Origin of the sequence: Pseudoalteromonas sp. AS71, from assembly GCF_038900275.1 — a bacterium.
GTDB lineage: Bacteria > Pseudomonadota > Gammaproteobacteria > Enterobacterales > Alteromonadaceae > Pseudoalteromonas.
The window spans coordinates 57,672-115,342 of the sequence record NZ_JBBMQZ010000008.1 but is presented as its reverse complement, the minus strand read 5'-3'; the positions used below and the strand labels follow the sequence as shown (position 1 = coordinate 115,342).

At 39.0% G+C, this 57,671-nt stretch carries 50 protein-coding genes and 2 pseudogenes (2 of these 52 cut by a window edge); 28 read left to right on the top strand and 24 right to left on the bottom strand.

Annotated elements, in window-relative coordinates:
• A protein-coding gene (locus WNY98_RS08085) for an ABC transporter permease (RefSeq protein ID WP_076924603.1) crosses the window boundary here: on the top strand, positions 1 to 152 show its 3' end. It extends 1,057 nt beyond the left edge of the window; the window shows 152 of its 1,209 coding nt (coding positions 1,058-1,209); the start codon falls outside the window, past its left edge; the stop codon is at positions 150 to 152.
• Between the two features lie 275 nt (positions 153 to 427).
• Positions 428 to 3,487 carry an ATP-binding protein gene (locus tag WNY98_RS08080; RefSeq protein ID WP_342877599.1) on the top strand — a complete coding sequence of 1,020 codons (3,060 nt, stop codon included), beginning with the start codon at positions 428 to 430 and terminating at the stop codon, positions 3,485 to 3,487.
• A 25-nt stretch (positions 3,488 to 3,512) separates the two neighbouring features.
• On the opposite strand, the pseudogene WNY98_RS08075 reads toward WNY98_RS08080, so the two are convergent.
• The 6 genes and pseudogenes from WNY98_RS08075 to WNY98_RS08050 all read right to left on the bottom strand — a co-directional run bounded on the left by WNY98_RS08075 (position 3,513) and on the right by WNY98_RS08050 (position 10,730).
• A pseudogene (locus tag WNY98_RS08075) lies at positions 3,513 to 4,336 on the bottom strand (UDP-2,3-diacylglucosamine diphosphatase).
• 582 nt (positions 4,337 to 4,918) lie between these two features.
• On the bottom strand, positions 4,919 to 6,643 hold the full coding sequence (locus WNY98_RS08070; RefSeq protein ID WP_342877598.1) for a proline--tRNA ligase: 1,725 nt from the start codon (positions 6,641 to 6,643) through the stop codon (positions 4,919 to 4,921).
• A gap of 89 nt (positions 6,644 to 6,732) precedes the next feature.
• Positions 6,733 to 7,437, bottom strand: coding sequence for a tRNA (N6-threonylcarbamoyladenosine(37)-N6)-methyltransferase TrmO (gene tsaA, locus WNY98_RS08065; protein ID WP_121953993.1), 705 nt, complete (start codon positions 7,435 to 7,437; stop codon positions 6,733 to 6,735).
• Between the two features lie 205 nt (positions 7,438 to 7,642).
• Positions 7,643 to 8,212: an outer membrane beta-barrel protein gene (locus WNY98_RS08060; RefSeq protein ID WP_024599554.1), complete on the bottom strand. Its 570-nt coding sequence runs from the start codon at positions 8,210 to 8,212 to the stop codon at positions 7,643 to 7,645.
• A 273-nt stretch (positions 8,213 to 8,485) separates the two neighbouring features.
• Complete coding sequence (locus WNY98_RS08055) at positions 8,486 to 8,950, bottom strand: acyl-CoA thioesterase (RefSeq protein ID WP_007586808.1); 465 nt, start codon at positions 8,948 to 8,950, stop codon at positions 8,486 to 8,488.
• 133 nt (positions 8,951 to 9,083) lie between these two features.
• Positions 9,084 to 10,730 carry an electron transfer flavoprotein-ubiquinone oxidoreductase gene (locus WNY98_RS08050; RefSeq protein WP_342877597.1) on the bottom strand — a complete coding sequence of 549 codons (1,647 nt, stop codon included), beginning with the start codon at positions 10,728 to 10,730 and terminating at the stop codon, positions 9,084 to 9,086.
• A 221-nt stretch (positions 10,731 to 10,951) separates the two neighbouring features.
• Between WNY98_RS08050 and WNY98_RS08045 the strand changes: the two genes are divergently transcribed.
• Together WNY98_RS08045 and WNY98_RS08040 are read left to right on the top strand one after the other, a co-directional pair.
• Positions 10,952 to 11,701, top strand: coding sequence for an electron transfer flavoprotein subunit beta/FixA family protein (locus tag WNY98_RS08045; RefSeq protein WP_342877596.1), 750 nt, complete (start codon positions 10,952 to 10,954; stop codon positions 11,699 to 11,701).
• On the top strand, positions 11,702 to 12,628 hold the full coding sequence (locus WNY98_RS08040; RefSeq protein ID WP_342877595.1) for an FAD-binding protein: 927 nt from the start codon (positions 11,702 to 11,704) through the stop codon (positions 12,626 to 12,628).
• Between the two features lie 140 nt (positions 12,629 to 12,768).
• Here the strand turns inward: WNY98_RS08040 and asnS are convergent, their stop codons facing one another.
• Entirely contained in the window at positions 12,769 to 14,166 is a 1,398-nt protein-coding gene (gene asnS / locus WNY98_RS08035; RefSeq protein ID WP_007586801.1) for an asparagine--tRNA ligase, read from the bottom strand.
• A 297-nt stretch (positions 14,167 to 14,463) separates the two neighbouring features.
• Between asnS and WNY98_RS08030 the strand changes: the two genes are divergently transcribed.
• Positions 14,464 to 14,898: an ATP-binding protein gene (locus WNY98_RS08030; RefSeq protein ID WP_024599550.1), complete on the top strand. Its 435-nt coding sequence runs from the start codon at positions 14,464 to 14,466 to the stop codon at positions 14,896 to 14,898.
• A 2-nt stretch (positions 14,899 to 14,900) separates the two neighbouring features.
• On the opposite strand, the gene WNY98_RS08025 is transcribed toward WNY98_RS08030, so the two are convergent.
• The 8 genes from WNY98_RS08025 to WNY98_RS07990 all read right to left on the bottom strand — a co-directional run bounded on the left by WNY98_RS08025 (position 14,901) and on the right by WNY98_RS07990 (position 25,502).
• On the bottom strand, positions 14,901 to 15,530 hold the full coding sequence (locus WNY98_RS08025; RefSeq protein ID WP_342877594.1) for a Vat family streptogramin A O-acetyltransferase: 630 nt from the start codon (positions 15,528 to 15,530) through the stop codon (positions 14,901 to 14,903).
• 35 nt (positions 15,531 to 15,565) lie between these two features.
• The gene (locus WNY98_RS08020; protein ID WP_342877593.1) at positions 15,566 to 16,582 is read right to left on the bottom strand and encodes an ABC transporter ATP-binding protein; all 1,017 of its coding nucleotides are present in this window, start codon (positions 16,580 to 16,582) and stop codon (positions 15,566 to 15,568) included.
• A 14-nt stretch (positions 16,583 to 16,596) separates the two neighbouring features.
• Positions 16,597 to 18,096, bottom strand: coding sequence for an iron ABC transporter permease (locus WNY98_RS08015; protein ID WP_182196391.1), 1,500 nt, complete (start codon positions 18,094 to 18,096; stop codon positions 16,597 to 16,599).
• The gene (locus tag WNY98_RS08010; RefSeq protein ID WP_342877592.1) at positions 18,096 to 19,136 is read right to left on the bottom strand and encodes an extracellular solute-binding protein; all 1,041 of its coding nucleotides are present in this window, start codon (positions 19,134 to 19,136) and stop codon (positions 18,096 to 18,098) included. Before WNY98_RS08010 ends, WNY98_RS08015 begins: the two co-directional genes overlap by 1 nt.
• On the bottom strand, positions 19,137 to 19,949 hold the full coding sequence (locus WNY98_RS08005; protein ID WP_024589225.1) for a hypothetical protein: 813 nt from the start codon (positions 19,947 to 19,949) through the stop codon (positions 19,137 to 19,139).
• 243 nt (positions 19,950 to 20,192) lie between these two features.
• Entirely contained in the window at positions 20,193 to 22,655 is a 2,463-nt protein-coding gene (locus WNY98_RS08000; RefSeq protein WP_342877591.1) for a hypothetical protein, read from the bottom strand.
• Between the two features lie 314 nt (positions 22,656 to 22,969).
• Entirely contained in the window at positions 22,970 to 24,190 is a 1,221-nt protein-coding gene (locus WNY98_RS07995; RefSeq protein ID WP_342877590.1) for a Xaa-Pro peptidase family protein, read from the bottom strand.
• Positions 24,191 to 24,212: 22 nt separating this feature from the next.
• On the bottom strand, positions 24,213 to 25,502 hold the full coding sequence (locus WNY98_RS07990) for an FAD-dependent oxidoreductase (protein ID WP_024599539.1): 1,290 nt from the start codon (positions 25,500 to 25,502) through the stop codon (positions 24,213 to 24,215).
• Positions 25,503 to 25,748: 246 nt separating this feature from the next.
• Between WNY98_RS07990 and WNY98_RS07985 the strand changes: the two genes are divergently transcribed.
• From WNY98_RS07985 to WNY98_RS07970, 4 genes are all read left to right on the top strand, one after another.
• Positions 25,749 to 25,967 (top strand): hypothetical protein, encoded by a 219-nt coding sequence (locus tag WNY98_RS07985; protein WP_076924617.1) that lies wholly within the window; start codon positions 25,749 to 25,751, stop codon positions 25,965 to 25,967.
• A 3-nt stretch (positions 25,968 to 25,970) separates the two neighbouring features.
• Complete coding sequence (locus WNY98_RS07980) at positions 25,971 to 26,972, top strand: 4-hydroxyproline epimerase (RefSeq protein ID WP_024597910.1); 1,002 nt, start codon at positions 25,971 to 25,973, stop codon at positions 26,970 to 26,972.
• Between the two features lie 13 nt (positions 26,973 to 26,985).
• Positions 26,986 to 28,482 carry an aldehyde dehydrogenase (NADP(+)) gene (locus tag WNY98_RS07975; RefSeq protein WP_342877589.1) on the top strand — a complete coding sequence of 499 codons (1,497 nt, stop codon included), beginning with the start codon at positions 26,986 to 26,988 and terminating at the stop codon, positions 28,480 to 28,482.
• Between the two features lie 133 nt (positions 28,483 to 28,615).
• Positions 28,616 to 29,284: a GntR family transcriptional regulator gene (locus WNY98_RS07970; protein ID WP_024597912.1), complete on the top strand. Its 669-nt coding sequence runs from the start codon at positions 28,616 to 28,618 to the stop codon at positions 29,282 to 29,284.
• Between the two features lie 327 nt (positions 29,285 to 29,611).
• Here WNY98_RS07970 and WNY98_RS07965 read toward each other — a convergent pair whose 3' ends face one another.
• On the bottom strand, positions 29,612 to 30,580 hold the full coding sequence (locus tag WNY98_RS07965; protein ID WP_342877588.1) for a dihydrodipicolinate synthase family protein: 969 nt from the start codon (positions 30,578 to 30,580) through the stop codon (positions 29,612 to 29,614).
• Between the two features lie 406 nt (positions 30,581 to 30,986).
• Between WNY98_RS07965 and WNY98_RS07960 the strand changes: the two genes are divergently transcribed.
• The 3 genes from WNY98_RS07960 to WNY98_RS07950 all read left to right on the top strand — a co-directional run bounded on the left by WNY98_RS07960 (position 30,987) and on the right by WNY98_RS07950 (position 35,572).
• Positions 30,987 to 33,980 (top strand): TonB-dependent receptor, encoded by a 2,994-nt coding sequence (locus tag WNY98_RS07960; RefSeq protein ID WP_342877587.1) that lies wholly within the window; start codon positions 30,987 to 30,989, stop codon positions 33,978 to 33,980.
• A 242-nt stretch (positions 33,981 to 34,222) separates the two neighbouring features.
• On the top strand, positions 34,223 to 35,167 hold the full coding sequence (locus tag WNY98_RS07955; RefSeq protein ID WP_006793003.1) for an ornithine cyclodeaminase family protein: 945 nt from the start codon (positions 34,223 to 34,225) through the stop codon (positions 35,165 to 35,167).
• A gap of 6 nt (positions 35,168 to 35,173) precedes the next feature.
• Positions 35,174 to 35,572 carry a hypothetical protein gene (locus tag WNY98_RS07950; RefSeq protein WP_076924620.1) on the top strand — a complete coding sequence of 133 codons (399 nt, stop codon included), beginning with the start codon at positions 35,174 to 35,176 and terminating at the stop codon, positions 35,570 to 35,572.
• 398 nt (positions 35,573 to 35,970) lie between these two features.
• On the opposite strand, the gene bioA is transcribed toward WNY98_RS07950, so the two are convergent.
• The gene (gene bioA, locus WNY98_RS07945) at positions 35,971 to 37,269 is read right to left on the bottom strand and encodes an adenosylmethionine--8-amino-7-oxononanoate transaminase (RefSeq protein WP_342877586.1); all 1,299 of its coding nucleotides are present in this window, start codon (positions 37,267 to 37,269) and stop codon (positions 35,971 to 35,973) included.
• A gap of 93 nt (positions 37,270 to 37,362) precedes the next feature.
• Between bioA and bioB the strand changes: the two genes are divergently transcribed.
• The 7 genes from bioB to WNY98_RS07910 all read left to right on the top strand — a co-directional run bounded on the left by bioB (position 37,363) and on the right by WNY98_RS07910 (position 44,949).
• Complete coding sequence (bioB, locus tag WNY98_RS07940) at positions 37,363 to 38,403, top strand: biotin synthase BioB (protein WP_342877585.1); 1,041 nt, start codon at positions 37,363 to 37,365, stop codon at positions 38,401 to 38,403.
• A gap of 12 nt (positions 38,404 to 38,415) precedes the next feature.
• Positions 38,416 to 39,573 (top strand): 8-amino-7-oxononanoate synthase, encoded by a 1,158-nt coding sequence (locus WNY98_RS07935; protein ID WP_342877584.1) that lies wholly within the window; start codon positions 38,416 to 38,418, stop codon positions 39,571 to 39,573.
• Positions 39,570 to 40,457 carry a methyltransferase domain-containing protein gene (locus WNY98_RS07930; RefSeq protein ID WP_342877583.1) on the top strand — a complete coding sequence of 296 codons (888 nt, stop codon included), beginning with the start codon at positions 39,570 to 39,572 and terminating at the stop codon, positions 40,455 to 40,457. Before WNY98_RS07935 ends, WNY98_RS07930 begins: the two co-directional genes overlap by 4 nt.
• Positions 40,458 to 40,751: 294 nt before the next feature.
• Positions 40,752 to 41,435, top strand: coding sequence for a dethiobiotin synthase (gene bioD / locus WNY98_RS07925; RefSeq protein ID WP_024599599.1), 684 nt, complete (start codon positions 40,752 to 40,754; stop codon positions 41,433 to 41,435).
• Positions 41,436 to 41,557: 122 nt separating this feature from the next.
• On the top strand, positions 41,558 to 43,105 hold the full coding sequence (locus WNY98_RS07920) for an FAD-dependent oxidoreductase (protein WP_342877582.1): 1,548 nt from the start codon (positions 41,558 to 41,560) through the stop codon (positions 43,103 to 43,105).
• Between the two features lie 213 nt (positions 43,106 to 43,318).
• Positions 43,319 to 44,182: a protease HtpX gene (gene htpX / locus WNY98_RS07915; RefSeq protein WP_076924626.1), complete on the top strand. Its 864-nt coding sequence runs from the start codon at positions 43,319 to 43,321 to the stop codon at positions 44,180 to 44,182.
• A 257-nt stretch (positions 44,183 to 44,439) separates the two neighbouring features.
• Positions 44,440 to 44,949 carry a hypothetical protein gene (locus WNY98_RS07910; RefSeq protein ID WP_342877581.1) on the top strand — a complete coding sequence of 170 codons (510 nt, stop codon included), beginning with the start codon at positions 44,440 to 44,442 and terminating at the stop codon, positions 44,947 to 44,949.
• Between the two features lie 64 nt (positions 44,950 to 45,013).
• Here the strand turns inward: WNY98_RS07910 and gloA are convergent, their stop codons facing one another.
• Entirely contained in the window at positions 45,014 to 45,541 is a 528-nt protein-coding gene (gloA, locus tag WNY98_RS07905; RefSeq protein ID WP_342877580.1) for a lactoylglutathione lyase, read from the bottom strand.
• 255 nt (positions 45,542 to 45,796) lie between these two features.
• Between gloA and WNY98_RS07900 the strand changes: the two genes are divergently transcribed.
• Positions 45,797 to 46,339: a hypothetical protein gene (locus WNY98_RS07900; protein WP_165735173.1), complete on the top strand. Its 543-nt coding sequence runs from the start codon at positions 45,797 to 45,799 to the stop codon at positions 46,337 to 46,339.
• Between the two features lie 5 nt (positions 46,340 to 46,344).
• On the opposite strand, the gene WNY98_RS07895 is transcribed toward WNY98_RS07900, so the two are convergent.
• Positions 46,345 to 47,934 (bottom strand): MASE1 domain-containing protein, encoded by a 1,590-nt coding sequence (locus WNY98_RS07895; protein WP_342877579.1) that lies wholly within the window; start codon positions 47,932 to 47,934, stop codon positions 46,345 to 46,347.
• A complete protein-coding gene (locus tag WNY98_RS07890) occupies positions 47,921 to 48,550 on the bottom strand; it encodes a response regulator transcription factor (RefSeq protein WP_342877578.1) in 630 nt (209 codons plus the stop codon). The genes WNY98_RS07895 and WNY98_RS07890 overlap by 14 nt, the downstream gene beginning before the upstream one ends.
• A gap of 148 nt (positions 48,551 to 48,698) precedes the next feature.
• Here WNY98_RS07890 and WNY98_RS07885 point away from each other — a divergent pair, with 148 nt between their 5' ends.
• From WNY98_RS07885 to WNY98_RS07875, 3 genes are read left to right on the top strand one after another with little or no spacing between them, the layout of a single operon-like run.
• Entirely contained in the window at positions 48,699 to 49,151 is a 453-nt protein-coding gene (locus WNY98_RS07885) for a DUF302 domain-containing protein (RefSeq protein WP_342877577.1), read from the top strand.
• Positions 49,152 to 49,192: 41 nt separating this feature from the next.
• Positions 49,193 to 49,549, top strand: coding sequence for a hypothetical protein (locus WNY98_RS07880; protein ID WP_342877576.1), 357 nt, complete (start codon positions 49,193 to 49,195; stop codon positions 49,547 to 49,549).
• Between the two features lie 34 nt (positions 49,550 to 49,583).
• Positions 49,584 to 50,093: a YetF domain-containing protein gene (locus WNY98_RS07875; protein ID WP_342877575.1), complete on the top strand. Its 510-nt coding sequence runs from the start codon at positions 49,584 to 49,586 to the stop codon at positions 50,091 to 50,093.
• 70 nt (positions 50,094 to 50,163) lie between these two features.
• Here the strand turns inward: WNY98_RS07875 and WNY98_RS07870 are convergent, their stop codons facing one another.
• Complete coding sequence (locus tag WNY98_RS07870; RefSeq protein ID WP_342877574.1) at positions 50,164 to 50,784, bottom strand: trimeric intracellular cation channel family protein; 621 nt, start codon at positions 50,782 to 50,784, stop codon at positions 50,164 to 50,166.
• Between the two features lie 395 nt (positions 50,785 to 51,179).
• Here WNY98_RS07870 and WNY98_RS07865 point away from each other — a divergent pair, with 395 nt between their 5' ends.
• From WNY98_RS07865 to WNY98_RS07845, 5 genes and pseudogenes are all read left to right on the top strand, one after another.
• A complete protein-coding gene (locus WNY98_RS07865; protein WP_342877573.1) occupies positions 51,180 to 52,052 on the top strand; it encodes a hypothetical protein in 873 nt (290 codons plus the stop codon).
• 275 nt (positions 52,053 to 52,327) lie between these two features.
• Entirely contained in the window at positions 52,328 to 52,915 is a 588-nt protein-coding gene (locus WNY98_RS07860; protein ID WP_342877572.1) for a cold shock domain-containing protein, read from the top strand.
• A gap of 276 nt (positions 52,916 to 53,191) precedes the next feature.
• Positions 53,192 to 53,554, top strand: coding sequence for a hypothetical protein (locus WNY98_RS07855; RefSeq protein ID WP_342877571.1), 363 nt, complete (start codon positions 53,192 to 53,194; stop codon positions 53,552 to 53,554).
• Positions 53,555 to 53,673: 119 nt separating this feature from the next.
• Entirely contained in the window at positions 53,674 to 54,306 is a 633-nt protein-coding gene (locus WNY98_RS07850; protein WP_342877570.1) for a hypothetical protein, read from the top strand.
• 122 nt (positions 54,307 to 54,428) lie between these two features.
• Positions 54,429 to 54,668: pseudogene (locus WNY98_RS07845) on the top strand (Mobile element protein); the annotation flags it as partial.
• Positions 54,669 to 54,940: 272 nt separating this feature from the next.
• Here the strand turns inward: WNY98_RS07845 and WNY98_RS07840 are convergent.
• The 3 genes from WNY98_RS07840 to WNY98_RS07830 all read right to left on the bottom strand — a co-directional run.
• On the bottom strand, positions 54,941 to 55,543 hold the full coding sequence (locus tag WNY98_RS07840) for a thiamine biosynthesis protein ThiC (protein WP_076924637.1): 603 nt from the start codon (positions 55,541 to 55,543) through the stop codon (positions 54,941 to 54,943).
• A 336-nt stretch (positions 55,544 to 55,879) separates the two neighbouring features.
• Complete coding sequence (locus WNY98_RS07835) at positions 55,880 to 56,581, bottom strand: metal-dependent hydrolase (protein ID WP_342877569.1); 702 nt, start codon at positions 56,579 to 56,581, stop codon at positions 55,880 to 55,882.
• A gap of 164 nt (positions 56,582 to 56,745) precedes the next feature.
• Positions 56,746 to 57,671, bottom strand: the 3' portion of a protein-coding gene (locus tag WNY98_RS07830) for a sensor domain-containing diguanylate cyclase (RefSeq protein WP_342877568.1). It continues 703 nt past the right edge of the window; 926 of the gene's 1,629 nt are visible here — the last part of the coding sequence; its start codon lies off the right edge, out of view; its stop codon occupies positions 56,746 to 56,748.

Here is a 57,671-nt window from a genome sequence, read left to right as displayed (position 1 = left end):
CAAACGTGGCTTTAGCGATTAAAGAAATAGTAAAAGGGACTGTTGATTACACATTTGTGGGTTTAATATTTTTAGCTACTGCAATCATTGCGGCTGGGCTACTGGCATTTTGCGTTAAATGGTTTAACAGAGAAGATGTACTATTTAGATAATATAGATTTAGCACTCTAAAAATATATAAAAGGTAGCAATGGCTACCTTTTATATTTTAAAAAGATAATCGGTTGAAACAACTATTTTATAGTCTGTGTAAGTCGATATGAGTACTCTCATTCATTTATAATTCATATAGAGAGTGAGCTTTAAATAAAACTAATGATTTAGTCTTTTTATTATAAAAATTATAGCGATAACTGATTAGTTAGATGGTCCAATTCTTTCGTTAATGCTCTATACTAATAACAATAAAAATTTATGGTGAAGGTAAATGCTAAAAAGAAATATTTTGTTGAATGTAACAAAAAATAATAAATTAATGCTCGTTGCAACAATAATATTTGTTCTTATAGCTTTGCCTTCTCTATATATGTTCGATCAAAAAGTAAGAAGTGATGTTTACCATTCAGCTCAAATAGAATTAAAACGTGAGCTTGAAACAAAAAGCCTTTCACTAAAAAACCATCTCAAAGATAGTGTTACCGCTATTCGCTTTTTAGACGCTACCCCCCCGATTAAAGGCATTACTCGCGCCACTGAAAATAAGAAAATTGATCCCTTGTTAGGCACGCACATTGACGTTTGGGAAGAACGCTTAGCGAGCATTTTTAGTGGTTTTATGCGCACAGATGACAGCATACTTCAGGCTCGCTATATTATTCTCGCAGATGGTGGACAAGAAGTTGTCAGGGTTGATCGAAACCAGCGAGGGGAAATTAATCGACTGCAAGGCCTGCAATTACAAAAAAAAGGTCAACGCGATTACATGATAAAAGCGAGCATGCTCGATAATAAAAGTGTTTATATTTCTCCTATTAATTACAACCGTGAAAATGGGCAGATACAAGAACCCTATATAAGTACTTTTCGTGTAGCTAAGCCTGTTTTTGATGAAAAAAATAAGATATTTGCAATATTAGTCACTAACTACTTTGCTGATAAATTAATAAAAAGTTTAACGGTTGAATCGCCAGATGGAACACACATTTACCTCATGAATAATGAAGGTGAATTTCTATATCATCCAAACTCTCAACTGCGCTTCGGATTTGAATTTAATAAAGCGAAAACGTGGACTGAAGAATTTTCCGCTGCAACCACAATGCTAGAGCAAGGTACTTTACCGCTAAGTAATTACCCAATTGCTTATACATTAAAAAAACGTATTTCGCTTGAGGGTGATATTGCGATGTTACCTTTAGAGCTTGGTGTAAGTGTTAATACTAAAACGTTGTTAGCAAAGGTTAGTGAAAGGCGTCAAAACTTTATTGTTATGCTACTCATGTTTTTTGGTATATTTTTAATTATTGCCTTTTTATACCAACGTTTCATCAACCGTAAATTGTTAATTAATTCGTTAAAAGAGCAAAATAATAAAGTAATTGAAAACTCACTGGATGCTATTTTTACGATTGAGCAAACTGGCGAAATTGTTCACTTTAACAGCACGGCTAAAAAGGTTTTTGGTACTTCAATTACAGGTGTTAGTCCTGACTTTGTCTCTTTATTTAACTTAAATGAAGTCGATAACAACTGTATAGAAGAGACAATTTCAAACGGGTCAAAAATGCCGTTTGAAGCTATCTACACAGATGGTTATGGCAATAAACAATATTTTTCAATTACGCTCAGCAGTATTTTTGATGTATACAATAACCGTTATCAAGTAGCGGCTATTTTAAGAAATATTAGCTCCTTAAAAAACACTCAATCAGAGCTTGAAGGTTTGAACAGTACTTTGGAGCTAAAAGTATCACAAAGGACTGTTGAGCTAGAGCGCGCAATTGATCAAGCATTAGCAGCAAGCCAAGCAAAAAGTGATTTTGTAGCAAATATATCTCACGAAATCCGTACACCGATGAATGGCGTTTTGGGTATGCTTGAAATGCTCAAAGAAGATGGCTTAAGCGAACAACAATATCATTACCTAAAACTAGCCAACAGCAGTGCTAACTCACTGATGAACTTGATTAACGATATTCTCGATTTTTCGAAAATAGAAGCGGGTAAGCTTGATATTGATAATCATACATTTGATGTTGTTACAGTATGTAGCGATATGATTAGCTCTTTAGCGTTACAGGGCCAGCGCAAAGGTCTTGAAGTATTTTTAGATACTAAAGATGTAGTAGACAGAATGGTTATTGGCGACAGCCATCGCCTTAAACAAATTTTAATTAACTTAGTTAATAATGCTTTTAAATTCACTCACCGAGGTGAAGTAAGTTTAACAATTGGTTCTAAGTACATTACCGACTCAAAGTTATTAATGAGCTTTACAATAAAAGACACTGGTATTGGTATAGCACCAGAGAACATAGACAAACTATTTGAAGTGTTTACACAAGAAGACTCAAGCACAACCCGCCACTTTGGTGGTACAGGCTTAGGCTTATCTATATGTAAAAAGCTCGCTCAGTTAATGGGTGGTAATATCACTGTTATAAGTGAAAAGGGCGTTGGTAGTACATTTACAGCAACGGTTGAGCTACACGTCGCACAAGAGAAAAAACTAAATACAGGTATTGAACTTGCTACTAGCATTATCGTAGCTGCATTAATAGCGCGCGATAATGTCTATCAAAATGTGTGCGATTTGTTGCTATTAACTTGTAAAGTGAATGCAGAAAACATTATAAGACTCGACTACTTTAGTGAGCATAAAGAATTTGAGGCTGACTTATTATTGATTGATGATGAGCACCCTCAAATTGATGCCCTTATTAATTACTGTAAACAGTTTAATAAAAAGTATGTTTTAATTTTACGCGACATGGTGACCGATAAACCAACTAAAATGGTGTTACCTGAAGGTAGCCATATTTTAAATAAACCGCTTACCCAAGATCAATTCAGCTATAAGTTAGCCAGCTTATTTGGTGCTAGTAATGACTGTATTATAGCGCCACCCAAGGGCTTAACAGAAGAACAAGTAGAGCCTGACCTTTCTGCTTATCATATATTATTAGTAGACGATAATATGATAAACATTGAAGTAGCTAAGGCGATTTTAAAACGTACTAAAGTAAAAATTACCTGTGCATCAGATGGCGTAGAAGCATTAGAAGCATTGAGAGAAAACACAGAACAATCCTTTGATGTAATTTTAATGGACTGCCAAATGCCTAATCTAAATGGGTACGATACAACAAGTGAAATCAGAAATAGTAAAGCCGGAGTCGATTACACACACATTCCTATTATTGCGATGACAGCAAGCGCGATGGAAGGTGATAGAGAGCGTTGTTTAACTGCAGGCATGAACGACTATATTACTAAACCAATCAAGCCAAGAACGCTAAAAGATAAGTTAATCACCTGGCTAAGTTAATAGTTATTAATTGTGAATCAGCTGCTTATGCAGCTGATTTTTTTGGTTTAGCATCCGTCGATATATTTAACTTTGTTTTGTCGGCGCTATCGAGTACGGATTGTGTGTCTGACCAATGTAGTAATTCAATTTTTCCATCTTGCTGCTCTACCAGCGCTGTACAGCTCTCAATCCAATCTCCATCGTTACAATACATAATTCCGTCATCTACTTTTATTTTGGGATGATGAATGTGTCCACAAATAATACCGTCTACGTTTTGCTTTTTAGCTTCATGAATTGCGGCATCTTCGAAGGCTTTAATTGCTTCACGTGCTTTGTGTACGCGAGCTTTTATCCATGATGCAAGCGAGTAGTAATTACCACCAAATAGCTTTCGAATACGATTGGTCCAGCTAATAAAAAGTCGTATCCTGCATCGCCCGCGATACTAATAAGTTTGTTATAGCGTGTCGCTGAATCAAAATCATCACCGTGTACGAGTAAAAAACGTTTATTAGCTTTAGTGGTGTGAATAAACTGCTGGTGGATTTCAATACCAAATAACGTTTGATTTATATAGTTCCTAAACGTTTCGTCATGATTACCGGGTATATAAATGATGCGTGTACCATTAACTGCTTTTTGTTGTATACAGCTCAATACTTGATAATGCGAAGGGTGCCAATAAAACTGTCTTTTCATCGACCATAAATCAATAATATCACCCACTAAATAAAGTGTGTCGGATTCTACCGAGTTTAAAAAATCGAGCAAATAATCGGCTTTACAGTCTTTGTAACCTAAATGAACATCTGATATCCAAATAGTAGGGTAGTGTTGTTTCTTACGCTGTTGATTGTTTGTCATGCCCGTTATCCATAGTGTAATAGTTAACACTGTAGATAAACCCAATGACACTTATGAGACACTTTAGCGAAGCCTCTATGACAATTTATACAAAGTCATGCAATTAAAATACTTATATAGAGCTAAGGCGTGTTGACCTTTCGTGATTAATTTTACAGCAGTATGTTTGTTTTTTTGGGCAATAAAGAGCATATGTAGCGTGGTTATTCCCCATAAATAGGCGATAACGCAGTATAAATGCCAAACATGCGCTGCCCTTTGAGTTCTTAAGGGACTATTAGCTCTTTGTTGCCTACATAGATGTCGGTAAGGGGCGTAAGCAGGACGCGGAAGCTTTGCTCGGCTTTTTAATGGATGTAAGTCAGTAAAATAACGCAGGAGCAGTTATCGAGTCTACTAGGTTACAAACTTCGCGCTGCGATTAAATCGTCCCTAGATTGAGCGAATTTCGATCCCCGAGATCAATGCGCCTTAGGAAAGGTGAGTTGATGATCAGCTACCATTACGCATTGCTATTAATTGCGCATAAAAAAGGCCGCATTTTAAATGCGGCCTTATAGTCTGTTCTAAGCGTGGGTGTTATTAACCTTTAACGGCTGCTTTAATTGCATCAATTGCTGTATCGATATCAATCATTAGCTTTTCACCTGTACGGCGGTTTTTAAGTTCAACTTTACTCTCGTCAAGGTTACGCTCACCAATTACTAGCGTAAATGGCACACCAATTAGCTCCATGTCATTAAACATAACGCCAGGGCGCTCTTTACGATCATCAAATAATACATCAAGACCTGCATCTTTTAAACCTTGGTAAAGGTTATTTGCAATATCAGGAATACGATGCGATTTGTGCATGTTCATTGGAACAATTGCTAAATCGAATGGCGCGATTGATTTTGGCCAAATGATCCCGTATTGATCGTTGTTCTGCTCAATAGCAGCGGCAACAATACGTGAAACACCAATACCGTAACAACCCATAGTCATGGTTTGGTTTTTACCACCTTCGTTTAACACGCCGGCTTTCATGGCTTCTGAGTATTTAGTGCCAAGTTGGAAAATATGTCCAACTTCAATACCGCGTTTAATTTGCAAAGTACCTTCACCACATGGGCTCATATCGCCTTCAACAATATTACGAATATCAGCAACGTCGTAATCAGTTACGTCACGATCCCAGTTAATACCGCTGTAATGCTCGTCGTCTTTATTTGCACCGGCAACAAAATCAGCAAGTATGTTAGCTGTTCTATCAACAATAATAGGCATTGATAAGCCAACAGGGCCTAATGAGCCAGGCTTTGCGCCAATAGCAGCAACAATATCCGCCTCTGTTGCCATTTCAAGCGGAGAGTCTACTAATGGGTGTTTTTCAGCTTTTAGTTCATTTAATTCGTGATCGCCACGAAGTACTAAGGCAACTAAACCACGTACTTCATTTTCATCAGGCGTACCATAAACAATTAACGTTTTAACACCGCGATGTGGCTTAACACCGTAGTGTTTTTTAAGCTCGTTAATAGTTTTAGCGTCAGGTGTTGGAAACGCTTTAAGCTCTTTTGATGCTTCAGGGCGAGCTTCAATAGGTGCCAGTGCTTCTGCTTTTTCAATGTTAGCGGCGTAATCACTACCATCACTAAATGCAATTGCATCTTCGCCCGATTCAGCAAGTACATGAAACTCATGCGATACGCTACCACCAATAGAGCCTGTATCGGCTATAACAGGGCGGTAATCAAGGCCTAAACGCTCAAAAATGTTACAGTATGCTTTGTGCATTGCTTGATAAGTTGCATCTAAACACTCTTCACTTAAGTGAAAAGAGTAGGCATCTTTCATTGTAAATTCACGAGCACGCATTACCCCAAAGCGAGGACGACGTTCGTCGCGTACTTTAGTTTGTACTTGGTATAAAGTAACCGGTAGTTGTTTGTAGCTGCTTATTTCTTTACGAACAAAATCTGTAATAACTTCTTCGTGTGTTGGGCCAAGTGCAAACGTACGGTTATGACGGTCTGTAAAGCGCATAAGCTCAGGACCAAATTCATTCCAACGACCAGACTCTTCCCACAAATCAGCAGGTTGAATAACAGGCATTAGCATTTCAATGGCGCCAGCTTTGTCCATTTCTTCACGTACAATGTTTTCTACTTTACGTAGCACGCGTAAACCAGAGGGTAACCAAGTGTATAAACCCGAAGCGACGCGACGGATCATACCGGCTCTAAGCATTAACTGATGCGATACAATTTCAGCATCTGATGGCGTTTCTTTAAGTGTTGCGAGTATATATTGGCTTGTACGCATGTTTTTTCCGAAATAGAGTAATTATATTCTTTTAATAGAGCTTAAGTTTACCAGCGGATGCTTTTACACTAAAGCGCTAAGTGAGTTATTTAGTTTTTTTCTATGCTTGTTACTAAGTTATGTGCATCATTAACTTGCCAGCGAATATTAAAGTCATAGAGAGTCATCCCGTAGCTTTGCATTTCTTCTTTTTGTTTTTTATAAGCAGGGCGAGGATCTTGTTTTAAAACATTGGCTATAAAATCATGTAAGTCTGGGTATTGTGATTGGGCATTAACGAACTCAATTGCCTGAGGGCTAAATTCAACCGTCATTTGTGTTTCAGGGCGCGTGTCAGCAAAGCCAGCGCTTGCATCGGGCATTGAGTCTGAATAAGGCAAATACGGTTTTATATCAATGATTGGTGTGCCATCAAGTAAATCAATCCCAGCAAGTAATAAGCTAAGCTGTCCGTTTTTATATTCAATGCCTTCAAGTTTTACAGCGCTCATTCCAATCGCGTTGGGTCTAAATGTAGCGCGGGTAGCGAATACGCCTTTTCGCTCATTACCACCTAATCGTGGAGGGCGTACCATAGCAGAATAACCTTTATCAGCTGTTTCATGAAAACGAAATAGCAACCAAATATGAGTAAATTCATCGAGCCCGCGTACAAATTCTTCGCGATTAAAATCAGGTGCAAAAATAAGCTTTGCTTTAGCTTGGGGCACTAAACGCGGTTGCCTAGGTATAGCAAACTTTTGTTTATAAGGAGATTCAATGTGGCCAATAGCCGAAATGGTGTAATCGCTCATAGTACTCGGGTACAAATAAAATAGAGCGCTATTCTACCCGCATTTAGTCTTTATCGCATTAAGGTAAGAAAGTTTATTACTTATAAACCGCTCGGTTTAAATCTTTAATTAGACTGAATGGTTTATATGAGTGTATCAATTAAAAAGAGCCTGAAACAAAAAAGGTAAGCCCTTAGGCTTACCTTTTATACATGTTAAATATTAATTAAAACATGTACTGAACTGATACAGATGCTACATCCATATCTGGATCAATATCGTCATCAAGTTTGTAGCGTTCGTACTCTAAACGAAATTGTACATTTGTTGTAAGTGCGTATTCAATACCCGCACCATAAAACGCATCACCACCATCTGTAGAAGCTGTTACACCGCCTACTGGTAAATCTTGTGTGTAATCAGCATCCCATTCAAGCCAACCGCCTTTTGCATACACAGAAAAGCTCTCAGTGATAGGATAGCCCAAACGTGCGGCAAGCGATACGCCATCAATTTCAGCTTTGCTGTCGATATCACTCACTTCATCAAAGTTTTGATATGCAAGCTCTAAGCTTAAGTATTCATTAAATTGTGCACCAACGTAACCTTTAAGCATTTGTGCATCGTCGTCAAAATCAGTGTCGTTATCGCTATCTTCAAATTCAAAAGAATATTGACCGTAACCAATACCTGTGTAGATACGTGGAGAATCGAAATCAGAAATGTCAGCGTGTGCTGCAGAGTTAAAACCCATTGTTGCTAAAGCAAGTGCAGAAAGAGAAAGTGTTTTAATCATTGAATAGCTCCTTTAAAATAATTTAAATGTTTGATTAAACTTATCAAACGACAATTATCTAATTGCAGCGAACATGCCAATTTTAAAAATGATATTAAAACGCCATAATAGCTACTTTTGTATTAGTTATTATGGCGTTTAGATTGTTTTATAAACAAACTGAACTTTTTGATGATTTTGTTTTCAAATATAAGTTGTATGTTTTACAAAACATTATGAGTTTTTTACATGCCTATAGGTATAGGATACATTCTTAAATGATTATTTTGGTATCTAAACTGTATGAAGCAAGTTTTCTGTTTCTATCGCAATTTCTTTCATTTTTATAGCGTAGTTTTCTAATTTAATATCTTCTTCGGTTACGGCTTTAAACGAAGGGACTTCTATTGGGTAGCCAGTTTCGTCCATAGCAATAAAACTAATAACACAGTGGTTTGTTTCTACCATGTTCTGTGTTTTTGGGTCGCCACATCTAACTTGAATAAATATTTGCATGCTACTTCTACCCGTATGGGCAATTTTTGCTTCTACTTCTACAATTTGGCCTACTAGAATAGGGCGTCTAAATTTAACACCTGCAACCGAAACCGTTACACAGTAATGACCACTCCAACCAGCAGCACAGGCATAGCCTGCTTGGTCAATCCATTTCATGACGGCCCCACCATGAACTTTACCTCCGAAATTTACATCAGTAGGCTCTGCTAAAAAACGAAAAACAACTTTTGACGACGGCATAGATAATACTCATATTTATTAAAACTACTATTAGCATAACGTAAAAAAGGGGCCGAAGCCCCTGCAATTTAGGATATGTTTATAATTTATATGTAAAAATAGTACTTAAATACGTATCTAGCGCATAATTTAGTTACATATTCGGGTAGTTTGGCCCACCAGCGCCTTCAGGTGTTACCCATGTAATGTTTTGACTAGGGTCTTTAATATCACAGGTTTTACAATGCACACAGTTTTGAGCGTTTATAACAAACTCTTTACTGCCTTCTACTTCTTGCACTTCGTAAACGCCTGCTGGGCAATAACGCTGTGCAGGCTCATCAAATTTCACTAGATTTACGTTAATAGGGATTGACGCATCTTTGAGCTTTAAATGACAAGGCTGTGATTCTTCGTGATTCGTATTTGATAAAAACACACTTGAAAGTTTATCAAAGCTAAGTTGCCCATCTGGTTTTGGATACGCTATTTTGTCAGCGGCGTTAGCATCAACAAGGGTAGAGTGATCGGGCGTATTATCTTTAAACGTAAACGGTAAAGCGCCATTAAAGATATTTTGATCAAGCGTGTTGTATGCACCCCCTACAAACTTACCTAATTTGTGCATAGCAGGGCCAAAGTTACGAGATTGATATAGCTCTTTGTATGCCCACGTTTTTTCAAACGCAGTTTGATAATTGGTTAAATCGGTATTTGCTAACTCATTTTGCAGTGCTTCAAAAATAACCTCAGCGGCAATCATTCCCGATTTCATTGCAGTGTGATTACCTTTAATTTTTGCAAAATTAAGTGTGCCTGCATCGCATCCTACAAGTAATCCACCAGCAAAATGCATTTTTGGTAATGAATGTAAGCCGCCTTTGGCTATCGCACGTGCACCGTATGCAATACGTTCACCGCCTTCAAGTACCTTTTTAAATACAGGATGGTGCTTAATGCGTTGAAATTCATCAAATGGACTTAAATGCGGATTTGAGTAATTTAAATCAACAATTAAACCTACAACAACTTGATTGTTTTCGCTGTGATACATAAATGCACCACCATTAGTATCGCCGCTGAGTGGCCAGCCTGTACCATGAACTACTTTGCCTAGCTCATGTTTACTTTCATCTATTTGCCAAATTTCTTTAAAGCCTAAACCGTAATGTTGTGGCGATGAATCTGCATCAAGTGCAAATTCATTAATTAGCTGCTTACCTAAATGGCCTCGGCAACCCTCAGCAAAAATAGTGTATTTTGCTCTAAGTTCCATGCCTGGCATGTAACCGTCTTTTTCATTACCGTCTTTGTCGACTCCCATATCGCCAGTAATAATGCCTTTTACTGCTTTATCTTCAATTATTAAAGAGTGAGCACTAAATCCTGGGAATATCTCTACGCCTAAGTTTTCAGCTTGCTCTGCAAGCCATCGACATACATTACCCATAGACACAATGTAGTTACCATCATTATGGAATGTTTTAGGCGTAGCAAAGTCGGGGATAGATGTCGCTTTTTGCTTATTATTAAACCAATAAATTTCATCGTTAGTGACTTTGGTTGTAACAGGGGCGCCCAGCTCTTGCCAATTTGGTAGTAGCTCATCCAAAGCTTTGGTTTCAAATATAGCACCAGATAGTACATGTGCACCCACTTCAGAACCTTTTTCGACTACGCAGATCATGCACTCTTGTTGTTTTTCTTGTGCTAATTGCGCGAGTTTAATTGCACTTGAAAGCCCAGCAGGTCCTGCACCAACAATTACTACATCAAATTCCATGGTTTCACGTTCGACCATAATAACCTCTTTATCTATGACGGACTTATTCGAATGTTTACTACGCATTTAAATAAGGTGTACAGCCTATTTATAACCTTGCAAATTAAACGTTACAGACTGTGAATAGTTAAAGGTTATTTTAGGTTGACGTTTACGTCAACAGGAAGTAGTCTAATTTCATAAAATAAATAGGTTGACGTGCACGTCACCTTGTAGGTTTCAATAATTATGGAGTTCCTATGAAAGTTCTCGTACCAATAAAAAGAGTGATTGATTACAACGTAAAAGCACGCGTTAAAAGTGACAACAGCGACGTTGATTTAACCAACGTAAAAATGGCAATGAACCCGTTTTGTGAAATTGCTATAGAAGAAGCCATTCGCCTTAAAGAAGCCGGTACGGCCAGCGAAGTTGTTGCTGTTACTATTGGTCCTAAAGCATCGCAAGAGCAATTACGCACAGCACTAGCACTGGGTGCCGACAAAGCCATTCACATTGAAACCGATGAAAAGCTCGAGTCACTCCATATTGCAAAGCTACTCGCTAAAATTGTAGAGCAAGAATCTCCTGAGCTTGTAATTTTAGGTAAACAGTCAATCGACTCAGATAATAATCAAACAGGTCAAATGCTTGCTGCGCTTACTAATTGTGGGCAAGGTACATTTGCATCAAAAGTGGTTATTAACGATGGTAAAGTAAACGTAACCCGCGAAGTGGATGGTGGTTTGCAAACGGTGGCACTTAATCTACCTGCAGTTGTTACAACTGATTTGCGCTTAAACGAGCCTCGTTATGCATCACTACCAAATATTATGAAAGCTAAACGTAAGCCGCTTGAAGTAATAGCAGCTGATTCGCTTGGTGTTGATTTAACACCGCGAATTCAATTAATAAGCGTAGAAGAGCCAGCTAAACGCACCGCAGGAATTATTGTTGAAGACGTTGCACAGCTTGTAGAAAAATTAAAAACAGAGGCAAAGGTGATTTAAATGAAAACACTCGTAATTGCAGAGCACGATAACGGTGCCTTAAAACCAGAAACCTCAAAAACTATTAACGCTGCAGTAAAAATGGGTTTTCCTGTTGATGTACTTATTGCAGGTAACAGCCTAAGCGCAATGAGCTCACAAGTTGCCAGCATTGATGGCGTAGCTAATGTTTTAGTTGCCGATAATAGCGTTTATGAACATCAGTTAGCTGAGAGCATGACCGATTTAGTTTTATCACTTAGCGATACCTACAGTCACATTGTTGCAAGTGCGACGACAACAGGCAAAAACTTTATGCCACGTGTTGCTGCGTTATTAGATGTTGCGCAAATTTCTGAAATTATTGCAGTAGTGGACGCAGATACATTTAAACGTCCAATTTATGCAGGAAATGCAATCGCAACGGTTAAGTCACTCGATAGTAAAAAAGTAATTACCGTACGTGCAAGTAGCTTTGATTTACAAGGTGAGCAATCAGCAGCGGTTGTTACTAATATTGATACTGTGTCAGATTCACAATTAAGTAGCTTTGTAAGTGTTGAACAAACAGAGTCAGAACGTCCAGAGCTTACGGCTGCTACGGTGGTTATATCGGGTGGTCGTGGTATGCAAAACGGCGAAAACTTTGCATTACTTAATGGTATTGCCGATAAACTCGGTGCTGCGATTGGTGCGTCGCGCGCAGCGGTTGATGCAGGCTTTGTACCTAACGACATGCAAGTAGGGCAAACAGGTAAAATTGTAGCGCCTAACTTATATATTGCAGTAGGTATCAGCGGTGCTATTCAGCATTTAGCGGGCATGAAAGACTCAAAAGTAATCGTTGCGATTAATAAAGATCCTGATGCGCCAATATTTCAAGTAGCAGATTACGGCCTAGTCGCTGATTTATTTGAAGTGCTACCTCAGCTTGAAGGCGCTTTATAACGCTTAATTAAGCAAAATTTATTCTGGTTGAAAGCCGTGGTGCTCTTAGAGTGCTGCGGCTTTTTTATACGGTAAATTAAAAACACAAAAAAACCAGCCAATTGGCTGGTTTTTAGTATTTATAAACGGCTAACTTAGTATTAGTAAGTTGCGCTGCCTTTAGTACGAGGGAAGGCAATAACGTCACGTACGTTGCCCATACCTGTTACATAAGCAACTAAGCGTTCAAAGCCTAAACCAAAGCCTGAATGCGGCACGCTACCGTATTTACGTAAATCGCGGTACCAGCTGTAATCTTCTTTGTTTAAGCCCATTTCTTCTAGGCGTGCATCAAGTACATCAAGGCGTTCTTCACGTTGTGAACCACCAATGATCTCACCAATACCTGGTGCTACTACGTCCATTGCAGCAACGGTTTTTCCGTCTTCGTTTTGGCGCATGTAAAATGCTTTAATATCGCGCGGGTAGTTTTTAATAACTACCGGTGCTTTAAAGTGTTCTTCAGCTAAGTAACGTTCGTGCTCAGACTGTAAATCAACACCCCATTCAACAGCGTACTCAAACTTTTTACCACACGTTTTAAGGATTTCTACAGCGTCTGTGTAATCAACTTGTGCGAAGTCTTTATCTACAAATTCTTCTAAGCGAGTGATTGCAGTTTTTTCTACACGTTGTGCAAAAAATTCCATGTCGTCACGGCGCTCTTCAAGTACGGCTTTAAATACATACTTAAGCATGTTTTCAGCAAGTTTTGCGATGTCTTCTAAATCAGCAAACGCAACTTCAGGTTCTACCATCCAAAATTCTGCAAGGTGGCGAGAAGTATTTGAATTCTCAGCACGGAAAGTAGGGCCAAATGTATAAATTTTTGACATTGCAGACGCGTACGTTTCGCCGTTTAACTGGCCAGATACAGTAAGGAATGCTTCTTTACCGAAGAAATCTTCGCTGTAATCAACTTCGCCTTTATCTGTAAGCGGTAAGTTTTGCATATCAAGCGTAGACACACGGAACATTTCGCCAGCACCTTCACAGTCACTTGCCGTAATGATTGGCGTGCTGATCCAGTAAAAGCCTTGCTCGTGGTAAAAACGGTGAATAGCTTGTGCTAAACAGTTACGTACACGTGTTACTGCGCCAATCATGTTTGTACGAGGGCGAAGGTGAGCATGCTCACGTAAGTACTCAATGCTGTGGCGCTTTGCCGACATTGGGTATGAATCTGGATTCTCTACCCAACCTAATACAGTCACAGTGTTAGCTTGAATTTCGTAAGATTGACCTTGGCCAGCAGATTGTACTAAAACACCAGTAACCGACACAGAACAACCGGCTGTTAAGCTAGTAACTTCATCATAATTATTCAGTGAATTAGGAACTACCGCTTGAATAGGATCAAAACACGAACCGTCATGAACGGCTAAAAATGAAATTCCTGCTTTTGAATCGCGGCGAGTACGGATCCAGCCCTTAATTGTTACTTGGCTGTCTACCGCAACATTGCCTTTTAATAGCTCTGAAATCGCTAAATGGCTCATCTTCACTCCAATGATATAAGTTGCCTAACTATTTTATTTTAACTGTGCGCAACACTCGGGCATAAATTGCACATAAACGGCGCTGCACTTGAACCCTGTATCTTACCTAGTAAAGTTGAATAAAAAAACTATTGTGGGCAACTCTTTAAAAGTTTTTATGCATGCGGTTTATTTTTAAACAGTTTTTAGAGTTTAATTGCCACTATTATGATTTGTTGCTCTTAAATTTAATGATTTTGTGGCATTATTAACAAACAAATCAAATTAATATTTATTCACACTTAAAAAATCGATGCTATGAAACAAGTTTTTATTTTACGAGGACTACCAGGAAGCGGTAAGTCTTACTATGCGCAAAGCCTTGCTGACGAATTAGGTGGAGTTGACGAAAGCCAATACCTAATCTGCTCAACTGATGATTACTTTATTAATGAGCAGGGCGAATATCATTTCGATAAATTTAAATTGTCGCAATTTCATAATTTAAATTTAGCGCGCTTTATAAATGCACTTGCTCAAGGTATGCCATTGGTAATTGTAGATAACACCAATATTAAAAAGTGGGAATTTATAGCTTACTCTCAAGCTGCTGTTGCTCTAGGTTATCAAGTAAAAGAAGTAATAGTGGGTGAAGTGAAAGACAAGTCAATGCAGCACTTATATGCTAAGCGTAATTCTCATAATGTCCCGCTTAAAACAATAAGTAAAATGGCGTACATGTTTGAGTGGTAGTGCTAAATTTTAGACAGCACGTCTAAATCATTTTGAGTTATAGCATCTAAATGAGCAGTGATTTTTTCATTGCTCCAATCCCACCAAGCTATATCTAGCAGCGTATTTATTGTTTTATCGTCAAATCTGTTTTTTATCACTTTAGCGGGGTTTCCACCCACAACGCTATAAGCAGGTACATCGCAGGTAACAACTGATTTACTGGCAATAATAGCGCCGCTGCCAATTTTTACCCCGGGCATAATTGTAGCGTTATAACCAATCCAAACATCATGACCAATTTCTGTATTGCCTTTAAAGGGTAAATCATTTGATTTTGGTGCAGATTTTCCCCAGCCATTACCAAATATAAAAAAGGGATAGGTAGAAAAGCCAGAAGTTTGATGGTTAGCACCATTCATTATAAAAGTAACGTCTTTAGCGATGGCACAAAACTTACCGATTAGTAGCTTGTCTCCGATAAAATCAAAATGGTAAAGCACATTTTTTTCAAAGTTCTCAGGCCCATCAGGATCGTCATAATAAGTATAATCGCCTACTTCAATATTGGCGGAAGTAATAAAGTTTTTTAAAAAACCTACTTGAGGAAAACCTTCCATTGGTGAAGGATTATTTGGGTTTGGTCCGTTCATCGGGTTTCCTCTTAATTTTGAGTCAGATAAAAATATTAATCTATAGATTTATAAACCGCTAGTGGGTGCGATGTACTTAGTGATACATGTACTTCATCGCCAGGGTTTACCGCAACTTCATGGCTTACTCGACTAGTTACAACAGTAAAGCACGCAAGTTTTACAGCGCACAAGCGGCTGCCACCTTCAAAACGTACCCAAATAACTTCGCCGTTATTGCCAACACTGCTTTGAACGAGTAATACATCGTCTGGTCGAAGTAGTACATCAACGTCGCCACTTTCACAGTCAACGCCATGAGCAGGAGCATTACCAATTGAAGTAGTGGCTTGTCCTTGGCTAAATTGGCCGCTAATAAAGCTCGCCTCACCTAAAAAACGTGCCACAAAGCGATTGTTTGGGGTACTAAAGCAGCGCTCTGGCGTATCAATTTGTTGAATTTCACCGCCTTTTAAAACGCCAACACGATCGCCAACAGAAAGTGCCTCTTCTTGGTCATGTGTTACCCAAATAGCAGGTACGCCAGCGGCTTTAAGTGCGTTTCTAATATCCCAGCGAAGCATGTCTTTAAGGGCAGCATCTAAGTTAGAAAGCGGCTCATCAAGTAATACAAAGTCAGGCTGGTGGGCAAGGGTGCGTGCAAGTGCGACGCGCTGCTTTTGGCCGCCAGAAAGCGTTGCTGGTTTTTTATCTCTAAAATCGCTCAGTCCAAGTAGGTTTATCCAATACTCAGCAGGGGCTGTATCTTTTAATCTAAAGCAAATGTTTTGCTGTACGGTTAAGTGCGGAAATAATGCAAAATCTTGAAACACCATACCTACACTGCGTTTTTCAGGAGGTATTGTTAATTTAGGTGTAGCACGCCATTTACCCGTGTTTATTTCGCCTTCGCTAATAGGTATAAGGCCAGCAAGGGCTTGTAAAATTGTACTTTTACCACAACCTGTTGGCCCTACAAGCATAAGGATTTCGTTTTCACCTAGCGATAAGTTTAAATCGCTTACTACGCGGTTACTGCCATAATCTATAGACAACTGACTTACAGATAGCATTGTTTTTTAAATCCTTAATGTTCAAACTGGTTGCGTTTTTCGCCAGACATCATAATAGCTAACCCGCAGGCAGATATCACTACTAACAATAATCCAGGAATAGCGGCTCGACCAAAATAGCCCGCTTCGTATACACGCCATAAATAAGTAGAGAGTGTTTCAAACCCTGTTGGGCCAAGTAGTAGCGTGGCTTCTAGTTCGCGCATTGACTCTAAAAACACCAGTGCTGCACCGGCAATAATACCGCGCATAGTTAAAGGCAATGTTATGCGAGTAAATACTTCACGTGGGCTTGCCCCTAATACGCGCGCAGACTTTACTAAGCTTGGATCTAAGTGCTCAGTGCTTGTTCTAACAGAGCCCACAGCAAGTGGTAAAAATCGCAGCATATAAGCAATAATAAGCAATCCCAGTGTTTGATATAAAAACGGTAACTGCAAACCACCGTAAACAAGCGCTGTGCCCATTACTATGCCCGGAATACCAAAACCAAAGTAAGTAACACGCTCCATTATACGACCCGCTTTTCCACTCAGTGCGGCATGTGCAACGGGGATCGCAACGATAACAGCTACAATTGCCGCAATACCCGATGCATACGTAGAGTTCCACGCAATATTAAAATCAAATGAGCTAAAACCATCACGAGCTAACCAAAGCGAAAATATAGCCAAAGGTAAGCCAATAGCGAGTAGCAAAACAGGTGCAAATGTAACAAACATGGCACTTAACTGTAATTTGTTTGGAAATAAAATTAACGGGCGACCATTGCGCTCAGGCGCTGTTTTTATTTGTGATTCAACTAAAAGTAAAAAACCGACAATAACCATCAGTTGAAGTGAAAGCATTGCAGCGCGCCCTAACGCAAAGGCGTTGTATTCAACGTAAATTACGCGGGTAAAGGTATCTAAGCGCATCATTGCGGGCGTGCCAAAGTCTGATAACGTATAAAGCGCGACTAACAAAGAGCCTGCTGCAATACCGTTAACTACGCGCGGTAATATTACTTTAAATATACTTTGCGTCATCGACATTCCAAGCGTACGCGCTGCGTTAACCATGCTCGCGTCAAGGCTCAGTAAGGATGAGCGAGTTGTCATCATTACAAATGGGAAGGTATAAAGCGTCATTACAATGGCAGCGCCGGTTAGGCCATACATTGATGGTGTTTCTATTCCTGTTAAGGTGTTTATTTCGCCACCGGGGCCAAAAGCAGCATAGAGGGTAAAGGCGCCAATATAACTGGGAATTGCCAGCGGCGCTGCAAATACAACCAGCCAGAGTTTTTTAAATGGCAAATGCACATACGCGCTAATAAACGCCAGTGGCACACCAATTAAAATAGATCCGAGTACCGTTAAACCCATTAACGATAACGTGTTGCCTAAAATTTGAAGATTGTGGGTGTCAAATACTGAGCTTGCATCGCTTGCAAGCACTATTAATACATAAACAGGGGTAAGCGCAACAAGCGCTGCAAGCAGCGCCATTGGATAAGAGGCCGGTATTTTCATTACAATACGCCGCTGCTACGCATCAAATCTATAGTAGGGCGTAAATCAGCAAGCTGTGTTAAATCTACTTTAGGTGGAGAAATATTAGCAAGTGATGGTAGACCCTCAGGTTGGGTAATACCATTTACTAACGGAATTTCGTACGCTTCACTGGCTAAGTAACCTTGTACTTCTTTACTCAGTAAGTAACGCATAAAGTTAGTAGCAAGCGGATCGTCGTTAAGGGCTAATACACCCGATGCATTAACTAAACAGCCCGCATCATTTTGTGTAAATGCTAAATCAAGCTTGGCATCAGGCTTGCCTGATTTTAAACGCAATGTGTAATAATGATTAGCAAAACCAATATCAACTTCACCGCGTTCAACGCCCATAACAACACCTAATTCACCAGCGTATGTTTTAGCACGTTTTTTAATCTTTTTAAGCCACTTAGCAGTTTTGTCGTCGCCTTCTAAAATTCGCATTGCGGTTACAAACGATTGAAAAGAAGCGTAGGCGGGCGCCCAGCCAATACTTAAATCGCTGTCGGCAATTTCCATAATACTTGTTGGAATTTGATCTTTGGTCAAACGCGACGTGTTATATGGCAATGTACGAATACGGCCAGTTACAGGTGCCCACTCTTTATATCTAAACTGTGGTTGTAACTGAGCAGATAAATCACCTGGGATAGGTTGTGCAAGGCCTGCATCGGTTACTAAACCAATTGCGCCTGAATCAACCGCCCAAAATAAATCAGCGCGGCGAACGCCGGCTTTAGCTTCTGCAACAATCGTATTTGCTAAAGCAGCAGTAGGACCTCGGCGTATACCGAGTTTAAAGTCTGGATTTTTTTTCTGGATTGCTTGCAATACGTTTTCATACAAACCACCTTCGCCTCGGCCTAAATAAAGGGTTAACTCGCCTTTAAGCTTTGGTAAATCATCAACAGAAACTGGGTTTGCTATATCAGCGGCTAGCGCACGAGAAAGAGGCAGTGGCAATGAGCCAAACACCCCTAACGCAGCTAGGCCTTGAATAAAGGTCCTACGCTTCACTTAAAATACATCCTTACGGGCTTTTTCGGCTTTTTCTATTAAAACCTTAGCGCGGTCTAATTTTGTTTGCATATCACTGATCACATCGCGTACTTCATCTACGCTTTTGCTGTTTTTAATTGCTAGTGGCAGTGTTACGTTAAAGTCTTTTTCCAGCACTTCAACTAGGTTAGCGTCTTGCTCAATAAGTGTACCTTCAACGCCTTCAAACAGGTGTAGATAAGTATCGTGAACAATTTCAGTTGCTTCGTCTTGTAAACGCTCAGCAAATTTAGCTACTACACGGTCTAATTTGTGCTTAATTTCATCAATTGTGGCACTTTGTGTCATTTCTTTTGTAGCGGTTGCTTTTACAGTGTCTAACAAGCCTTTTTGCTGGAATTTTGCAGCAAGCTTAACAGCCCCAAGGCCTTGCCACAAGGCTATGTTCATCGCTTTTTGTTGTTTACGAACTTCCTCAGCAGGCTGCTTATTATCAATGGCCATTTTTACGCCATAAAGACCCTGCCAAATAGAAGCGTATACCGGTACAAAGTTAGTTTCTATTGCGCTGTGAAACTTAACTGATTCCCAATATTCAATTAAATCATCAGTTTTTACAGATTTTGCGCCTTTAGTATCGTAGTCGCTTACCATGGTATCAACTTTGCCTACCATCCATTCTACTTCTTCTGCGTAACTTTTAAGGTTAGCTTGAAGATGATTAACATGCTCGCCAATAGGGCCGTTAGCTAATACTGGTTGAGCCATAAACGCCGAGGCTAGTAAAAGGCTTGCACCTAAAGTTTTGGCTGGTTTAAATAGTAATTTCATAGCAAAGAAGTCCAAAAGGTAATTGTAAATGATAGCCATTATCATATCCATAATGATTGCCAAAATCAATATATCTATATTTACTCGTAAAATCCCATTTTTCTCTTTGATTTAAATAACTTAATGTCATGTAAGAAAGCTTACTTTGTAGCGATTATAAATGTTACTACTAAGCAGGTTTATTTTTTCGCAGGTTGGCGAGAATTTTAAGCTGCTTTTGTGAGCAACTTAAAACGCATGATTTTATTTAGTTAAGTTTACGTTTTTTACTAATCTTATTTTTTCACCATCTACATCTAAATATGCTGTAATATTTGCACGAGTGAGCTCACTGTTATTAGCTAATTCAAAGTGATAGGTTCTGCTCTCATAAGGTTCTATTTTCACCTTTTGTTTGAGTTCTTTTATTACTAAAGGTTTTAAATCAGAAATAGCAGAAACAGTGAGCGTACCATCAGTTTTACCTGAATATGGTCCTGTAAGCGTTACGCTGAAAACACCTATGTTTTTATTGTTTTTGGTGTACTTATATTTCATTCCAACACCATTAAAGGGCATTAGAGATTCACGAAAATGTGATTGATAGCTAAGTGACTGCCATTGTAGTTTTTGGTCAACCTTTAAACTTTTAGCGCCTTGGACTTTCGTTAAATCGAGATTATGAGTGCCGGGTTTTAGCGCATTACTTATTTTTTGTTTTGCAATAACATTCCCTTTAGTATCTAAAAATTGAATGTTAGCTGAAATCTTTAGTTCAAAATCTGTGGGGTTGTAAACTCTTAAAAAAGCATCACTTTTATTAAAGTATATACTTGAATCAATACCAGAAAGCGCTCTAAAACCAATATCACCTAATCGCTTCATGTAATCGTTAAGCTTTAAGTTTAACTCAGAGTTAATAGTTGTATGGTGTTTTTTATCTGTTAGCTTTGCCATTAACTTACTTAATTCAAGCTCACAATTTGTTAGTTTAAAGACATGAATTTGGCACGTTCTGAATAAGCGGCTTAGTAAATTATAATTTTTAAACACCCAGGGATTAGGTATTTGGGCAACAGATGGCTGTGTATTACTAAATGAGTTAGCAGGATATAAATAAGGGGTAAGTAAATGGTTGTTGTTTCTACTTAGTAAGCTGATTTTTTTGGTGTTTAATGTTGTTAGTATATCACGAGCGATAGGCAGAATAATTTGCTGCTCTATTAATTTATTATTTAGTGCAGTTAAGGTGATTTTTATATGTGCCTCCTCTAAAGAAAGCAGGATGGCAATAGATTTATTTTTAATTAAGGCCTCCCTAATTTCAGGTGTTAAGCCTAGCTGTAATGAACTAAATTTATTTATATTTTGCCCATTTATATGCAAGCGTTCACCATCAACGATTATAAATTCCAACAACTGATCATCATTTATTTGTTCTTTCCCAATAAAACGCTGCCTATATAGTTGATTATGTTTGCTACGTTTTGCTTGTAAAGCAACACCGACTTCGCTTCGGCGTATCTGTGATTGTTCAAAACCGATTAAAATAGCCACTTGGTTTTTGTTAGAAATATTTATAATCTGATTCGATAATGGCCCAGGAAAATCCATGACAGGGTGGGTCTGTTTTCTCGGTGGGTTAATATCTAAACGAGATAAATCAGTTGAGTCTGTATTTCGTAACCAATAAGAAGCCCCATCTTGCTCCCATGGTCCTGACACTATATGAAAACTTGGCTTAATATTTTGTACAAAATCAGCGAAGCCTTGTTCAATTGCTTGCCAATCTTTAAAAGTGTGTTTAAGTAATGAGTTAGCCGTTGAAAGGGTTGACTCACTATGGGGGTTAGCTAGCCTAAGCTGCTTTAAAAAGTAAGCAAAAAATTGTGCTCGCTCTGGTGAACTTAAAAGATAATGAATGATAAAAAAATTAAGACCGCGTTTAAGTGCAGGATCATCGTTAATTTGTTCAATAGTGGGTTTGTTCTCGCTGTAATACTGTTTTAAGCCCATCTCTATATAGTTCATTGGGGCACGATCAAATACCATTACTGTTAGTTGTTTCAGATTTGGATCATAAACATGATGAGCAACTGAATCAGCTAGACCTTCTGTTATCCAATTGGGTGCCCAAGTAGAATGGCCATTTAATGCCATATGAAATGCATGCATTGTTTCGTGGATCACGATGTAGCGCTGATGATGTTCTCTATGACTAGGGAAGTTGTAACCTGCGCGATTATAATACATGGTTTCACCACCAGCTGTTTTATGAACGCCACGTAAAAAACCATCATCAAGCATAGCTTCACGGACTCTTGAACGACTACTACCATAAACCACAGCAATCCGTTGGCGTTCAATATTAGGTGGCTCCATCCCAAACAACGCAACATAGTGTGGATAAGACATCTCTAATAACTCTAAATATAGCCTTACTTTTTCTTCAGGTAGGTCACTTTTAAGTGCAAAGTGCTTGCTTATCCACCAATTATAACCTCGGCTATTAGCAATTTTACTCTCACTATAAGTGTAGGGAACTTCTTTACCCAAAAACTTAATATCTATGTCCTTTAGTGTACTTGTGTAACCGTTCACTGCTATATCAGCTTTTAATAGTGCTGGTGTTATTGGTTTAATAGGATTTTTAATATAAGTCGCTGCTTGTGGTTGGCAAGCTACAGTTAAAAATACGAGTAGTAGAAGGATTATACTTTTTATCATTATCGTCACCTTGTATTTATGTATATTGTATACAATAAATGGTATGGTGTTTGGGTTTAAAAGTAAACTAATAATAACGTTTACATACTTAACTTACCCTTTAAAATATGAGTTAAAAACATGCAGAGTTTTAGGTTCATACAGCGATTATTTACTTGTAAAGCAGAGGGTGACGAGGGCTTAGTTGACACAAACCGCAGAGAGCTTTAACTTAATTAATACACGCATAAAGTGGCATAATAACAGCACAGTTTGAGCAACTGTGCTGTTTAATATTATATTATATAGCCGAATTTATTTTTTGTTTATCTGGCTTACTCAGCCAAGCCAAATGGATTATCAATACTGTGTGCGGGTTCTGTAAACCATTTAGGTCCTGATTCAGTCATATAAAAGTGATCTTCTAATCGCACGCCAAATTCATCAGGTACAACTAGCATTGGTTCGTTACTAAAACACATACCTTTAGTAAGAGGGGTTTTATCACCGCCTACTAAATATGGCCATTCATGAATGTCTAAGCCAATGCCGTGGCCAGTGCGATGCGGGCAGCCAGGAGTTTGGTATTCAGGACCCAACCCTTGTGCTGTTAAATAATTACGAGCTCCAGCATCTACGGCTTCACATGTTTGGCCTATTTTTGCTTCATTAAATGCAGCAATTTGTGCCGCTTTTTCATAGTTCCAAAATTGGCGCTGGCGATCGCTCGCTTCACCAAATACGTAGGTGCGGGTGATATCTGATAAGTAATCATGCACTTTACAACCAGTATCAATTAATACCATGTCACCTTTTTTTAATATTTGCGCGTCTTTTACACCATGGGGGAAAGAAGTTGCAACACCAAATAATACAATGCAAAAGTAATTGCCTGGTGCGCCTACTTTTTGGTGTGCTTGCTTTATAAACGCTTCTACTTCAGTGGTACTGATGCCTTCATGTAGCATACTGGCAGTTGCTTTATGTACCGCCAGCGTCATATCCATAGCACATTGTATTAATGCAAGTTCATTGGCTGATTTATGCATGCGACAATGTGCAGTAACAGGCTGTGCATTAACTAACTTTAAGCCATTTTGGGCTTTATTAATGCCATCAAAAATAAAGAACTGTGCGCTTTCGTCAATACCAACTGTGCCATTAGCAGCAATACCCATTTCAGATAATATATTGACAAATAATGCGTATGGACTTTCATGCTCTTGCCAACCGTGAATTGGACCATCAATCACTTTAAAGCCATTTAATGAACCAATTTCAAAATACGGAGCAATATATTGCACACTACCATTAGCAGGTAAAATTGCTCCCACCAGACGCTCACTTGCATACCAACGCATTCCCGTAAAGTAAGTAAGGTTTGTGCCTGCATTTAAATATATGGCATCAATACCATTGGCCTGCATGTATTGCTGAGCTTTTTTAATTCGTTCTAGGTGTTCTTGTGGTTGAATCGGGGTTAAATCTTCAGTCACATCATTCAAACTAGCAAGTGCTTGTTCTTTGGTTTGAATGCCAATACCTTTGGTTGTCATTATACTCTCCTAGTTAATGTGCTTATTGCGCAAATGGTATGTGTGAATTACTTGCCGCTTGGGTGTTAAATCGGCATATACTATAAGGTGTTAGATCAATCTCTGCGTCTTGTCTTAAACATAAACTAGTGATTAATTCTCCTGTGACGGCACCTTGTGTTAAACCGAGATGCTGGTGGCCAAAGGCAAAAAATAAATTAGGGTGGTAAGGTGCTTCACTTATTACGGGTAATGAGTCTGGCAAAGATGGTCTACAACCCATCCATATGCTACTCGGTTCTGATGGAATAGAAGAATTACTTAGCATTGCTTTTGCGTGCGGTACTAATGCAAAAGCACGTTTTTCGTTCATTTCTCGCTCAGTGCCAGCAAATTCAACAGTGCCTGCAATACGGAGTCCTTGGATCATAGGGGTCATAATAAAATTTCGTTCTGCAGACGCAACAGGCCTAGATAAGCCATAATTACTTGCTAGCATGCAGTGGTAACCACGTTCAGTATCTAATGGCACCTTATAACCTAAAGGCTCTATTAGCGATTTACTCCATGCTCCTGCTGCAACAACAACTTTATCAACGAAAAATGTTTGTTGATTATTACTGAGTATATACCCGCCGTCAGACTGCTTAATTTTAGATATTTTTTGTTGGCAAAACTTCCCCCCTAGTGCACTAAATTGTTCAGCTAAATTAATGCAAAAAAAATAAGGATCTACGCTGTGGGCTACATCTTTAAATAATAAAGCATGTGTTATTACTGCCGATAGGGTTGGCTCTAATAATTTAACCTCTTCAGCGCTGAGTAGTTCAACAGCAATACCTTGAGCTATAAAGCTATTATAAATTTTTTTTATATGTGTGAGCGATGTTGTTTCAAAAGTTAACAAACTTCCTTTTTTTGTGAGTAAGTGGGCTAAATTAAACTCATTGAGCAAGTGCTCGTATGCAGTAATAGCTCTGTTATTTAATGCTTTAAGCGCTTCTATATTTGCACTGTAGGTTTTACTTCTCATATTTTTTGTAAACAGCCAAAACCATGGCAGCGCTTTAAAAATATAGCGCCAATCTATGCGTAGTGGACCCAATGGGTTGAATAACATACCCGGTAACTTTTTCAATAATGATGGGTGTGCAAGTGGAAAGATTTGTTCGGTAGCAAAATGCCCCGCATTACCTTTTGAACAGCCTTGAGCCAATCCATTTTCGTCATACAAAGTGACGGAAAAGCCAGCTCGTTGTAGGTTAAGTGCACAACAAATGCCAATAATTCCAGCACCAACCACAGCTATTTGTTGTTTTTTTTGCTCTGCCAAAATGTGTTACTCCACTTAATACTATTTGCGTTGTTAGCCTGTAATAAACGGGCTGTGTTGTTTTGTGTACCATTAATAATCAACGCTGTAACAACTTTAATTATTTACTTACAGTGCCTTAGCATAACTTTCTTTTTTGGTTTAGAACCATGCACCTATAAATTTGTAAAATGCCACATTGGCATATTGATTATTGTATACAATATACCTATCATATCAAGTCTAAACATAAATTAGGTAATAAAAATGGCAGTAAATTGGCAAGGAGTCTATTCAGTAATAACGACTCAGTTCAATGCAAATAACGCCGTTAATTTTGCATCAACAGTAAATGATGAACTAAATAACGAAGGCGTTCACGGCATTATTGAACTGGTTACGGCAGACAACAAAGTAGCTGTCACCTCGCTTTACAATGAAGCGTCGGCAAGCCACTTTGATTTAACAAAATTTAATTTGGAATAAGTTATGCTCAAAGGGACCTTTTTTTGTATTGACGGCCATACCTGTGGTAACCCAGTAAGGCTAATAACCAGTGGTCACCCGCAATTAAGCGGGTTGAGCATGAGTGAGAAGCGCCAGGATTTTTTGCAAAATCACGATTGGATACGCCAAGCGCTCATGTTTGAGCCTAGGGGTCACGATATGATGTCGGGCGGGTTTTTATATCCACCCACCACGGAAGATGGTGATGCAGCTATATTATTCGTGGAAACATCAGGATGTTTACCTATGTGTGGTCACGGTACGATGGGTATTGTTACCTTCGCTTTGGAGCATGGCTTATTACATGCAAAAGTGCCAGGTACTTTGCTGTTAGACACACCAGCTGGGCGTATTCATATTAACTATGAAATGACTGATGGCAAAGTACAGTGGGTAAAAATTTATAATGTACCCGCATATTTAGCACACCGCTCGATAGTTATTGAGATACCTGAGCTAGGTGAGCTTAAAGTAGATATTGCCTATGGAGGTAATTTCTACATTATTGTTGAGCCGCAGACGAATTATAAAGGCATTGAACATTTAACTGCAGGGCAAATTTTAAAGTACAGCCCTAGAGTCCGAGAAGCAATAAACGCGAAAGTTCAATGTACGCACCCGCTAGATAAAACCGTTCAAGGTGCTAGCCATGTTTTATGGACAGGCACACCTAAAAATCCTAATTCGGATGCAGCAAATGCTGTTTTTTATGGCGACAAAGCTATTGACCGTTCGCCATGTGGAACAGGTACCAGCGCACGTATGGCACAGCTTTTTGCCAAAGGACAGTTGGCTCAAGGGCAGAATTTTATTCACGAAAGTTATATTGGGAGCCAGTTTATTGGTTGTATTGAGCAAGTAACAGAAATAGCAGGCATACCAGCCATATTACCAAGTATACAAGGCTGGTCTAGAGTGACGGGCACAAGCGCGATCACCGTGGATGACGATGACCCATATGCATTTGGGTTTCAAGTAATTTAATGAGGAGCAAAGCATGACATTAACAGGACAAAGTTTAGTAGCAGGGCAGTGGATCGGTGATTCAGCGAATGGTGAATTTCACGCATTTTCCCCTGCGCGCAATGAAGCATTACCAACGCGCTTTTTTAATCTTAGTACGGCTGAATTAAACGGTGCGATAGAGGCCGCACAATCGGCGTTTTATCAGTACCGTAAAACCAGTTTCGCGCAACGTGCAGATTTTTTAACGTGCATCGCAGAGCAAATTTTAGTACTTGGCGATGAGCTAATTGAACAAACACAGCAAGAAACTAACCTACCACTTGCGCGTTTACAGGGGGAGCGCATGCGCACCGTAAATCAACTTAAAGCATTTGCTAGTGCATTACGTGAAAACCCTGAGTCACCTCTGGGTTTGAAAGTAGTGGATGAAGCAGATGTCACAAGAGCACCTTTGCCAAAGCCACATACTGAACTTAACTATTTACCGTTAGGGCCCGTTGCTGTATTTGGAGCATCTAATTTTCCTTATGCCTTTTCAACACTGGGTGGAGATACTGCAGCAGCGCTTGCTGCAGGTTGCCCAGTGATTGTAAAAAATCACACAGCGCACCCTGGTACGGGTGAGTTAATGGCACGAGCGGCGCTTGCAGCCATTAAAGAAAGTGCGATGCCTTTAGGGGTGTTTGCTATGGTGCAAAGCAAGGCGTATGACATATCGCATCAATTAGTTGCTGCTCCGGGAATTAAAGCGGTTGGCTTTACCGGATCATTTAATGTGGCCAGTAAACTGCAAGAAACGATTGCCAAGCGTGAAGAACCCATCCCATTTTATGGCGAGCTGGGAAGTATTAATCCACAAGTTATTTTACCTAATAAAGCCATAGAACAGAGTAAAGAGATGGCACAGTCACTTTGCCAGTCAATGCTGATGGGCAACGGGCAATTTTGTACCAGTCCTGGGCTTTGGTTAGTGCCAACGGGGTGTGATGAACTTGAAGCACACATTACTGCGTGTATTAATTATGCGCCATCAGACACCTTGCTCACCCCTGGGATTGTTAAAACGTTTAAACAACAAGTCGAAGAGCGCAGCCAATTTGCTCAACTAAGCGTGTTGGGCAAAGGTAAGCTTGAGCAAGCGTTTCATGCTAATGCGCATGTCTTCGCGTGTAATGCCGATGATTATTTAACAACCCCAACTTTGCATGAAGAAGTGTTTGGCCCTGCGGCATTAGTTGTGCGCTACGACAGTGAGCAACAGCTCATGATATTGATAAATAAACTCCAAGGTCAGCTTACTGCCAGTGTTCATGGTACTGAGGCTGATTTAAATAAAGCTGATAGTGTTATTGAAGCACTGCAATATAAAGTAGGCCGTTTGATTAAAAATCAAATGCCAACAGGTGTAGAAGTGTGTGGTTCAATGAACCATGGTGGACCATTCCCAAGCTCAACGGATGTGCGCAGCACTTCTGTTGGTACAAATGCAATGTTGCGATTTATGCGACCAATTTGTTATCAAGCATAAGATTATTGGGCGGGATATACAAATTGTATATTCCCGATTTTCCTTATTCTTAAGGACGCTTAGGCAGATTATAACTTGGCATATAAGTGAACTTGGGTATAATGTATGCTAAATGCAATATAAAAGGATCACCATGGCTATCGAGCACAAAACCCGCACCCAACTAGTCGCAGAAGCAATTCGTGAAAAAATATTAACCGGTGAGATAAAAGCTGGTGATCCGCTGCGTCAAGCTGCACTTGCTGCTGAACTTAATGTGAGTCGAATACCTGTTCGTGAGGCACTACTTCAGCTTGAAGCTGAAGGGCTTGTTAATTTTGAAGCGCATAAAGGAGCCACGGCCACAGAGCTTTCAGCATCACAAATTGATGAAATTTTTGATTTGAGGGCATTACTTGAAGCTGAGCTGCTAAGTCACTCAATAGAGGGATTAACAGATCAAGATTTAACCGATGCCGAGCTTATCTTAACTGAGCTTGAAAGCGCCATGGAAGCAGGTGATACTCACTTGGCAACGGGCGATTTAAACAGCCGTTTTCATGGTAAGTTGTATTCACGCGCACAACGGCCACAAACTCGGGAGCTAGTTGATATGTATAGTAAAAATTCAGAGCGTTATGTACGGATGCATATTTTACTGGCAGGTGGCTTAACTACTGCGCCCGAAGAGCATCGCACTTTATTACAGTTTTGCCGCGTAAAAGATACCAAAAAAGCCTGTGTTTTTTTGAAAAAGCATATCTTGAGCGCAAAAAACGACATTAAAAAACTATTACTTAAAATAGAAGATGAAAAAAGGTAGTTTTTAATAAATCTTTGCTAGCACATTCTTATAATGTGCTCAGCTGGCTACCATTCAAGGTTCAACCAGCTTATCTGCATTTTTAAAGTGAATATTTAAAAAATAATTTAGGTAGGTAGAGCAAAAAGCTTAGAAGTGTAAAGCTTAACCTTAGCTAATATTCGCATAAACGATACACCTGAACTTTCTACCTTAAATTTCTATTTTTCTTTTATGCTCAATAAGTATGATTTAATAGGGTCAGTGCAATCACCGCAAAAACAACTTATGTATACCTACAAAAAGACTCCGTAAAAACGGAGCTTTTGCTTGTCAACTTTTGAAAAGTCAGTCTATTAAATCCAGGCTCTCAAGTCGTTCTTTTGCTAAAGCATACCGTGTGTGCACGTCATCAATTTGCTGTTGAGTTAACTTTCTACCAAAGGTACGAAGGCCTCCAGTTGTATCATTGTGATGAATACCAAAAGCATACTTCAAATACTCTAAAAGTAACGGCTGGGCATCAAGGTAAGATATAGAATTCATCGCTTGAGAAATTTTGTTTGCCTCGGCCCACTCACCGTTGTTCACGTATTCCTGCATAGTGACACTTGCTTTTGGAAATATACAACCAACGCCTGTAATGCCGCCGCATGCGCCAGCAAGCCCTGCATGTACAGTTACGGTATCTACACCAGCTAGTACTTTTAGGTCTTTATTTTCTAGCATCATGGTTTCGATAACTGATACATCAATAGTAGATATTTTAAGCGCTGTTACTTCAGGTAAAGCAGCAAGTCTGGTAAGAAGATCAGTTGATAGCGCATGGTAGCCGGCAGCGTCAGGGTTGTTATAAGGCATTATCGTTATGCCGGTCTCTTTTGCAGCTGTTGCAGAAAGGGCATAATATGCATACATTTCTTCATCAGAAGGTGTGTATGTGGTTTTTGGTGGCATTACCATCACGGTATCAACGCCAACAGTCGCAAGTTCTGCAACGATTTTGGCAAGCTGTTCTTTAGTTTCAGCAGCTGCTCCACTGATTAATGGTACATTATGTTGTTTAGCTACACTTGAGAGAGCCTTTAGTAAAGAAAGACGCTGCTCGTCACTTAAATAGGTATTCTCCCCCAGTGTGCCAGAGCCAACAAGCCCTCCCATTTTAGTTCCTCCTTTACCTTTAACGCTTAAAATATCAGCTGCATATTTTTGCGTTGCATCAAAATCAATTTCAAGGGTGCCGGACTGTGACTCTCTAAGCCAAGTAAATACAGCTGGCATAACAGTATATCGCCAGTCTTTGCTTTTTGTTTTCATTAAACTTCCTCTTATTTCTGCATATTGTATACAGTGTGCAATTTATTGTAGCAGCAAAATTTACTTCGGCAATACCTAGGTCAAAATTAATTAAGCATCTAGTTTAAAAATATATAGGAGTCTATTACACCAAATAACATAGATTACATAAGCGAGCCTCCAACAGTAACTCATCGTTATAAATATTTATTTTTAATATTTCAGTTTTATGTATTAAATCACAGAACTCCAAGTCTCTGTTTTTAGGTACAAATTAAAAAGGTTTTAGGTTCTGTATGATCTGCATTTTAAATTTAACTAAAAATAAACGTATATTACATATTGTATACAATATGTAATGAGTGTATATTTTTCATGTCGAGGCTAGTCTCACAATAAAAAATCAACAGGACCAAGGAACTCTTTCATGTTTACAAATAACAAAAAACAAACTCGGGGCGTGGGTGCTAAAACCCTGCTAGCAACTGCAGTAACAGCAGCATTATTAATCGCGCCAGCGGCATACGCTGTTGATGGTAGCAGTGTTGTTAAAGGAAACATTGTTACCCAATCGGGGAATGATTTAACCGGCGCAACTATTACACTTAAGCATAAAAGTAAGGGATTGGTTTACACCATTATCAGTAACGCCAAGGGTGATTACTTATTAAGAAACGTACCTGTAGGTACATACGATGTAACTATTGTAAAAGATGGTTATCAAACAATGACTGAAGAAAATGTTGCCGTAACGATTGGCCAATCAATAATACTTGACGTACAACTTTTTAAAGCTGGTACCGACATAGAGCGTATCGCAGTAACCGGTTCAGCAATTCGTCGTGTTGATATGGCCTCTTCAACCTCTGGCTTAACGTTCAGCAGTTCAGAGCTCAAAGCAATGCCGGTAAATACAGGTTTTGAAAGTATTGCTTTGTTGGCTCCGGGCACTGCTGCACCAGGTGGTTCTAATTTTAAAGGCGCATCAAGCTTTGGTGGATCGTCAGCAGCTGAAAACGGTTACTACTTTAATGGCTTGAATGTAACAAGTATTCGTACTGGGCTAGGTTCGATTCGATTACCATGGGAGGCTATTTCGCAAACTCAAGTTAAAACGGGTGGAGTAAGCCCTGAGTTTGGTGGGGCTCTAGGTGGTATTGTAAACGCTGTATCTAAATCAGGTGATAATGATTTTAAATTTGGTGCAGAGGTACGCTGGGATCCTGATAGTCTTCGTAGTCAGCATGATTCAATATTCCAAGATAGCGGCACCATCAGTACCAATACGCAACAGAGCAGTTACGATTTTAAAGAAGTACAGTTATGGGCGAGCGGTGCACTTATTGAAGATACGCTTTTCTTCTATGGTCTATTTGCTCCACGAAGAGAAGAGTCGAACAGCGCTGGGCAAAGCACATTTTCTGATTTTGAGCGTGATGAAGACCGCTGGTTTACAAAAGTTGATTGGTTTATTAATGAAAACCACTCAGTAGGTTTTTCAGCAATGAACAATAAACGTACTTGGACTGATAAAACGTTTGCTTACGCGTGGGAAGAAAACGTCGTTGGTGAGCAACAAGGTGTTGATGCACCGGGTGAAGATGGCGGTAATGTTTATAGCATTAACTACAATGGCTATCTGACTGATACTTTTTCAGTGTCAGCCGTTGTTGGTCGTGTTACTGAAAATGTTGAAAACGTGGTAGCGTCTCCAAACCCAGGTGTATGGGATGAAAGAAATGGCTTTGTTACGTTAAGTCAGCATACAAATTCCGGTGTAACAGAAGAAGAGTACATCCGAGACCAAGCTCGCATTGATTTTAACTGGGACTTAGATGAGCATTCAATCCAATTTGGTGTGGATTACACAAATGTGAAAGTTGATTTCTTTGAAGGCCAAAATGGCATTGGGGATGCTAAAGGCTGGTGGACAGTAAAAACTGCTGGCGAAAACGACGTTTCGAGCGCTGCACTAGGTAGTGACTTTATCGAAAGAAGGATACGTAGCCGTGAGGTCGATTCGGATACCACTTCATTAGCCTTTTATATAAATGATTCATGGCAAGCAACTGATAATTTAGTGCTTAACATGGGTTTACGCTATAGCCAGTTCGAAAACACTGTTTCAGATGGTCGCGCTTTTGTTGATATAGATAATCAAATCGCGCCACGTTTACAAGCAATTTATGATGTTAGTGGCGATGGTAGTGCAAAAGTATTTGCAACCTTTGGGCGTTATTTTCAACCTGTTTCTGCGAACATGAATATCACCCAGGGTTCTGCATCTATTGAATGGTTTGAGTATTTCGAATTAGATCAATTAGAAGGCAATGGATCACCTTCTTTATTGGCTGATGGCTCACCTAGCAGAGGTGACATGTTACGTGATAGACGCTGGCGCCAGCGTGGTATTACTGAACCAGGGTTAATTGCCTCAGCTTCTTTAAAACCAATGTACAGTGATGAATTTACAATTGGTTATCAGCAAGAAGTGTTTGACACTATGTCTGCGGGTGTACGTGCTATTTACCGTGATTTAGGTCGCAGTGTAGAAGATACCGATGTAGGTCCTGTGCTTGCTAAAAAGCTTGCTGAAATGGGTATCACCGATAACGTAGGGCAAGGTTCATATTATGTGCTTAATAACCCTGGTGAAGCAATTCAAATGTCGTATGACTTTGATGGAGATGGCCAAGTAGATAACGTTAATTTGAGCGCCGAAGAACTGGCACTACCAGAAGCTAAACGAAAATACCTCGCGCTTGAATTTACTCTAGATGGCAACTTAACTGATGATTTACGAATCAATACATCATATACGTGGTCACATAGTTATGGTAATACCGAAGGATTAGTTAAAACGGATAACAACCAAGCAGATCCAGGTTGGACAACATCTTATGACTACGGCGATTTAATGGATCATGGCTACGGTAATTTACCAAACGATCATCGCCATTCAATAAAGGTAAGTGGTGCTTATAATATTACCGATGCGTTAACCGTTGGCATTGTTGCAAGCGCTACGTCTGGCCGACCTAAGAGTTATTTCTCTGTTCACCCTGAAGGCGTTGATAGCTGTGAGCAAGGCAGCCCGTGGGATGCATGTATTAGTAAATACTACGATCAAGCATCTCACTACGATGAAAATGGCAACCCTGCGCCACGAGGCAGTAAGGGTAATCTGCCTTGGTCAACAAACGTAGACATGTCACTTACTTATTACACAGATTTTTTTGGTTCAGACATGACCTTAAAAGGTACTGTATATAATTTATTTAACAGCGATAGTGCGATAAATATTAACGAAGAGCGTGCTCAATATGGCGATAACGGCCTAGAGTTAAACCCTGACTATGGTTTAGTGACTAGCCGCCAAGGTGCTCGCTATATGTCGTTGGTTGCACGTATTGAATTTTAGTTTTCCCCTAGAAGGTTGTTACTTGATTTAATAACTTTGCTTAAGACTACATAAGGCAAAGAATCGCTATCAATGAAGCAATACAACCTTAATGCTGAACAGGAGACTGTTCGGCATTTTTTATGGGTAACCTATTTTTATTGAGTTAATTACTAATAATACTACAGGCCATAGTGCTGTGCTAATGAGCCATTAAATATAAAGCTCAGTTAACATAAGCACTATTAAGGTTGGAGTAAAAAATGAAAATAATAAATGCAGAAAAAATTGATTACGCTCTTAATTTTGAATCTTTAATAAAAGCACTCCAAAAGGGTTTTGCATCTGCTTTTTGTATGCCTAAACGTAATGTGTACGAACTTAATACAGACAAGTCAAATCATGATGCTTTTGCGATATTACCCGCATGGAATGAACATGTTATTGGCGTTAAGGCGTTTACTTACTTTCCTACAAACACAGAAACAGAATATCAATCGCTCTATTCTAAAATAATGCTATTTTCTCGCAATCATGGTGAACCATTAGCATTAGTCGATGGCACGCGTATTACGCTTTGGCGAACTGCAGCTGTGTCTGCATTAGCAAGCCAGTATTTATCCAGAAAAAACAGTAAACACTTAGTATTTTTTGGTAGCGGAAATTTAGCTTTATATATGATTAAAGCACATATATCGGTGCGTAATTTTGAGAAAGTAACACTTATTGCACGAAATGCTCAAAAAGTGGCGGCGTTAAAACATACCCTAGAGCAGGCATTTCCTAATATGGAGTTCGTCATTGGTAAAAGCACGAAGGAAGTTGTTTACAGTGCTGATGTGATTAGCTGTGCAACGGGATCGCCAACACCTTTATTTAAAGGGTCTTGGTTAAACCAAGGCACTCATATTGATTTAATTGGTAATCACCATAGTGAACAACGTGAATGTGACTCAACCACAATTATTCGCAGCAATGTATATGTTGATAGTAAAGTAAACGTACTTGCTGAGGCTGGCGAATTACTCTTGCCAATTAAAGAGGGTGTGTTTTGCGCACACGAAATTTGCGCAGAATTATCCGAATTGGCAATCCAGAACAAGAATGCCCGTTTAAATAATAAAGATATGACGCTATTTAAATCGGTCGGTACTGGACTTAGCGACTTAATTGCAGCGCATAGTGCTTATCAATTATTAGAAGGTTAATATGTAATGAGTAATATACTTGTAATCTTAGGGATGTGTTTTATAGCTGCCGGTTTATTACCATTTTTCAGATGGATGAAATGTAAGATAAACAAACATCATTGGCGAGTATGTGCAATTAGTAACATCACCTCCGTAATAAACACACGTGTATTACCATTAGAATGCGCGCAACAACAATCAATGTTGGTAAGCTTTAATTACAATGGCGATATTCACAGTGTTGTAGTTGACTTAGATGAATCGTTATTTAAATTATATAAACAAGGAGAGCCTTGTTCCTTATTAGTTGATAAAGACAACCCTCACAGAGTGTATAAAAACGCGCTAATATGGCAAAAATTTGGCCATATCTGGCTTTGCGCTGGCTTATCCTTACTTGTACTGAGTATTTTTACTAATTAGGCATATTATCTTTCGTGGTTGAATTTGCAGTAGTATGTTTGGTATTTAAAGCAGGGCCTATGGAATATGTTTATTCCGCATAAGTAGGCGATAACGTAGAATAAATGCGCAAAAATGCGCGCCCGTTGGGTATATTATAGTGACGATATGCTCTTTGTTACTCCACGGATGTTGGTAAGGGGCGTGAGCAGGGTGCGAAAGTTTTGCTCGGTTTTTACTTACTCTTATATGGACGTAAGCCATTAGAATAATGCAGGAGCAGTTTCCGAGCCCACTAGGTTAATACCCCGCGCCGCAATTCAATCGCCTCAGATTAGACAAATTTCAATCCATAAAGGTCTCCACACCCTAGCCTAAATCCTAATGAAGAATATGAGTAAGTAAATTAACAACAAGTATTAGTAATGCTTATTGTTAATTGCATTATAAATCGCATCACACAATGTTTTTATACTGGTGTCATCACTTATATACGGTGGCATAAGGTAAATTAGTTTACCGAATGGGCGTATCCATACACCTTGCTCTACAAAATAGGCCTGAATTTTTGCAACATCAACATTGCCCGCAGCCTCGTTTAGTTCAACAACACCTATTGCACCTAAGGTACGCACATTGGCAACTGCATTAAGTTCGCTGCATTTATGAAGTTGTTGTAGTTGGGTGTTAATTTGCTTTATTCGTTGTTGCCAGTTTTGCTTAAGTAATAAATCAATACTTGCGCAGGCCGCTGCACAGGCAAGTGGGTTACCCATAAACGTAGGGCCGTGCATTAAAACACCTGCTTCACCTTCGCTTATGCCAATCGCTATTTTATCGCTAGTGATAGTGGCCGATAGCGTCATTGAACCGCCAGTTAATGCTTTACCAATACACATTATATCGGGCTCTATATTGGCGTGCTCTACAGCAAATAATTTACCTGTACGGCCAAAGCCTGTGGCTATTTCGTCGCAAATTAGTAGTACATTATATTGGGTGCATAATTTACGGACGCAGGCTAAATAATCAGGGTGATAAAAGTTCATACCACCTGCGTTTTGTACAATAGGCTCAATGATAAAGGCGGCTACTTGGCTGTGGTTTGCTTTAAAGTACGCTTCAAGCTCTTGGGCTTCTGCCTGGTTAAATTCGCTGCCAAACTTACTCACCGGTGCAGGTACAAAAACATGCTCAGGTAAAAAGCCGCTATACAAACTATGCATTGAGTTAACGGGGTCACATACGCTCATGGCTGCAAACGTGTCGCCATGGTAGCCCTTGTAAGGCGTCATTAATTTTTGTTTTGTTGTAATGCCTTGGCTTAACCAATATTGCAGGGCCATTTTTATTGCCACTTCAACACTTACCGAGCCGCTGTCGGCTAAAAATACTTTAGTTAAACTAGGCGGCGTTATATTTACTATTTTTTTGCAAAGCTCTACCGCGCTGTTATGTGTAATACCGCCAAACATAATATGGCTCATATTATTAATTTGCTCAATCATGGCGTTATTTATAACAGGGTGGTTATAGCCATGTATTGCACTCCACCACGAGGCCATGCCATCGATTAATTGCTCGCCAGTTTCGAGGTGAATAATATTGTGATTTGCATGTGTAACGGGGTATACCGGAATTGGCTTTGTCATAGAGGTATATGGGTGCCAAATGTGCTCACGATCAAAATCAAGGTCAATCGTATTTTTTTTATTCATATGTAAACTTTAACTTGATGGACTTCGTTGACAATGGTACTTCAACTCGTAGACTAAGCCAATATCACCGCTGAGAAAAAATAAGAGAGTATTATGGAACTTGCACCTGTTCGTCACGATTGGACCCACGCTGAAGTTAAAGCATTATTTGAAATGCCATTTAACGATTTACTGTTTAAAGCCGCATCGGTTCACCGTGCTAACTTTAACCCAAATGAAGTGCAAATTTCTACGTTGTTATCAATTAAAACAGGCGCTTGCCCAGAAGATTGTAAGTATTGCCCGCAGTCGGGGCATTACCGAACTGATTTAGAACGCGAACGCTTAATAGAAGTAGAAAAAGTAGTAGAGCAAGCACGCCTTGCAAAACAAAAAGGCGCGACCCGTTTTTGTATGGGCGCTGCATGGTCAGATCCAAAAGATAGAGACATGCCATACATTTCGCAAATGGTTAAAGAAGTAAAAGAGCTAGGGTTAGAAACCTGTATGACGCTAGGTAAACTCACTAACGAAAAAGCCCATGAACTTAGAGACGCAGGGCTTGATTACTACAATCATAACCTCGACACGTCTCCGGAGTATTACGAGCAAATTATATCAACCCGTACTTTTCAAGACAGACTAAACACCATTGACCACGTACGCGATGCCGGTATGAAAGTATGCTCGGGCGGAATAGTCGGCATGGGCGAGCAAGCAAGCGACCGCTTTGGACTACTTATGCAACTAGCTAATTTGCCACAACAGCCAGAAAGCGTGCCTATTAATATGCTGGTTAAAGTTAAAGGCACACCGCTTGAAAACGTAGACGATTTAGATCACTTTGAATTTATACGTACCATAGCAACAGCGCGTATTATGATGCCACACAGTTATGTACGTTTATCGGCAGGGCGTAACGCCATGAACGAGCAAATGCAATCAATGTGCTTTTTTGCAGGTGCAAACTCAATATTTTATGGTGATAAACTACTTACCACCGAAAACCCAGACGCTGATGCTGATATGAACCTAATTAGAAAACTAGGCATGAACCCCGAAACGCGTCACGACTATTCAGACGAAGCAGTAGAAGCCTCGCTTTCATCGCAAGTAGCCGACAAAGCAACGTCTGAATTGTTTTACGAAGCGTAGGCTTTTATATCTATGCCTTTTGATTTTATAAATACGCATCTTGAGGCTCGCCAGCAAGATGCGCTGCTTCGTAAACGCAATGTAGTAGAGCACTCTACAGCGCGCACCATAACGGTTAATAATAAAACCTATCTTAATTTTGCGAGTAACGACTACTTAGGTTTTGGGGATGAGGCTGTAAACCTTAATGACCCCCAAGCATTAGGCAGCCACAGCTCAGCATTGGTTACAGGTTATCAGGCGCAGCAAAAAGCGCTTGAGCAATACTTATGTGAGCAATTTGGTTATGGCGCAGGAATGTTATTTAATTCAGGGTTTAGCGCTAATAGCAGCGTAATTAAAGCGTTGTTTCAAGATAAAGCCGCTGCACAAAACAGTGCTATTTTTCAAGATAAGTTAAATCATGCAAGCTTGATTGACGGTGCTTTGCACTCTAACGCGGCTTTAGTGCGTTTTAATCACAACGACATGAATCATTTACGCTCACGGCTCGAAAAATCAAAAGCGCAAAACAAGCTAATTATAAGCGAAGGCGTGTTTTCGATGGATGGCGATACCGCACCTCTTAAAGAATTACTCGCACTTGCAAAACAGCACAACGCATGGCTAATGATTGACGACGCACACGGCTTTGGTGCATTAGGTAAAACCGGTTTAGGCAGTTGCGAAGCATTGCTAGATGAGGGGATAGTACTACCCGAGATACTGGTTATTACCTTTGGCAAAGCCGTTGCCAGTAGTGGCGCGTGTGTATTAGGCAACCAGCAGTTTATTGATTACATGCTGCAGTTTAATCGCGATTACACATATTCAACTGCCATGTCGCCGCTAATGGCAAGCCACACACTTGCGCGTATTAAATGCATAAAAACAGCTGATGATAAACGCGATAAGCTTAATGCCAATATTGCATTGTTTAAGCAACTCGCTAAAAGCCATAATATTGCTGTGATGGAATCAAACACAGCCATACAGCCCATTGTATTAGGCTGCGCTGAGCAAACGTTGCAAGCGGCAGATAAACTTAAGCAAGAGGGTATTTGGCTCACTGCAATTAGACCGCCGACGGTTGCACATAACACCTCGCGTTTACGCATTACTTTAACCGCAGCACATACCGAGCAAGACATAACGCACTTAGTGAAGCATTTAGTAGGTGCAATAGCATGACTGCTCAGCCAGTATTAAAAACAGATTTAATGCAAACACGTAAAGTAAAACCGTGCCTGGTGAGTAGCGAGTTAAATAGAGAGTTAAATGAAGAGTTAACTAGCGAATTGGATAAAGAGCTAAACAAGGAGCTTAAAAAGTCCACCCAAAGTAAGTTTTCAAAAGCAGCTGAGAATTATAACGCCCATGCAAATGTACAAAAACATGCAGCGAGCGATCTATTTAAACTTATAAAACCAGGCTTTAATAAAAATAAGGTATGTGTTGATTTAGGCGCAGGTCCGCTTGTTAATACACATACATTACAAAGCATGTTTTCAAGCGTTGTGGCAATCGATTTGAGTTTAAACATGCTGCAAAGTAGTGATTTAACCACAACTAAAATATGTGCCGATATGGATAACTTACCGCTGCAAGCAAACAGTGTTGATGTTATTTACAGTAACTTTGCAGTGCAATGGTCTGCTAATTTTTCGACTTTAATGCAATCACTTTACAGCATATTAAAACCAGGCGGGCAGGCGTACATAAGCACTGTGGTAGAGGGCTCACTTAACGAAATAAAAACAGCGTTTGCAGCGCTTGATTCAAACAGCCACATAAATACTTTTAATAGTGAATTGCATATAAACCAATCAGTCCAAAATTCAGGGTTTATTATTAACAGTGCAAAAAAATGTATTTATACCGATGAATACACAACACCTTTAAAAGCGATTGCCTCAATTAAAGCTATAGGGGCAACTACGCAAAATCATACCAATACGCGCCAAGGGTTACTTACCAAATCTGCGCTTAAAAAAGTATGCAGTGCGTATCCGCTTATAAATAACAAAGCATGTGTGTCTTATCATGTGGTGCTGTTATCATTAGAAAAAGACTAGGGTCTGTTGATCTTTCAAGGTTAAATTTGCAGCAGTCTGTTTGGTATTTAGGCAAGGCAGAGCCTATACAGTGTGGTTATTCCCCATAAATAGGCGATAACGTAGCATTAATGCCAAACAGGCGCTGCCCAAAGGGTTCTGCCTAGGGGCTATTTACTCTTTGTTGCTCGGTTTTGACTTAGCCCACTAGGTTACAAATCTCGCGCCGCGATTAAATAGCCCCTAGTTTGAGCAAATTTTAATCCGCAAAGTTCAACAGACCCTAACTAAGCCCAAAGACATTAAAGGCAACGCATGAAAGAATTTTTTATAACAGGCACCGACACCGATGCCGGAAAAACCCACGTTACCAGTTTGCTATTAAAGTTACTTGCCCAACATAAAAAACAAGCCATTGGCTTTAAGCCTCTTGCTGCTGGCTGCGAAATGGCGTTTGATCAGCTAGTAAATGCTGATGCTCTCATACTAATGGAAAGCGCAACAGTAAGCGCTAAATACGACGTAGTTAATCCGTTTGCGTTTGCACCACCTATTGCACCACACATAGCAGCTGATCAAGTTGGGGTGAGTATTACTGTCGATAAACTAAGTGATGCTTATAAAAACGTAAAACAACAAGGTGCTGACATTATCCTTACTGAAGGTGCGGGTGGATGGGCACTACCAATTAATAATACCGACTATTTATACGATTGGGTAAAGGCTGAGCAGCTACCAGTCATACTCGTTGTAGGTATGAAGCTAGGTTGTTTAAATCATGCATTACTAACCGCTGCGCATATGCAAAGCATGGGTATAAACTGCGTTGGTTGGATTGCAAACCAAGTCGATAAAAATATGGACGAGTACCAAGCAAACCTAGATTCACTCAAAGCACGTTTACCGTTTCCAATACTTGCCATAAGCCCATACAGCGAGCAAACGCCTAAGTTACAAATATACAAAAGCTTGCTTAGTGCGTTATCTATAAACACTTAAGCGGTTTTAGAAAGATTTACTTTTTTAGGTAAATATTGAAATAGTCAGCCTTAGTACACATATAAACATTTATAAATACAAAGCTTGCTCAAAAACAATGTTACTAAGGACATAACGACTATATGACGCACCCATTTATTGAAAGCTACGCCCCAAATTCGCACGTAAGTGCAGAGCCAAAAGCACTAAACAATGGTTTACCTAAAAAAAGCGTAGGCATAATAGGTGGGGGCACAGCGGGTGCCACTATAGCCATCAGGCTTGCTGCGTTAGGGTTAGAAACTTACGTATTTGAAAAGAAAAAGTCGTTAATTGATGGTCCGCCAATGTGCCATTTGCACTCAGGTGGTAACTTATATCGCGAAATACCCGACGACGACTGCATAGATTTACTCAAGCAATGTATAGATATAGCGCGCCTTTATCCTCACACCATCGATGTTCGCCCTACAGTATTTGCAGTACCCAAGCGCGACGACGACTCACCGGAGGATTTATTTCCGCGTTTAGATAAATTAGTAAAAGCCTATAGCGAGCTTGTTGAGCAAGACAGCGCCAACAAAGTGTTAGGTGAGGCAGAGCATTATTATCAGTTATATAGCTGCGAGCAAATGCTAAAGCTTGCTAAGCAAAAACAAGTAGCCAAGCCTACGTCGTTAGATGAATGGATGATACCCGTGGCTAAGCATTTAGATTTAGATAAGCTAAAGTTTCCGCTAATTGTTGCACAAGAATATGGTTGGAATATATTTCGTTTATCGGCCAGTGCTCAACTCGCGCTTGCCGAGTATAAACATGCTCACGTTTTAACAAATACATGCGTTAAAAGTGTATCGCCTGTTACCAATAATAAGATTGATAAACAAATAACCAAGTGGAACATTGAATACCAAACACAAGCAAGTTTAGAAGCTAAAACCGTTGAAGTAGATTACCTAATTAATGCGTGTGGTTTTCAAACCGGTATTATTGACGACTTGGTTGGGGTAGATGTAAAACGCATGGTCGAATTTAAAGCCTCTTATATAACTCATTGGCAAGGTGCTGGTGGGCAAATACCCGAAATTATTATTTACGGTAACCGTGGCACACCAGAGGGCATGGCGCAGCTAACGCCTTACCCAAATGGATATTTTCAAATACACGGCATGACCAACGACATTACGCTATTTAATGATGGCTTAGCTGATGCAACACCAATGAGTGCTCAACCTAAACTCCCCGATAAATACCTGCACTATATTAAAGATGGGTGGGACAAAACAGCATTGCAAGCACGTAACCAAACAGCAATAGATTATGTAGCCGAGTTTGTACCCGCGTTTAAAAGTGCTAACACACAAAATAATGCCTTGTTTGGCGGGCAACAAATCCCAGGGGATGACGACACTTTGCGCGTAGCCGATGTAAGTTTATATTCTCATATTAGTTATGCGCGGGCCGAAAATGTTAAAGCATCGTCAACGTTAATCGCTGCCGATCAAATAGTGTCTGAGTTTATAAAATTAGGAATAATAAGCAGCGATCCTGCTGTAAACCATCACCGCAGTAGCCATCAATGGTCGTACCTTAAACACAATAGCTGCGAAAATATTGGTGAAGTTGCGCGCATATTGGCAGGTGAACGTGGTTTTCCAATTGATATGGCAGAGCTAAATAACAGCTTGTAATAAACTGATTTATAAAGAAACTTCAGTCTTAAATTTGCTATAAAACGCCTCTCAAAAAAATTATCAATAAACACATAAATAACACTTGTGTTATGACATAGTTTGTCACAGAATAGCGCTAACGCTATGACATAGTGTGTCATAGCGTAGTGATTGCTTTAACCTAATTTATTTTAAGCGTTCGGTGATCAATATTAATTTTGTGAGGACAATATGAAACGTGTATTTTTGTTTTTATTAACTAACCTAGCGGTTATGTTGGTATTAGGTGTAGTGCTTTCAATAATAATGAGTGCGCTGGGTTTAAGCCATCGTAGCCTTGGCGGAATTTTACTTATAGCCACGGTGTTTGGTTTTGGTGGATCGTTTATTTCGTTATTTATGTCGAAATGGATCGCTAAAAAATCAACCGGCGCGCATGTAATTACACAGCCCCGAAACGAAACCGAACGCTGGCTTGTACAAACGGTATCTGCGCAAGCAAAAAAAGCAGGTATTAAAATGCCAGAAGTGGCTATTTACGACAGCCCAGAAATGAACGCATTTGCAACCGGCCCAAGTAAAAACAACTCGTTAGTGGCAGTAAGCACAGGCTTAATGCACAACATGACCAAAGATCAAGCCGAAGCCGTACTTGCCCACGAAGTATCGCACGTGGCTAACGGCGACATGGTAACGCTTACCCTAATACAAGGCGTGGTAAACACCTTTGTAATATTTGCTGCAAAAGTACTTGCAGGCATAGTAGATAACTTTATTAATAGCGATGAAGAAGAGGGTGGCAGTAGCTGGACATACTTCTTATTCGATATGTTATTCCAAGTATTATTTGGTGTGCTTGCAAGCATAGTAGTGGCAAGTTACAGCCGTAAACGTGAATTTGCAGCTGACAGCGGCGCAGCAAAACTAGTTGGTGCCGATAAAATGCGATCAGCCCTTGAGCGTTTAAAGCAAAATCATCCGTCGCAATTAGAAGGTTCAATGATGGCCTTTGGTATTGCAAGTGGTAAAGGTGTTGCTGAGTTGTTTTCGTCGCACCCACCGCTTGATGCACGAATCGACGCACTTCGTAAGTAATTATGTAAAATAGTTAATATACTAAGCCAGCTTAATTGCTGGCTTTTTTATGTTTACGTTAAAATACCAAAACACGCATACACTGTATTTATATACAGTGCATTGTATTGCTTTATAAAATCGTTACTTTTTTAAGCTATATGTGTTTACGGAGTTATTATGTATAAGTAAACTAAAATAACTTAAAGTCAGCAATACTACTGGTTTTAATACTTAACATTTAATACTTAACAAGGATGCTTATTGTAGTGGAAAAGATGCAGCAAACTAAAGAATGCATTATGTGTTTTAGCGCTATAGATTCACGCGCTAAAAAATGCCCGCAATGCACCTCACTTCAAGCTAAATATTCTAACTTAGAAAACAATCCCATTATTATTGGTGCATTGGCCTTAATTATTGTTGGTATTTTTGGGTTTATTTTTTATCAAAATATATATGTAGCAGGGCTTGAAGAACAAGCACAAAAAAACCTAACTGCTAATGTAAACCAAATTAGCACTAAAAATGAAACCGATGGTCTGTATGTTTCCTGTATAGGGAAAATAAAAAATGAATCAGATTTTTCGTTTAAAAATATAAAGTTTAAGGTCGATTTTTTAACAGATCAAAACACTCTAGTCGATACGCTATCAATAACCGACGAAGACCTAATTCTACTGCCTAATGACTCAACAAACTTTAGAGTAAGAGGTATTGCGCAAAAACAAGCGGCTAGTTATAACAATTGCCAAGTAAGAATAACCGATGCTTGGGCCTATAAATAAAAATGAATTTTTACGATTAAAAAAACCAGCTAAAAAGCTGGTTTTTAATATAAATAAATCGTTATTACTGAGAAAGAATAATTTCAGTAATTCCCTCAGCAGAGAGTATTTCAATCCAGTAGCCGTCAGGGTCTTTAATAAAGGCTAAGCCTTTCATTGAGCCATCATCTGGTTTTTTTACAAACTCTACATCGTATTTTGCAAAGCGCTCACAGGCTGCGTAAACATCCGGCACGCTAATACCAATATGGCCAAAGCCTTTAGGTTCTTGATTACCGCTGTGGTAGCCCTCAAAACTGTCATCGTTTTCAGTGCCCCAATTATGGGTTAACTCAATTAACGCAGGGCGACGAAACACCCATTCAGCTTTTTCCTTATCATCGCCTTGTGGCAATTCTTGTTCGTAGCCTAAAAAGTAAAGCGTAAACTTCATACCAGGAAAGTCATACTTACCTAAAAGCTTCATACCCAATACATTTTCATAAAATTCTAAAGACGGCTTTGGATCTTTAATACGCAACATAGTTTGCTGCATCACATAGCCTTGCGTGGCTTGTTCAATTTGCTCTGGAGATTCGTTATAGCTAGACATGGTGATCCTTACTGAAAATAATAAAGCGAAAGCATAGATATAGTACTTAATTTATCATAATCAACCGTATGATAAATTTAAACCACTGCTTTACTTTTTAACCATTAATAGTGGAATTAACTGTCAAAACGGAGCTTTATAAATAGCACGTGTTATTTTCTAAGCCATTTTCCTAGGTTGATTAGGAATATGGATGATTTTTTACTTTCATAATTGCTAATAAACTATTGAAAACTGGGACGTTAAGATACAAATATGACTTTATTAGATGAAAGTACAAAAGAATTTGGCAGTATGAGCGTATTACTTCATAACACCAATACAGCAAGTTATTGTATTGAGTGGTTTAGTAAAATGACCGGAGCGTCGATTACCTTAGCAAGAGTGGAAGCTGGCAAGTATTTAGTTACCCGAAAGTGGGCAGCAGGGCGCGAACTAGATGATGTTACCAGTGACTTTAACCGCGCTAACCAAGCTATTATTCATTTTTTGAATAATGTTGATATAGCTAAAATGAACGAGCAAAGAGTCGCCGCAGCTAAACTTTACTGTATAAATTTATTTGTAAAAGCAGAAGGTTTGAGGCCTGTTACTAACCCTAATTTACCAAAACCAAGGCTGCAAGACGCTATAGGCAAAAAGGTGATAGTAAAGTCAACCTTAGGCAATTGCCAAATAGCTACCGGACTATTGCTACAGCTGGTGGGTAACCAAGTTGAAATTCAGGTAAACCCAGATAGCGCATTTGATGATCAACCAAGGCAAAAGTTTTACACTAAGCAAGTATCAATTTGTTAAAGTGTTTAACGGCCAATATTTATAGGCAGTTTTACCTTAATGGTAAAGCCGCCTTGATTAGTAACCTTAAAGCTACCACCCAGCGCAATAGCTCGCTCTTGTATAAAAGCTAAACCATAGTGACCTGAGTTTTCTGTTGGCTTTACTTCGCTTCCGTTATCACTAATTTCTAATTTTATAAACTGACTATCCGTTTTAATATTTATAATAAGTTTGGTCGCGTTACTATGCTTAATACAATTGGTAACAGCTTCTTGGCAAATCCTGTAAACGGCAATTTCATGCTCTTTAGTGAGCGTATCATCTACGTTAAAATTAACCTCATAGCTTATATTTGCTTTTGTAAGTAAACTTTTTAATCGCCCTTGAGTCATCGCATTTTGTAGCCCTAACTCGTCTAATTCACGAGGGCGAAGGTAGTGCATTAATTGGTAAACAGAATCGTACATAGAGTTTGCATTGCTTTTTAACGTAGTCACAAACGATTGTGTTTTTTCGTCACAAAGGTGCGATAAAATAGCCAAGTCGGTTTTTAAAGCTGTTAAGTTTTGCCCAAGTTCGTCGTGTAACTCTTGTGAAAGGTGCTTACGCTCGTTTTCTTGCACGCTCACCATTTTAGCACCAAGAAGGGTATTTTGATTAAGCTGCTTAGTCAGTGCACGGTTAATTTTTTTTAATTCAGTATTTTTACGTTTAAGCTCTGTAATTGCCGCGCCTAACACCATGCTGGTAATCGCATTAGCCAAAATAAACAACTGGCTAATATAGGTATTGCTAGGCTCATGGGTCATGCTTGCTTCAACTATTATGAGTGCATTTATAAGTGTCGCACTACTTACTGCGCCTAATACGCCAAAGCGATACGAAAACCAAATAATAGGTAATAACGATGCAAGGCGTAGTAATGGGTAAGTATCGGGCCGTATAAGATATACAAGCATCGCAACAAGTAAAACAGTAGCTAACGTAACCGTTAAATTAGTTACTTTAAGTAATGCCGGGCGCTTTAACGAAAGGTTTAAAGAGTGAAGTAGCATAATAAACGGCGCAACTAATAACGAGCCTGTTATATCGCCGAGGCACATATTTAACTGATACTGTAATAGCTCTTTAGCAACCAATATGTTTGTAAATTCAAACGCACTAGAAAACAAAAACCATTTTATTGAGGTGCTCGCAACACACAATAAAATCAACGAAAGTATACCTAAACTATTATTAATACTTGGTGGCCAGCGGCTATGTTTAAACACATACACAAGGGCAAAAAAGCAAAGCTCCTGCCAAAAACCATGCAGTAAATTAAACTCCCAAACCCCGGTCATTGTATAACCTAAGTGAGCAGCCAAAGCACGAGACGATATCCACAACGTAATCCAATACCGAGTTGGCGAAAGCAAATAAAAAGCAATTTTTATCCCTGCAGGAATAAATATAGCGCTACTTTCAGGGACAGTTTCTAAATTAGCCCCAACCCAAAAAGCAGCAATACAGGCAATAAAATAAATTACGCCAACTACAAACTGCTTTGTAATTTCTTTAGCGGTTGCTGCAATAGAAAAATTAAAAGCAGGTAATGTATTAGGTAAGTTCATCTAACTGAATTACTCCCGCATCAATTGCAATTTTTAGCAGTTCAAACGATGTTGTTACATTAAGCTTGCTGTAAATATTTGCCTTATGCACATGCGCTGTTTTAGGCATTATTTCTAATTTTTGTGCTATTTGCTTTGCATTAAAGCCCTTTGCTAACAGTGGTAAAGCTTCGAGCTCTCGGTTAGTTAAAATAGTTAACGCTGAGTTTGGCGTATTTAAAGCAAAATTCACATCTTCACTTATATAGCGTTTACCTAATGCAACCGTTTTAACTGCATCAATTAACTCCTCCGACGCAGAGCGTTTAGACACGTAACCAAGTGCGCCTAATCGTAGCGCATTACTTACATAAGGTTCGTAATCGTGCATGGAGGCAACAATGGTTTTAATTTCAGGGAAATTTTCGTTAAGGTAGGTTAAAAATGTAAGGCCGGTTTCTGATTCATTAAGTGATATATCAACAATAAATATATCGGGTTGTTCAAGCTCAACAGCCAGTTTTGCTTGGCTAACATTGCAGGCTTCTATTATTACTTCCCAGTCTGCTTGTAGCTCTAGTAGTTTTTTAAAACTGTCGCGTACTAATTGATGATCTTCAATTATTCCAATGTGCATGTATTTCTCCCTTTAAATTTATTATACATTGAAACAGATAACCATCAGCCAAAAAATTTATTAAATTTAATTACCTAGCAAAAAACGTACATTGTAAAAATTAAAGGAGCAATAACGCTCAGTATTTATATATTTAAACGGAGACACTATGAAAACACTAAATATTATTTTTGGACTCGCATTACTCTTTGCTATTACAAATGCTAACGCAGTAGAGGGACTAATTTCAGTAAAAAGCCCATTAAGCGCTACAGCCACTATGGATAAGTTTGAGAATTTGGCAAAACAAAAAGGGCTAAATATATTTGCACGAATAGATCACGCTGCTGGTGCTAAAAAAGTAGAACAGCAACTACGCCCAACAGAGGTTCTTATATTTGGTAACCCCAAAGGCGGCACACCTCTTATGCAGTGCGCACAAACAATAGGTATTGATTTACCGCTAAAAGCACTGGTATGGGAAGATGCACAATTGCAGGTATGGTTAAGCTATAACGATCCTGCTCATATAGCTGCGCGCCATAACGTACCAAACTGTTTAGTTGCTACAAAATTAAGTAAAGTATTAGCAGCACTGGCAGATAAAACCGTTGGGCCATAAAACTAATTTTAAACAATGCATTAGCTAAATTAAGGATGATTTTGAAACAATCTTCAATTGTATTTTTAGCCGTAGTAAGCCTGTTTTTACAGGCTTTTTTGCTAATCTCGCTAACTAGTTTTTTTACAGGTATTTACAATGCTTATGCAGCATTTGCTGGTGGCGACCCTAAATTAATAGCAGGGCATATTTCATCAGGTATTGTAATTTCGTTAATACAAATTGCACCAGCAATAGTAGGCTATTTTATAAATTACATGTTGCTTAAAAATAAACGCGTAAATGACTTTGCATTGCTTAAACCTGCTTTAAAGTTTTATGCGTATCTATGGCTTTTATTTATCCCCATTGGTACGATTTTAGGTGCAAAGCTATTAACTCAATTAAAGAAGGGTTAAATTTAATAGCGGCTTTAAAAATAAAGGAGTAAGCATGTTTTTTGATGATGTTCAGGGGTTAGTGCGCGTACTTATTATTGGTGTACTGGGTTATGTAGCGCTGGTGTTTTGGTTGCGTGTATCGGGCAAGCGAACACTATCTAAATGGAACGTGTTCGATTTTGTAGTCACCATTGCGCTGGGCTCTATTCTTGCCTCGGTAATTATTTCAAAAAGTGTCGCGCTGCTTGAAGGTATATTGGCATTTGTTGTTTTAATAGGGCTGCAATATTTAATTACCTGGCTCAGTGTTCGCTCATCTAAATTTGCAGCTTTAGTAAAAGCTGAGCCCACGTTGTTACTGAGTGATGGTGAATATTGCACGGCAGCCCTTAAATCACAGCGCGTAACTAAATCAGAAATTCGCGCAGCTATTCGTGGTGCGGGTATATTGGTCATAGAAGATGTAGCCGCCGTAGTGCTAGAAACCGATGGCAGTTTTAGTGTACTAAAGCAAAATAACAGTGGGTTAAAAACCGCGTTAAGTGATGTAAGCGAGCAATAAAGTAAGTCGCTACTACTTATATTATTTAAGGCAGGTTTAATACCTGCCTTAATTTGTATTAAAGCCTAATTTATTTAGCGTGCTGCTCTAATAGACTAAAGGTCGGTAAGCGCCATTTAAAGCGTATTGATGCAATACGTATTAAGTAACCTGCAACCAAGCTCACAATAATGCTTATGTTGTCGTCAATATTGTAATGGTGTAATGCTAGGTATAAGCACGCTACAATTAGCGATACGCTTGCATATAGCTCATTGTGTAATACTAACGGTGCTTGGCGACATATTAAATCGCGCAGTAACCCACCAAATACACCGGTTACAACCGCAGCCACTACACAAATACCATAGTGTAATCCCATATTTAGACCCACTTGGCAGCCAATAATACTAAAAGCAGCTAAACCAAGGGCGTCTAAGCGCATAAATATACCTTTAAATTTAACTACCCATTTAGCAAGCCACGTAGTCACAATGCCCGCAATACAGGTAATTAATAAATACTCAGGGTGTTGTACCCATGTAAGCGGGTAATTGCCTAGTAATATATCTCGTACGCTACCACCGCCGATTGCCGTGGCGCTGGCTACCAGCACTACGCCAAACCAATCCATTTTCATTCGCCCTGCGCTAAGTGCGCCGGTCATGGCTTCTGCGGTAATACCAATAACATAAACAACGGTTAGTAACATAAGATAATCACTTAAAATACGTGCGTAAAAATAAGGTGTGGATTGTATAGATAAATTAAGTAAATAACGAATGAAAAATCATGCTAAAAGAGCTTCATTCAGATAGAAATAACTAATAACAAAAACCAGTGTAAACAAGCTGTTAAGTTAAAGGGGAGGGTAAAGTTAGGAGTATTACAACAAAGGACAAATGGCCGCAATTTTAAATTACTATTCATAAGGTGGAAAGGCTTGTGTAAAAGTGGACGTTCTTAATAATTGTTACAGCTAAATAGATTATCGCTAAAGCATTTAGAAATATTTTGTTACAAGTTAATTGTTAATTATTTGTTTTTTTTGTTCCCATTACGTGTATTTTATAAGTCTCTTTGTATTAATTCTAAAAGGAACTACTTATGTTTAGTAAGAAAAAATTACTACCCTCTATACTTATTCTTTCATCATTATATAGCGTATCTTCTAATGCAGGGATCTTTGACTTACCTGACAATTGTACCTATGGTAGAGCTGAAAGCTTCGAATTAACATCAGATGATATTGGCAATGGCGTGGAAGCTGGTTATGATATTTATAATGATAACGATAGAAATTATGATCAAGCAGAATTAAATTCTTGGAAACAATTAGTTGAAAGCTTAAAAGAGATAATTGATTCTTACGATTATGTAAGAATTGAAAGCCCTAAGTTTGTACTTCAAAATCAAAGTTTCAGAGTTAAAGCTAATTTGTTTGATACATTCGCTAATATCAGGTTCAACAATTCAGAATTTGGATATGTAGGAACTGACAAATCTAGTATTGAAGCAAATGCATACAGAAATATGAGCTTTAGTAAAGCATATGGAGCTGGGTTAGTGTGGGTGAATAGAGCAAACGGGATGTGTTCAGCTGAAAGTGTATGGGTTCAAAAGCCCCCTCAAATAATTTCAGGAGATACATCATACAATGCTAGTACTGGCCAAATAGTCGTTAATACAAACTATAAAGTGGATAAATACTCAGAAGCAGCAAAAAATCAAAACAAATTGGTAAGAGTTCAAGTCAATATAACTAGCGATAACTTCAACACAACTACCAGCAAATCCATAAATGTAAGTGAATTGTCTTCAATAAAGCAGATATCTATTTTACCTCATGCAGGTGCTGGCCTCTACTCTGTTCAAGCTACAGTATACGATGGTAATTACGTAGCAAGTCTAAACCTAGGTAATACCTTTGTAAGAGACGGTACCGTTATTCCTCCTTGCCCAAGATGCAACAAAAATTAATCTATATCCAGTCTTAACCTAAAAGAAGCCGAAAGCTCTAGCTCTTGGCTTCTTTTTTAAACTCTAGTAATGCATAAAACTATATAATTTTTTCTATAGGAAAATAGTTAGACATTTAACATACGAGCTTAAGTATTAAGCAGCTTTTTTTTAAGAGCTCAAATTAATCTAACATGAATAATTGGTTGCATGGTTTTAATTTAGGAACATATAATAACAAGTGTTAACTAAATGGAATTTGCGTAAAACGCAGCTTAAGCAAAATAGGCGGATACATGCACAAAGGATTGTTAAAGACGTGGAAAACCGACAAAGGTTTTGGTTTTATTAAATCAGACACCCTAGAACACGACACGTTTATACACATATCAGCGCTCAAACACATGAGCCGTAAGCCTAAAGTTGGCGACACTATTTATTTTGAAGTTGCTACGCAGCCCGACGGTAAAACCAAAGCAATTAACTGCCGCATAGAATGCGTTGCAGAGCTTAAAGCACCTTACCAAAAACACAATCAACAGCCTTACCGAGTTGCCAAATCTAATTTTGCCAGTAGCTTTTTAGGTAAAGTTGCCTCAATTGCGCTTATTGCTGCACTTTACTTTTATGCGATTAATAAATACAACGCTCACTCAAGCAGCCAAACTCCTGTCATTACCAATGTTGATTTAGCCACTTTTGATGAACAACACCTAAAAGTCATTATTCCTAATAACACGCAAAATTTTACGTGTGATGGTAGGCAGTATTGTACTGAAATGCGCTCACGAGAAGAGGCAGTATTTTTTATTAATAACTGCCCAAATACGAAAATGGATGGCGATAGAGATGGTAACCCTTGTGAGAGAGATACAAGGTTTTAAAGGCTAGGGCACTTACAAAGCTTTTAGCTTAAGGTTAGGTTAGGTTAAATAAAAATAGAATTAATTAATAGCTGTGTACAAATACAGTTATTTGCAATTTGCCCCAGAATATTATTAAAAGTCGTTTTGGGGTTAAATAACAAAGGTCATTACATCACTCTTGTAGAGTTGTTTAGTGTAAATATCGAACAATGTAATAGATGCCGTTTTGGGGTGTTATAAACTCAAAGTACGGTTCAATAAGCTGTTAGTATTTTCAAAAAATTAGGAGTACAAATGTTAGATTTAAAGTCTTTTTTAATAGGTGCAGTTCTAACTACTGCAGTAGGCGGTGGGTTTTATGGCATATATGTCAAAAATGCAGTTAAAACGGTTGTTCCACAAGTTAATGCTTACGCTCTCTTAGGAGAATGTGTCTCGTTACAGAATGGTTTCGACATCAAGGGAATAGAATCATTTTTAGATAAAGCAGAAGGCGCTATGCCTAATATAAGGGATTCCGATACTATCGTAACAGGAGTTGGTGTTGCCCTTGGAGGGGATAGCAAGCGACCCTCAGGCATGGGGACTCCTTTGAGTATTTGTATTGAGAATATCAGCTCGAAGTTGGTAATGCTAAAAGAACAAGTAGAACAATAAAGTAATCAAAACTAACAAGTTACTTAAACGGGCACAAAAAAGTTAGCTGTGCTCGTTTCTCGCAAATTTTAGCCAACGTCCATTAGCCGCTTAGCAAAGCATTAAATTTTAGGGGAAATATGGGTTACAACATAAAGAAATGGAAAGAAAGACTAGCGGAGCGTTCGGATCTAAGCTCTCAGGTTATTCACCTTACTAAGGAATCTCACTTTGACAGTAAGAAATTATCGGCCATAACAAATCTAAAAAAAATAATTTCGGAACGAACAATTGAAGGAAGTGACAATAAAGGATTTGTAGTCGGTACTAAATCAGCTGTGTGTTTTCAAGATGCCCCGCTTTATGCCGCTTGTCAAAATACATATTTTGAGCAGAAATATCGTAGGATAAACCCAAAGGCTAAAATAAGATATTCACCTATTGGTATCATGTTCCCAAAAGAATATTTATATGAAAAGGGCGGGCGTCCGGTGCTATATGAGAAGACATCAGTGGCAAAGAAAATACTTCCTAAAGAGGAATGGTGGAGAATTGTAAATTTCGACATGTCAGACGAAGATAACGTAATTGATTGGACGCATGAGAGAGAATGGCGATGCCCAGGTGACTTCAAGTTTGATATTTCACAAGCAACTCTTTTGTTTGTTAAAACATCGAATTATAAGTCTTTCTTAACATGGGATGGTAAGCAAAAATCCCCAGTGTTAGATAAGGTCAAAAGTCTTGTTGTACTATCAGATATTCTTTATTAGTAATCCAGCTAAGGATTTAAAAATAATAAAGGCAAGTTAACAGTAGCACCCATCTTAAATTTTGCTCTTTCCAAAATTTAGGACTACGTTTTAGGTAGTGCAAAAAACGAGCAGGGTGTCTTATGGCAATTGCAATAAAGCGTCAAGTAAGTTTGGTTGATACAAAATACTACCATTGTATTTCACGTTGCGTGCGTCGTGCATTTTTATGTGGCGAAGACCGCTTTACAGGCAAATCTTACGAGCACCGCAGAGGCTGGGTTGAAGATAAACTGCTTGAATTAGCAAAGGTATTTTGTATTGATGTGTGTGCTTATGCTGTTATGAGTAATCACACTCACTTAGTCCTGTATGTAGATGATAATCGATGGTATATGGGCTCAAATCTTGACTTCATACATCAAAACATAAATCGGTTAAAAGGTTTTTGATATTAGCTATTCTTTCCTCTAAAAGCGCAGCGCCTCATAACCTCTTTGTGAATTAGCTATAAATAATTGAGGTGGCTGGCACTTTAAATATGAACACTTAAATATGAACACTTAAATGTAAAACATCGGCGAATTAGCACTCTAATACACGCCGATGTTTATAACTCATTTAAATAAGCACATTACTTGTAAGGTATTTGGCCTTAGTCTGCTTTACGGTAAAGGCTTATTAAGCATATCGCTAAAAGTAACGTTGCAATCATGCCTGATGCACCAGCAACAGCTGATGGAAGGAATCCATCACGGCCAAAGGTAATTAAAATACCATTGGCAAGCATTGCAACTCCGCCAGCTAAGGCTGTAAGTCCGCCAATTGCTTTGCCGCCTTTAGCTAGAAAAGACAGGCCAAAAACAAGAGCTGCTAATCCTAATAATAATTTAGCTGCGTAGTAAATCATGAATGACAAAGAAACCACGCCACCAATTAAAGGTTGTGCACCCTCTACTGTGCCTGCAACTTTTCCAAATGTTGAAAACAAAGTAAGGCCAATACTCACCTGTACTATGTTAAGTACTGCGCTAAACGCGATTGCCGACCAGCCTAGTTGAGCGTTTTTTGCTTGCACCATAGATGTGCCTGCAAAGGCAACAAGTAAAGTAAATACCAGCGCTTCTAGCCCCCAAGCCACCTGTCTTGAAAAACTAATTTCTGCACTGTAAAGAACAGAATAAATACCCTGTGATATCGCCAATACCAATAATAAAGATGCTGTAATTAGCATGGTGCGTTTATTCGTAAATTCCATTATTTACCTCTTATAATTTTATATTTAATGCTTTAAAAAGATTCTACAGGTTTGAATACATCAAACAGGGAGCTTTTTAGCTAATTAGCTTTTACACATAGCCTATAAGACAGGTAAAGCTATTTAATTATTTCACTTAAACCTATAAAAATAATAATTAATTACAAATAGGCTCAAATTTTGGTTTTATTCAAAACTTAAATTGGGAAATCGTTTAGGTTCAAGCCATTTATGCCCTCGCCTCATTCCCTCTTAGTAAATCAATGTTTAACTATCTTAATTATCAAGAGGGCACACATTTTGAGTATGTGGTTAAACGGCTTAATACTTACGGCGTTAAGATAAAAACGTAAAATGGGACCAGTCACTTAACGCTGTAATAGTTTGCTTTGTAGGGGGCGCAACATAGATTAAACCTGCAATGGCAATAACTGATGCTAGCGTAATTAGCTTATTATCGAAGTCGGCTATTTTTAAAGCTGTCCCGAAAGAGCGTTTAATGGTGACATTGCTTAAATCTACACTGTAAATTTCATCTAGCAATAAATGAGTTAACCCGCCTAATAAAATAAACCCACCCGTTAACCAGGCAAAAACGGCTGCTTGTGTGGTTGATTGGTCATTTAGTTTCCATACTACTTGAGTCGTTAATAGTGCGCATAACACTATAAATAGTAAAGAGTGGCAACTGCCTCTATGTACTGTGATCCACTCAAAAATGGGTCTAATAATATATTTTATAAATCCGTAAACCAATAACGGCACTACAATTAACTCAATAAAGCTAATTGTAATAATGAGCTCGGTGGTTATGTAATGCAGTACCAGTAATACAGCGCTGAGTGCAAATAAGTTAAAAATAGTATCGAGTGATGTGGAGTTATCTGAATCTATGTCGGGTAATAAGCCGCCGATTGAGCCTAAAAACCATAACCAGAGCGCGCCCTTTAATTCAATATGTCCTGCAGATAATAAGGTGGCGGAGGCTAAGCCTGTGATGATTACGGCAGTATTAAGATGAGTATTGAAGTTTGCCATTGTAACTCTTGATGGGAAAAAGTACGGCATTCTAACAATTGAAAAGTTTATTGTTCAATATTCTTTAAAGATTAAACTGTAAATAACCTGGGCTCTGGTTAATAAGTCACTCTTTGGCAGCTATTTTTGGTGCTAACTGTGTTTAAAGTGCTCAATTAACCCTCTTACTTTTTAAACTCGTCATAAAATGCAATTTGCCCTCGGCCAGTTTCTTTTACGTGGTAGAGCATTTTGTCACCGTTGATCATTAATTCGAGTAGCTCTTCACCATCATTAGGGCCTACTGCAATACCAATGCTTGCACCCACGGCGCATGTTTTATTTTGTGAAATATAAATGTCTTGTTGTAACTCGTTTAGCAAAGCGATGGATTGCTCACGCGTTGTTGCTTTGTTGTAGGTATTAACTTGCCTTGCAACAATAAATTCGTCACCGCCTAGGCGGATGCATATGTCGGTTTCTTGGTTAAAACGCTTTTTAAATCGGTGCGCTATTTCAATAAGTACTTTATCTCCGGCTTCGTGGCCGTAGGTGTCATTTATTGGTTTAAACTTATCTAAATCAATCATCATTAGTACAAGGTGCTGATTATGTTTAACACACTCACGAAGCGCTTTTTTAAGGCGTTTTTCACCGGCTCTGCGATTGAGTAGGTCGGTTAGTGGGTCGTGATCGGCTTCAAAACGGGTTTGAAATTCGCGTTCTGCGCGCTCAGTTACATCATGTAAAATGACTTCAACTAAGTGTTCTTGATGAGCGCTTCGCTTTGTTTCACGTTGCTCTGTTAATCTAACAAATAAGCAGTGCAACCAAATGGTTTTATGGCCCACTTTACACTCTATATCTAGGGTCGCTTGTGGCGGGTTTTTATCACAACGAATATCTGCAAGCAGGCTTTGTAACTCATCAACGTTATTTAATAGAGCAGGAAAGTGCAAGGTTGATAATTCTTCTTCGCCGGGTACGGTAAAGTAATGTTTAAACGCGGGGTTAAAGGTGGTGATAATATTATTGTCATCTAATAAACAAATACCGGCGCTGGCTTGTTCAAAAATAAGTCTAAATTTAGCTTCTAGTTCTTGAGTTTTTT

What these genes read in the sequence shown, in the direction of transcription:
- WNY98_RS08005 (WP_024589225.1), bottom strand. Translation starts at nt 19,949, where the DNA reads ATGAAATTACTATTTAAACCAGCCAAAACTTTAGGTGCAAGCCTTTTA.
- WNY98_RS07930 (WP_342877583.1), top strand. Translation starts at nt 39,570, where the DNA reads ATGACTGCTCAGCCAGTATTAAAAACAGATTTAATGCAAACACGTAAA.
- tsaA (WP_121953993.1), bottom strand. Translation starts at nt 7,437, where the DNA reads ATGAGCGATTACACCATTTCGGCTATTGGCCACATTGAATCTCCTTAT.
- WNY98_RS08040 (WP_342877595.1), top strand. Translation starts at nt 11,702, where the DNA reads ATGAAAACACTCGTAATTGCAGAGCACGATAACGGTGCCTTAAAACCA.
- WNY98_RS07850 (WP_342877570.1), top strand. Translation starts at nt 53,674, where the DNA reads ATGGGTTACAACATAAAGAAATGGAAAGAAAGACTAGCGGAGCGTTCG.
- WNY98_RS08060 (WP_024599554.1), bottom strand. Translation starts at nt 8,212, where the DNA reads ATGATTAAAACACTTTCTCTTTCTGCACTTGCTTTAGCAACAATGGGT.
- WNY98_RS07900 (WP_165735173.1), top strand. Translation starts at nt 45,797, where the DNA reads ATGACTTTATTAGATGAAAGTACAAAAGAATTTGGCAGTATGAGCGTA.
- WNY98_RS07975 (WP_342877589.1), top strand. Translation starts at nt 26,986, where the DNA reads ATGACATTAACAGGACAAAGTTTAGTAGCAGGGCAGTGGATCGGTGAT.
- WNY98_RS07980 (WP_024597910.1), top strand. Translation starts at nt 25,971, where the DNA reads ATGCTCAAAGGGACCTTTTTTTGTATTGACGGCCATACCTGTGGTAAC.
- WNY98_RS07970 (WP_024597912.1), top strand. Translation starts at nt 28,616, where the DNA reads ATGGCTATCGAGCACAAAACCCGCACCCAACTAGTCGCAGAAGCAATT.
- WNY98_RS08000 (WP_342877591.1), bottom strand. Translation starts at nt 22,655, where the DNA reads ATGATAAAAAGTATAATCCTTCTACTACTCGTATTTTTAACTGTAGCT.
- asnS (WP_007586801.1), bottom strand. Translation starts at nt 14,166, where the DNA reads ATGAGCCATTTAGCGATTTCAGAGCTATTAAAAGGCAATGTTGCGGTA.
- WNY98_RS07895 (WP_342877579.1), bottom strand. Translation starts at nt 47,934, where the DNA reads ATGAACTTACCTAATACATTACCTGCTTTTAATTTTTCTATTGCAGCA.
- WNY98_RS07965 (WP_342877588.1), bottom strand. Translation starts at nt 30,580, where the DNA reads ATGAAAACAAAAAGCAAAGACTGGCGATATACTGTTATGCCAGCTGTA.
- bioB (WP_342877585.1), top strand. Translation starts at nt 37,363, where the DNA reads ATGGAACTTGCACCTGTTCGTCACGATTGGACCCACGCTGAAGTTAAA.
- WNY98_RS07995 (WP_342877590.1), bottom strand. Translation starts at nt 24,190, where the DNA reads ATGACAACCAAAGGTATTGGCATTCAAACCAAAGAACAAGCACTTGCT.
- bioA (WP_342877586.1), bottom strand. Translation starts at nt 37,269, where the DNA reads ATGAATAAAAAAAATACGATTGACCTTGATTTTGATCGTGAGCACATT.
- WNY98_RS07910 (WP_342877581.1), top strand. Translation starts at nt 44,440, where the DNA reads ATGCAGCAAACTAAAGAATGCATTATGTGTTTTAGCGCTATAGATTCA.
- gloA (WP_342877580.1), bottom strand. Translation starts at nt 45,541, where the DNA reads ATGTCTAGCTATAACGAATCTCCAGAGCAAATTGAACAAGCCACGCAA.
- bioD (WP_024599599.1), top strand. Translation starts at nt 40,752, where the DNA reads ATGAAAGAATTTTTTATAACAGGCACCGACACCGATGCCGGAAAAACC.
- WNY98_RS08050 (WP_342877597.1), bottom strand. Translation starts at nt 10,730, where the DNA reads ATGGTCGAACGTGAAACCATGGAATTTGATGTAGTAATTGTTGGTGCA.
- WNY98_RS08045 (WP_342877596.1), top strand. Translation starts at nt 10,952, where the DNA reads ATGAAAGTTCTCGTACCAATAAAAAGAGTGATTGATTACAACGTAAAA.
- WNY98_RS08070 (WP_342877598.1), bottom strand. Translation starts at nt 6,643, where the DNA reads ATGCGTACAAGCCAATATATACTCGCAACACTTAAAGAAACGCCATCA.
- WNY98_RS07835 (WP_342877569.1), bottom strand. Translation starts at nt 56,581, where the DNA reads ATGGCAAACTTCAATACTCATCTTAATACTGCCGTAATCATCACAGGC.
- WNY98_RS07950 (WP_076924620.1), top strand. Translation starts at nt 35,174, where the DNA reads ATGAGTAATATACTTGTAATCTTAGGGATGTGTTTTATAGCTGCCGGT.
- WNY98_RS07865 (WP_342877573.1), top strand. Translation starts at nt 51,180, where the DNA reads ATGTTTAGTAAGAAAAAATTACTACCCTCTATACTTATTCTTTCATCA.
- WNY98_RS07920 (WP_342877582.1), top strand. Translation starts at nt 41,558, where the DNA reads ATGACGCACCCATTTATTGAAAGCTACGCCCCAAATTCGCACGTAAGT.
- WNY98_RS07960 (WP_342877587.1), top strand. Translation starts at nt 30,987, where the DNA reads ATGTTTACAAATAACAAAAAACAAACTCGGGGCGTGGGTGCTAAAACC.
- WNY98_RS07885 (WP_342877577.1), top strand. Translation starts at nt 48,699, where the DNA reads ATGAAAACACTAAATATTATTTTTGGACTCGCATTACTCTTTGCTATT.
- htpX (WP_076924626.1), top strand. Translation starts at nt 43,319, where the DNA reads ATGAAACGTGTATTTTTGTTTTTATTAACTAACCTAGCGGTTATGTTG.
- WNY98_RS07855 (WP_342877571.1), top strand. Translation starts at nt 53,192, where the DNA reads ATGTTAGATTTAAAGTCTTTTTTAATAGGTGCAGTTCTAACTACTGCA.
- WNY98_RS08030 (WP_024599550.1), top strand. Translation starts at nt 14,464, where the DNA reads ATGAAACAAGTTTTTATTTTACGAGGACTACCAGGAAGCGGTAAGTCT.
- WNY98_RS07870 (WP_342877574.1), bottom strand. Translation starts at nt 50,784, where the DNA reads ATGTTACTAACCGTTGTTTATGTTATTGGTATTACCGCAGAAGCCATG.
- WNY98_RS07985 (WP_076924617.1), top strand. Translation starts at nt 25,749, where the DNA reads ATGGCAGTAAATTGGCAAGGAGTCTATTCAGTAATAACGACTCAGTTC.
- WNY98_RS07860 (WP_342877572.1), top strand. Translation starts at nt 52,328, where the DNA reads ATGCACAAAGGATTGTTAAAGACGTGGAAAACCGACAAAGGTTTTGGT.
- WNY98_RS08055 (WP_007586808.1), bottom strand. Translation starts at nt 8,950, where the DNA reads ATGCCGTCGTCAAAAGTTGTTTTTCGTTTTTTAGCAGAGCCTACTGAT.
- WNY98_RS08020 (WP_342877593.1), bottom strand. Translation starts at nt 16,582, where the DNA reads ATGCTATCTGTAAGTCAGTTGTCTATAGATTATGGCAGTAACCGCGTA.
- WNY98_RS07875 (WP_342877575.1), top strand. Translation starts at nt 49,584, where the DNA reads ATGTTTTTTGATGATGTTCAGGGGTTAGTGCGCGTACTTATTATTGGT.
- WNY98_RS07890 (WP_342877578.1), bottom strand. Translation starts at nt 48,550, where the DNA reads ATGCACATTGGAATAATTGAAGATCATCAATTAGTACGCGACAGTTTT.
- WNY98_RS07935 (WP_342877584.1), top strand. Translation starts at nt 38,416, where the DNA reads ATGCCTTTTGATTTTATAAATACGCATCTTGAGGCTCGCCAGCAAGAT.
- WNY98_RS08025 (WP_342877594.1), bottom strand. Translation starts at nt 15,530, where the DNA reads ATGAACGGACCAAACCCAAATAATCCTTCACCAATGGAAGGTTTTCCT.
- WNY98_RS07955 (WP_006793003.1), top strand. Translation starts at nt 34,223, where the DNA reads ATGAAAATAATAAATGCAGAAAAAATTGATTACGCTCTTAATTTTGAA.
- WNY98_RS07840 (WP_076924637.1), bottom strand. Translation starts at nt 55,543, where the DNA reads ATGGAATTTACGAATAAACGCACCATGCTAATTACAGCATCTTTATTA.
- WNY98_RS08080 (WP_342877599.1), top strand. Translation starts at nt 428, where the DNA reads ATGCTAAAAAGAAATATTTTGTTGAATGTAACAAAAAATAATAAATTA.
- WNY98_RS08015 (WP_182196391.1), bottom strand. Translation starts at nt 18,096, where the DNA reads ATGAAAATACCGGCCTCTTATCCAATGGCGCTGCTTGCAGCGCTTGTT.